This window comes from Peptostreptococcus anaerobius 653-L (assembly GCF_000178095.1).
GTDB classification, from domain to species: Bacteria; Bacillota; Clostridia; order Peptostreptococcales; family Peptostreptococcaceae; genus Peptostreptococcus; species Peptostreptococcus anaerobius.
Map to the genome: position 1 here is coordinate 1 of NZ_ADJN01000015.1, position 57,671 is coordinate 57,671.

Genomic DNA, 57,671 nt, shown 5'->3' on the forward strand with positions numbered 1-57,671 from the left:
TATCCGCCTTGATGTTTTCCAGATTTTCGACAATCAAAATTTTTGATTTTCGCTTTTCGGAAGTCTTTTTTTATGGTTATTTAAGAGTGTAACTATTCGTTACACCCTTAGATTTCTCCGATCATATCTTTTTTGTTTGGTTTTACTTTTTCCTTTCTTGTGTAGTCTTGGGTTACTCCGTCCCATTCATTTTTTTATTTTTCTCCACTTATATATGCTGCACTTGCTACTGCACTTTTTACTTTTCCTCTTGATATTATGTTTACTGAAAAATGAAAACTGTCTGCCATTTTTATCACTTCCTTTCTTTTTTGTTGTTTCACCCTAGCGGGTACAAGTAGGTGGAGGCTTAACAGATTTCTTATATTCACTTTGTGAATGAGCGTTTTGAAATACCCTTTGCCTAATCAGTCAAACCACTCGCAAGCTCGTGGTGAATGATTGGCAGGGGCAGACCCAAAGCGAATGATTATTGCTGCCTGTAAGGGTTTGGCTCCGCATGACGCAAGCACCCTTTAGGGTGTATAATTGCGCCCTTAGAAATTCTAAGGGAGATTTGATTATTTTATTTCATTAATTTTCTCTCATTATTTTTAGTGTTTCTTTAAATTCTTTTGTCTTTGTCGCTTCTTCTAGTAGGATTTTTATTTCTTCATCTGTTAGTTCTTCTACGTTTTCTATAAGGCTTTCTAAGATTGCTCCTCTTGTTATAAGCCTATGAGTTCTTTCTTTTCTTCTTTTTACTATGTCTTGTTTTAATATCTTTTTTTCTTGATTTTTTTCTTGCCTTAGTCTTTCTTCTGTATTGTCAATTTTATCTTTTATTTCTTTTGATTCTTGTCTTATTTGTTCTAATTTTTTCATACTAATATCCTTTCTTGTAATATAAAAAGACGATGAAGATATACTCTCCCCGTCTTTAGATTGTTCTCGAATTAAATATTAAATTTAAAATGAATGTTTATATTCTCCTTTAAAACAATTACTAAAAGCTCTGCTATTTATTATTCAATATATCTCCTGTTCCTCCACAAATTATAAGGTCAGGTCTATATATTTCAACTTGATTTTTTATAAATTCTCTATCATCTTTTGCAAACTTATCTATCTCAGAATCATTTGAGGTTGTCTTTCCAGGAGTCTTTTTTAAGTTTATAACAGAAATAGGAGCAAGATATTTTTTCCTATCATATTTATCTAAATCTTCGACCGTATCAAAATCTATATCGTCCCATTGCAATCCTGTGAATTGCATATTATATTTCCTAAATTAAATTGTGTGCCTCAATCATCTGTAAATTCAAATAAATCTTCTACGCTAACATCAAACACTTTTGCAATATCCATAGCTAATTTTAATGACGGATTATATTTTCCATTTTCAAGATGCACAATAGTTTCTCTTCTGGCATTTACCATTTCCGCAAGTTCAGATTGTTTATATTTTTTCTTTTCTCTATATTCCTTAACTTTTGTTATTAGTGCCACAATTACACCCCTTTAGAATCCATAATTATAAATATAATCGTACGAAGTATTGTAATTGTAATTACTGTTCCAATAATTAGCCATCCCATCAACGCTGTTGAAATTCCGTTTACATGACCTAAAATCCCTCCTAAATACGCTATAATAACCATTAACACGCAAAAAATTTTTAAGCATATTGAATCACATCTGTGTAGATTTTTTTCCGCAAATTCATCAAAGTATTCTTTCTTATACTTTTTTACTCTAAAATAATGCACTATCAGCATCAAAAATAGAATAAAACCCCAATAGCTTGAAAACTGTTGGTATTCTGGATGATAGTCGCTTCTGCTCCACAACCAATAATATCCCGCAATTAAGATTGCAATAATAATTTTTGTTGCAACAACTTCTCGTATAGATACTTTGTTTTTCATGTCAAATTCTCCTTACGTATAATTTCAAGTGATATATTTCTAACATGGTGTTATAAATATATCACACTAAAAACTTGATGTCAATACTTAAGTTATAAATATTTCACTTTTGTTTTTTATTGGTCTAACTCGTTCTGTTTTACCTGTGATAGTCGTTTTTCTTGTTCCTGTAACAGCTCTATGCAAGTCTTAACTTTTTCTGCTTGTTCAACTTCTTCTCATATCCCTAATATTTGATTGTAAAGGTTATTTTCTCTTTCTTCATAGTGGCAAGTTACGATTTCCATTGAGATATATTTAAGATCTTGCTTTCTCATAAGTATTCTTTCAGATATTTCTTAAAAATTTTAAATAAAATAAGTTATGCAGTATGCTCATTGTAAAAATCTTCCTGTTTATTTTTTTTAATTTTCGCTCATTATTTTTAGTGTTTCTTTAAATTCTTTTGTCTTTTTTGCTTTTTCTAGTAGGATTTTTATTTCTTCATCTGTTAATTCTTCTGCATTTTCTAAAGACTTTCTAGGATTGGTCTTCTTGTTATGAGTCTATGAGTTCTTTCTTTTCTTCTTTTTACTATATCTTGTTTTAATATCTTTTTTTCTTGATTTTTTTCTTGCCTTAGTCTTTCTTCTGTATTGTCAATATTATTTTTTTATTTCTTTTGACTCTTGTCTTAGTTGTTATAATTTTTTCATACTGATCTCCTTTTTTGAAATAAAAAAGACAATAGAGTTTTTAATTGCTATCGCCAGTGATTATCTAATATTTATTATTCTTTAAATTGATCCTATTATATAGTTTAGTAATTCTAATAATCCAATTATAAAAATGAAACTGGGATTCATTACAAACCCCAGTTTCATAATTAGCGTGTTCTTTAATATAACTTAGCCCCTGCTGGTATCTTGTCATCTACCATCAATAGGTTAAGTAGTTCTTTTCCATCATAGTCGCATACTGCTGATATTAGCATACCGCAAGATTCTATACCCATCATCTTTCTTGGTGGTAGGTTAGTTATTGCAACTAGTGTCTTGCCTACTAGTTCCTCTGCTGAATAATGCATCTTGATCCCAGATAAGATCACTCTCTCCTGGCCAGATCCGTCATTCAATGTGAACTTTAGTAGCTTGTTTGACTTTGGTACTTCTTCACACTTTAGAACCTTTACAACTCTAAAGTCTGACTTAGAGAATGTCTCAAAGTCTACATCTTCTTCAAATAAAGGCTCAACCTTTACCTTAGATAGGTCTATCTTTACTTCCTTCTTTTCAACTTCTTCGTCAGCTTCTGATGAACCATCTCTTAGAGGCTTCATTGTTGGGAATAACAATACGTCCCTAATTGTTGTAGAGTTTGTAAGAAGCATGATAACTCTGTCTATACCTATTCCTAGTCCACCTGTTGGAGGTAGTCCTACTTCTAGGGCGTTTAGGAAGTCTTCATCCATTTCACAAGCTTCATCGTCACCAAGTTCTCTCTTTCTAACCTGGTCTTCAAATCTACCCCTCTGGTCGATTGGGTCATTTAATTCTGAGAATGCATTGGCAAGCTCCCACCTATTGGCAAATGCTTCAAACCTATCTGTTCTTCTAGGATCTTCAACATTTCTCTTCGCAAGAGGAGATACCTCAACTGGATGATGAGTTATGAAAGTTGGCTGGATTAGCTGGTCTTCACCGAACTCCTCAAAGAAGGCATTGATTACCTCACCCCTTCTCATTCCTGGAGTGATTTCTATACCCTTTTCTCTAGCTATGGCTAGGGCTTCTTCGTCTGTATTTATTTCAGAGAAGTCTACACCTGCATATTCCTTTACGCATTCTTCCATAGTCATTCTCTTCCATGGAGGAGTAAAGTCTATCTCTGTTCCCTGGTAGTCTATCTTCATGCTGCCTGTAGCAACTTCAGCCATGTGAGATATAACATTTTCAGTTATTTCCATCATGTCCTTGTAGTCTGCATAGGCCTGGTATAGTTCTATTGCTGTATATTCTGGGTTATGCTTCATGTCCATACCTTCGTTTCTGAACATCCTACCCATTTCATATACCTTGTCAAATCCACCAACGATTAGTCTTTTTAGGTATAACTCATTGGCAATTCTTAGGTACATAGGTATATCTAGTGTATTGTGGTGGGTGATAAATGGTCTAGCATTTGCTCCACCAGCAATTGTATTTAGTATTGGTGTTTCTACTTCTAAGAATCCTCTATCGTCAAGGTAGCTTCTAAGAGCCTTAAGGGCCTTAGTCCTTGTAAGGAAGGCTTCCTTTACTTCTGGATTTACTATAAGGTCAACATATCTCTGTCTGTATCTTAGGTCAACGTCCTTTAGACCGTGGTACTTTTCTGGTAGTACCTGTAGTGATTTAGATAGTAGGACTAACTTTTCAACGTGTACTGACACTTCTTCAGTCTTAGTCTTGAATACAAAACCTTCTATACCTACTATATCACCTAGGTCATATGTCTTAAATAGCTTATATTCATCAACACCTATATCGTCTCTCTTTACATAGGCCTGGATTCTTCCGTTCTGGTCCTGTAGGTGCATAAATGATGCCTTACCCATGACTCTCTTAGACATTATACGTCCAGCTAGGCTCACTCTCTGACCTTCTAGGCTATCGTAGTTTGCTATTACCTCATCTGAATGATGACTTACTTCATACTTACTGATCTTGAAAGGGTCTCTTCCCATTTCCTGAAGATCTTTTAATTTATCTCTTCTTACCTGAAGAACTTCACTTAAATTTTCTATCTGACTTTCTGGCTTGTTGTTTTCCATTACGTCCTCCTTAGTGTGATTATCTCTTTATATCTAGTACCTTTAACTTTATGATTCCATCTGGTACATTTACTTCTACGACATCCCCTATCTTGCTGCCAAGTAATGACTTACCAACTGGAGATTCATTAGATATTTTACCGTTATATGGGTCTGCTTCTGCACTACCAACGATTGAATATTCTACTTCTTCATCAAAATCTTCATCGTATATTCTAACTATTGAACCTATTGTGATAACATCTAGGTCAACACTGCTCTCATCTATTATAACGGCCTTTCTTACCATGTTTTCTAACTTGATAATTCTCTCTTCAAGAGCAGCCTGCTCTTTCTTAGCTTCATCATACTCTGCATTTTCAGATAAGTCACCAAATGATATTGCTACCTTTAGTCTTTCAGCTACTTCTTTTCTTCTAGTCGTTTTTAGTAGCTCTAGTTCTTCTTCAAGTTTGTCAAACCCTTCCTGTGTAAGGATTATCTCTTTGCTAGTATTTTCTTCCATTACGCTCCTCCAATTTATAGCCCTGTCATTTACATAATCATCTATGATCAACAAGGCATTTTTGTCTATCCTGATCTAGGTATGTTTGTAACCTATTTCATAATCTCTATAAGGTTTATAAATTGTGTGTAATTTTGACACAATTTAACATATATCCGATATATTATATTCTAAAAAGCGCTAAATGTCAAGGTTTTCTAGTCATTTAGGAGCATATTAAGTGTATCTACTACCTCTTGGGCCGACTCCATCTTATTTATCATATCCCTGAACCTAGCCGAATTTTTCATTCCCTTTAGGTACCATCCGATGTGCTTTCTCATCTCTCTTACAGCTACATACTCTCCATGCTCCTTGACAGCAAGTCCCATATGCTTGATGGCTATATTTATCTTGTCTTCCTTTGTTGGACCTGGAAGTATCTCACCTGTCTTTAAGTAATGGTCTATCCTCTTGAAAATCCAAGGATTTCCCTGGGCCCCCCTACCAATCATAACGGCATCACAATTGGTCATCTCTCTTATTTTTACAACATCTTCAACAGACACTATATCTCCATTTCCTATAACTGGAATAGATACGGCATTTTTCACCTGACCTATAATATCCCAATCAGCCTTGCCAGAGTAGAATTGCTCTCTTGTCCTGCCATGAACTGCTATGGCATCTATACCACAGTCCTCTGCTATCTTGGCAATCTCTACAGCATTTACAGAATCATCATCCCAACCCTTTCTAATCTTCAGGGTAACTGGCTTATTTGAGTTTTTTACTACATTAGTAAGGACATCGGCTGCCAACTTGGGATTTTTCATAAGGGCTGACCCGTCACCGTTTTTTATGACCTTGGGAGCTGGACAACCCATATTTATATCCAAAATCTCATTTGGATAGTCATTTAAAATTTTCGCAGCACGACCCATATATTCAGGCTCACTACCGAATATCTGCACGGCTACAGGATGTTCTTCATCCAATATATTCAACATCTTCTTAGTGTTTTGGTCATCATAACACAAGGCCTTGGCATTTATCATCTCAGTATATAGTAGACCACATCCAAGCTCCTTACAAATCAACCTAAAAGGTAGGTCAGTTACACCTGCCATGGGTGCCAAAAACACTTCATTCTTTACTTCAAAATCTTTAAACTTCATCTATTACCCCTATGCTTTATTTTTTTCGTATATTAGTCTCAAGCCTTCAAGGGTAAGGTCTCCATCAACATAATCCATGACATCAGTCTGAGTTGCTATCATATTAGCAAGACCACCTGTACCTATTACTAGCACCTCGTCATCTCCAAGCTCTTCCTTCATAAGTTCTACAATCTTCTCACACTGGCCTGCATAGCCATAGACTAGACCAGCCTGGATTGAAGAAATAGTATCCTTGCATATTATGCACTCTGGCTTGACTATCTCGACTCTAGGTAGCTTAGATGCCTTCTGGAATAGGGCCTCACTTGAAATCTTGATACCAGGAGCTATTACACCACCCAGATATTCACCCTTGCCAGATATAGCACAGTAAGTTGTAGCCGTACCAAAGTCTATTATTATAAGTGGCTTTTTATACTTAGCAATTGCAGCAACTGCATTTACAATCCTGTCTGCACCAACCATCTTAGGGTCATCATACTTTATATTTAGGCCTGTCTTAATGCCAGGGCCAACAACCAATGGGCTTATCCCACAATACTTCATGCAGAAGTTCTCTAGAGAATGCATTACGGCTGGAACTACAGACGATATTATAATAGAATCTACCAAAGTCATATCGACCTTACTTGAATCAAAAAGATTCTTTATCAATACTCCATATTCATCTGAAGTCTTATTTGGATCAGTATTTATTCTCCAATCGCTTATTAGCTTACTTCCATCGTATACGCCTAATACCATATTGGTATTTCCAACGTCAAATACTAGTAACATACTTTCTTAACCTTTCCTAATATACTAAATATTATCTTATTTATTATTACCCAATTAGTACTGGGTTATATCCCGTTAGATATACGTCTTTTCATCAACGTTACCATTATAACACCTATATCAAGCTTTGTACAAGATAAGTGGATTATATTTTGAAATGTATTTTACCCTATGGTAAAATATACTTAATTAACTAGTCGTTACGACTTAAAATCTCTATAAAAACACATTGGACAAGGTCCGATAAGTCTATGAGGAGGACTAAAATGAAGTCTACAAAAGAAAAAATAATAAATATACTAATCGACAATAAAGATAAATATATATCCGGAGAATCAATATCTGAAAAACTAGAAGTATCCAGGGCTTCCGTTTGGAAACACATCAAAAACCTAGAGAAAGAGGGCTACCAGATAGAATCAAAAACTTCCCAGGGCTATAAGCTAATCGGTCGAACAGATACAGCAAACCCAAGCTATGAAATAAGCCATAGATTAAAGACATCATTCATGGGACAAAGAGTTGACTACTTCAAAACTATCGACTCTACAAATATACAAGCTAATAAAATTGCCTCCCAGTCACCTGAAGGAACTGTAGTTCTAGCAGATGAACAGACCAAAGGAAAAGGTCGCATCGGGCGTACATGGGTATCCGAACAAAATAAGGGTCTGTACTTCTCTACCATATTAAAACCAGACATAGCCCTAATGCAAGCTCCATTTATTACGCAACTAGTAGCTGCCAGCCTTACGAAGACTTTCTTGGACCTAGGCATAGAAATATCAATCAAATGGCCGAATGACTTGATATATAAGGGTAAAAAAGTTGCAGGTATCCTAACAGAGATGTCTGCAGAAATAGACCATATATCTTATATAATTGTAGGTATAGGGATAAACTTGTACAAAAAGGATTTTGAAGATGAAATCAAGGACAAGGCAACATCATTTGCCAACGAAGGAATAGAAATCGACAGGATTGAATTTTTGAGAAAGTTCTTTCCTAATTTTGAGGACCTGTATGAGAAGTTTAAGGCAGGAGACAAAAGAGAGTGTCTAGATATACTTAGGAGTAGGTCGGCTGTCTTAGGAAGGGAAGTCTACAAGATAAAAGAGGGAGAAAGGGTCAAGGTTTTTGCTAGGGATATTGATGATATGGGGAACTTGATTGTTGAGCATGAATCAGGTCAGGTTGAAACTGTATTTACTGGTGAGATATCTATTAGAGGACTTGATTCTTATATTTAAATTAAGAGAGGGTTGGTTACCTTGTCTTGTAATCTGTACGAAGAACCAAAAACATCATATTGCTCGCTTCACTGAAAGCTGTGCATTGATGTTTTGACGTTTCTTCTCAATGATTACATATCCAAGGCAACCAACCCTCTTTTTTTATACAAGATAATCAAGTTCTAATAGATATTCTGCCACTTAGCAGACTTTCAAAGCAGCCTCTCATGATTAGTTTTTATTTTACAGACTAATTGTACCATGCTGTGATTCATATTTCAAAACAAAATACACTTGATAAATAAGCTATCCCTCGACTACTCCATCTCTTATATATACTACCCTGTCTGCAATCTTCGCAACTTCCTCATCATGGGTTATCATAATAACAGTCTGACCCTCTTCATCCACTATTTTTCTAATCAACCTAAGTATCTCCATTCCTGTATCTGAGTCTAGGTTGCCAGTAGGTTCATCCGCAAGCAATAGCATTGGCCTTGTAACCATAGCCCTCGCTATAGCCACCCTCTGTTGTTCTCCACCCGATAGCTGGTCGGGAAACTTGTTCCCCTTATCCCCAATACCTAGCTTACTAATTATTGACTCAATATAGTCCAAGTCAGGTTTTTTATGGTCTAGTCTTATCGGAAATTCAATATTTTCTCTGGCACTCAATATTCTGACTAAGTTATAGTTCTGAAATACTATACCTACGTCCCTTCTCCTGTATCTAGCAAGTGAAGATTTAGATTTTGAGCATATATCAATCCCGTTTATAAATATCCTTCCTGACGTCGGCTGGTCCAGTCCACCTACCATATTCAATAGAGTAGTCTTTCCTGATCCAGATGGTCCCATTATAGCCACAAATTCCCCCTTGTCTATATTAAGGTCTACTCCATTCAGGGCCATGTGCCTGTTGTCTCCTGTTCCGTATACTTTTCCTAAATTTTTTATCTCTATATATGACATACCTTATCTCCTATTCCAAATCACCAATTGCTTCTCTTATATCGCTAGCGAGTATCTTTTTAGCTGGCATATATATACTAGACATACATACACCTAGACTGACTGCAAATATAGACAAGAATACAAGCGGATTTATATCCATACTAAGACCGATTATCCTAGATACCGACTCCATCTCTCTAATATACACAAATTGTCTCACCATACTTATGGTCAATGACAATATGGTTGAAAATACTGCATATACCAAGGCTTCACCAATCAGCATGGTCCTGATGTCGCTTTCAGTCATACCCAGTGACATCATCAGGCCTATATCTTTTTTCTTTGACATCAACTTGTATGTAAGTAGGTTTATCATACAGGCTACTGCCACCAAAACAAAGGCATAATACTTTATATTTTCTGTACTTAGGTATGAAACCTCTGCCATAGAATTTTCAAGCCTCTCCTTTGACATATTGGACAAAAGATATTCAGGGTATCCTTTTAGTTTTTCTAGCATACTCTTTTCAATAAAATTTTGATCCTTTATATCCCTAATGTATATCTCACCCACAGAATATCCCATATCCTTGTCTATATCAACCATATGCTCATGGGGTATTATTACATTTACCGAAGAATCTTGCCCAGAACCAGAAGTTACTGGTAGATAGTCTACTATAGCCACTATCTTGTAGGACTTTTTTATTGTAGGTGTTCTACCCTTTAGTTGCCAAAAATCACCTATCTCCTTGTCGCTTAAACTAGTGTTTTTGAGTTTATTTGCTATATTTACCTCTATCCTATCGCCTAGTTTATAGTTTAGGATCTTGTTTCTAGGGTCTTTTCCCCTATTAATATCAATATAATTTACAGGATAATATAGGATACACTCATCCTTGGATATATTATTTTTATCTATACTTGTCTTTTTCCCCTCGTATATATGGTCTTTTAAGGCTTCTAAGGCTTGGTCATTATATCCTAATACTATATTTTTGATTGTGTACCCTTTGCCATTTTCCTTGTAAAGACCATCTAAAACCTTACTCATATATGGAGATTTATTTTTTTCATCAAAGTAGTCCTTCCTATTCATCATGGATTTTTCAATATCAAAATAAGAAAATTTAAAGCTAGCCCACATATTTCTATCTATACAGGACTTGCCGTCAGACATCTTTATTTCCCCTATTTCGTCCGCAGTAGATTTAGGTATATATGATGTCAAATCTAATATATTGTTTTTTCTTATAGTAAAATCTGCCTTGGTAAAATCATCTGTCATCTCCATCACTTTCTCATTTTCCCTTGAATAATAAGACCTCATAAGTATTTCAGATATAGGTAGTGATACTGATAATATAACGACTAGGGTTAAAATATAATCTGCCCTTAGGTACTTCAAGAATATAAATATTCCAACATCAAATTTATCACATATGTAGTTCCATAACCTACTCGATCTGTAACTAATCTTCATCCTGTTTCTAGACCTTATCATATCTATTGGACTACCCTTGACTGCAAGCCAGTACACCACTAGTCCTATGACTAACACTGAAGCCATAACAGAGATTAGACCTATCAAAATTATCTTAGGCTCAATAACTAAACCGCTATAAGATACCATATTGGCCTGGACCTCAGAATAGAAGTTCTCTCCCCTAGCTATTATATAGTTGGAGAGCACTATCGAACTAGGAAAGGCTGCTAGTCCACCCACAAACATCAATAAATATAACTCACCTATTATAAGTTTAAAAATATCAAAGAATCCCATCCCAATTGCCTTAAATATACCCATATCCTCTAGCCTAGTCCTAACAGATATAAGATATGTAGATGCTATTATAACAGAAGTAAATAAGACAGACATAAAGATTATCTTGAATACTTCTAAGCCTGTGCTGCCATCATTTTCATAGGCCTCAATAAGCATATCATTTATAGAATAGTCTCCCTCCTTGACTAAGTTTTTGTCTTTTAGATCCTTTATAATTTTTTTTGATGCACTCCTAATATTCCCCTTGTCCTTGAGTATAATGTTTACTAAATTATACTTATCTAGCTGATTTTTCCTATTTAAAGTAAAAAATTGGAACATAAGTTTAGACTTCTCTTTGGCATTGTCCTCTAGTACACCCACTATTTTATAGGATACCTTACCCTTGGATATGTATGACTCAAACTCAAAATTGTCACCTATATCCTTACCTATATTTTTGAGTATCCAATCCTGAACCATAACTTCATTGTGATTATTGGGGTAACGTCCTCTCAAGACCTTATATTGTGACTTGTCTTTCCCAATGACATTTATCATATATTTAGAACTTGCCTTAGATGCATCAACCAGGTTCTCAATATGGATTTTGTCAACATCAGGACTCTTTTTTATACTTGCTAAGGCTTTTTCATTCAAATTATGAAACTTCAAATGGTATATTGAGTCCTCTTTTAAAAAATTCAATTCTACTAAGTTGCCCGTGTGTTTTAGGATGCCATTGGTCCAAATAATCAAGAAACTCATAAAAAAACAAATTCCTATTACAATCGACCTTTTGTAACATTTTTTTATATAACGAACTATCAAAGATAACATACTAACCTCCTTCAAAGACCTATATAAGTTTTATCTATGTTAATTATATATTTGACCCAAAATATTTTCAAACATCCAATTTGAACAAATAATACGTCAAAATACCTATTCGCTGCAATTTAATGTATCTAATACCTATCTATCTGCAAAAATCCAGCAAATAAAGAACCTTGCTATTAAATTTTCATTCATATATAATTATAGTAGTATCAGATAACTGGAGGTTGGGGACATGGGTGAAAATTACAATCAAATTATAAATGCTATCCTAATTTCACTGACTATTATAAGCATCAGCTATTCATTATTTGCTTGGCTGAAGACCAAGAGCCTAAAAAATGAAATAAAGGTCATGAATGAAGACCTACATAAGACCGAGCTAGTCCTAGACAACCTCAATAAAAGGGTTGATAGCCTCAGAATAACTAACCACGAAAACAGAAAAAATATCAGACTGATAAAAGAATTGGCTGACCAAAATAAGTGCAGTGATATAGTTGAATTTATAAATGATAACCTTTCAAATTCACATTGTAATGAACTATCTGATACGCATAATAAATTATTTTTACAAAACATAGCACATTTAGACAGTATATCAAATTTTGAAAACTCAAGTTCTGACAAAATACTAGATTACAATAACTTGAACTCATTCAAGGAAACATATAAGACCGATTCCTCAAAAGTATTAATAATAGCAAATTCGGTGATGGAAACCTGCTCAAGAAACAATATAGATTATAAATACTATATCGGCGATCCAAATATGGTCATAGGGGTAAGCTTCTCCGACCTAAATTCAATCATAGGCAATATACTAGAAAACTCAATAAGAGCACTTAAAAACAAGGAGATTGCTGGTGAAAATAGACGTATAGATAAGAGTAGCAGTTCTAATATAGATACTAGTTCTAGTAAAAATAATACAAGATATATAAGAATGAATATATACGATGACACTCTAGCCTACTTTATAGAAATCACAAACAACGGACCACAAATAGAAAATATAGATGCCATCTTCAAAAAAGGCCATACAGATTCTAAAAATCCTGATAGGGGGCTAGGCCTATATATCTGTAAAAGTCTTATTGAAAAATACAAGGGACACATCTATGTAGAGTCCAATAAAATAAATACAAAATTCACGATTATAATACCAAAAGATTTTTAGGTAATATAGCTTTAAATGGCCTATATATTTATAGGACTTATATCTCTAAAAACTCTAGGTATTTAATACAGTTATTTATATGGGGAGAACAAATGATATTATTAGTGTGTGATGACAACAAGAAAGAACTAGAAAAAATAAAAAATATAGTCAATGAAATCAACTACATAGATCATATATACGCCTGTAAAAATGGTCAGGAGATGATTGATATAGCTAAAAACAATCCTGTTGACCTCATAATCACAGATATTGATATGCCAAGTGTAAATGGCATTGATGCTGTCGGCAAGATTAAAGAAAACTACAGACAAAATGTGAGAGTTATCTTTATGACAGGATTCCCTGAGTATTCAATCAAAAGTCACGACTATAGACCTGTTGATTTTATAGTAAAACCCATCGATACAAACCGCCTTTTAGAGTCTATATCCATAGCCTATGATATGATTGAATCTTATAGACTTTCAAACCAGGCAAGGGTATGTGACACTATTTTCATATATAAGTTCAGAAAATCTACCCATATGATAGACTACGATAATATACTGTTTTTCGAAAAAAATGGGCGTAACATAAATATAATTTTGGATGATGATAGCAGCCTTTCCTACTATGAAGACTTCACAAAACTTCAGGAAAGACTGCCTCTACTTTTTTTTAAATCATCATCTAAACATATAATAAACCTAAAAAAAGTATATAAGATATCTCCACTTAGCAGGACAACTATGAACATTTCCTTTAAGAATAGTAATCTAAAAGCCGTGCTCAATAAATCTGTAGAGGGAGATTTTCTGTATAGGTACCATAGGGCCAAGTATTAAGATTATCTAGCCAATCCTTTATTTACATATGCTTGAACTGAATCACATACATACTGGGCAGTACCTTCACCAAACTTGTCTATATTTTTCTTAAATTCATCATCATAGACATAACCATATGCAATTTGAGAGAATACTTCCAGACTGCAATTAAAGGCAACATCCCTGATATGCTGGTGTAGTCTCCTAGCCAGCTCTATATTTTTATCTTCTTCTACTGGTATATCCTTTGATAGGTTGTCGGCAAAAGAGAAGAATATCTCGTTGAAAACATCCACGACTTGATTTTCAATACCCTTTTGCTTTTCATAGGCTTCCTCTACGACACTACCATACTTTTCAACCGCCTGGTCCTTATACTTTAAATTATCCTCATAAGTAAATCCCTTAAACTTGTCTTCTACTTCCATATCTAAGCCTCCCTTTCTTGATTTGATAGTTTTTTCTAGAGTGGATATTAGGGTTAGGAGCCTATTTTTTTCCTCGTTCATTAGCTTTAATTGATTTTCTAAGTGTCCTAGGATCTCACAATCATCTTTATGAATTAAATTTTTAATATCATTCAAACTAAAGCCCAAATACTTGTAATATAGTATCGTCTGTAACAAAGACATATCATCTTCCGAATAATACCTATATCCATTATCCTTTTTCTTTGGACTAAGAAGTCCAATCTTGTCATAGTGCTGTAAAGTGCGCACCGATACACCACTAATTTCACTCGCCTTTTTAATCAAATACAAAAGACCACCTCCTAACAAGTTTAAGTATAAACTATTACCTTAGGTGATGGTCAATAATAAAATATTAATTTTTTTATACTTTTTATAAAACCTAAATAGTAGGAATAAAACCACTATGGGCAAAATAAAATCAAGCTATTAAAAATAGTAAAAACAATCTCTAAATTAAAGCTATTTCCCATTTCAACAAGCTCCTGAGAATATAATTTAATCAAAGTAAAAAATATCTTCAAATTTCTTTTCTAAAGCTATAGCAAGTATAAGAGCCAATTTGGCAGTGGGATTAAACTGGCCAGTTTCTATGGATGATATAGTATTTCGAGATACACCAACCATATTGGCAAGATCTGTTTGAGATAGACCAAGCTCTTTTCTTATATCCTTTAACCTGTTTTTTAACTGCAAATTATATTTCATATCTACACCTACAAACTAGTCACATAAAGGTATAACATGCAAATTAAAAATCCCACACAGAATATGCCTCCAAATAAGCTTAACTTGCTGCGCCCATACCAATAACTTGCACAAACTGTACCCGTATTTCCTGCAAATAATATGGCAAATATAGAATAATCAACTCTCTTATCCGATAACATATTAACAATTAGTACAAGGGCTATAATAGCCATCATAAATTTAAAGCCCCATTTATAGCCCTTTTCTTCAATATAGATCTTACCTTCATCTTCTTCCGCTCTCCTGACCCTTTTCAATAATTCATCCCTATCCATTAGATACCTCCTTATAAAATAACAAGTATACTTGGCATTATTATATATTTTACCAAGTACACTTGTCAATAATAAAGATTAAAAAAGAAGGTGTATTAGAACACCTTCCACAACTCACATATCTAGTCTTTAATTTGAAATTATAAACCATAAAATCATCTGCCGAGTATAATTTAAATCCAATTATTTCTTATAACACATTCCTATAATCATTCCTAGTACCATACCAATCGACATTCCTATTGCTAAATTATTTTCACCTAATGTAACTCCAGCTGCTGTCCCCAAACACATACCAATACTCATTCCTTCAGACATATAATTGTCTTCTTTTTGATTTTTATCATCACTCTTTGATTTTTTCTTTGTAAAATTAATAGTAAATACTGCCACAAGACTTACTAATATAAAAGGTAGTACAATTTTTATAATTTCCACTCCACAAATCCTCACAATCATGTTCATTGACTCTAGCACTAAACCTGTAAATGGAATAGTAAATAACAATACCATTACCAGCAGATATGCCAATTTTGTTCTCAAATTCATTTTCTCAATCTTATTTGCGATACTACTCATAATATCACCTACTTTATAAATTTCCTAAAAATAAAAGTTCCCATCCATAATCCTATTATATACTATATACCTGATCATAGGAACCCTTGTTAGACTTACAACTAGCCAAGTATCGAAGCTATAAATACAAAAATGGTATATACCTATCTACTAACAAATTACAAAAAGAGTGCTTTACAAGGTCTAAGCAAGATTCGTGAAGAATTTCTAATATATCGATTTGAGATGGAGCGACCGAAAGCGACCCGGACCGCCTTGGCGGGCATTGAGCTTTCAGCGACTCGAAAATCCGATATATTTAATTCTTACACGACTTGCTAGACAAGGCAAGCACTCTTTTTAATTTCAACAATAGGTATATACCATTTTGTTAATATTTATCCTTCAATACCAGGCTCGTCCTGAGTCTCAACAAGAGCTTCATCATTGCTTTCAAGCGGCAATCTCATTTCGAATGCCTCCTCAAACTGCTTTCCATCCAATGTCTCGTACTCCATCAGTGCCTTGGCTATATAGTCCAACCTATCCTGGTTGTCCCTCAATATATTTCTTGTCTTTTCATAGGCATCTGTCACTATAGTTCTTACCTCTTCATCAATAGCAGCTGCTATTTCTTCTGAGTATTCCTTAGTGTGACCTATGCTATTTCCTATAAATACTTCATCACTTGATTCAAAAGTTCTAGGTCCAAGCTTTTCACTCATACCATACCTAGTTATCATACCCTTAGCAATGGCTGTAACCCTGTCTAGGTCATTTGAAGCACCTGTAGATATATCGTCTAGGTTTAGTTCTTCTGCAACCCTACCAGCTAGTAAGACTATCAGTTCCTGCATCATTTCGCCCTTTGTAGTATAGTACTTGTCTTCTGTAGGTAGCTGCATAGTAAATCCACCTGCCATACCCCTTGGTATTATAGTTACCTGATGAACTGGGTCCATTAGGTCTAGTACATGAGCACACACTGCATGACCACCCTCGTGGTATGATGTAAGAAGTCTTTCCTTGTAACTGATAACCCTTGATTTCTTGGCTACACCAACTACAACCTTTGTGATTGACTCTTCTATCACAGCCTGTGATATCTTGTTCTCTTTTCTTCTAGCAGCTAGGATAGCAGCCTCATTCATGATATTTTCAATATCTGCTGGTGTGAATCCTGGTGTAGACTTGGCAAGTACCTTTAGGTCTACATCTTCTGCTAGAGGTTTTTTCTTTGAGTGAACGCCAAATATGGCCTCTCTGCCCTTTACATCAGGCTTGCCAACTACTACCTGCCTGTCAAAACGACCTGGTCTAAGTAGGGCTGGGTCTAGGATATCTGGTCTATTAGTAGCTGCCATGATGATTATGCCCTGATTGACACCAAATCCATCCATCTCAACCAATAGCTGGTTAAGTGTCTGTTCTCTTTCGTCATGTCCACCACCAAGACCTGCACCTCTTTTTCTACCAACAGCATCTATTTCGTCTATAAATATGATAGCTGGGGCATCCTTTTTGGCCTGTTCAAATAGGTCTCTAACTCTTGAAGCACCTACACCGACAAACATCTCAACAAAGTCTGAACCAGATATAGAGAAGAATGGAACTCCTGCCTCACCTGCTACAGCCCTTGATAGGTAGGTCTTACCTGTACCTGGAGGTCCCACCATCAATATTCCCTTTGGTATTCTGGCCCCTAGGTCTAGGTACCTCTTTGGATTTTTCAAAAAGTCTACTATCTCCTGAAGTTCTTCCTTTTCTTCATTTAACCCTGCAACGTCATCGAATACAACCTTGTCATTTTCATCCGGCTTATGGACCTTGGCCTTAGACTTGGAGAAATTGGCCATCTTGCCACCTCCACCACCGGTCTGGTTCATAATCATAAAGAAGGCAAATACTGTAAAGCCCAACAAAAGTAGGCTTGGCAACATCTCCAATATCCATGGTGTCTCTGGCTTTGGCTCTGCATCCACCTTTAACTGGTTCTTCTCTATGCCCTTTAATATTTCATTTGATAGGGTGTCTCCCCTCAATTCACTAGGTATATAAGACTTGAACTTTGTCTTTCCATCCTTTAATACACCCTCTATGCTAGTTCCTTCAACTATGTGAACTGAACTCACCTTGCCATCCTTGATTTCCCTATATATCTTAGAGAACTCCATCTCCTTGGTCTCTCCAGACTTGGCTCCTGTGTAGTTTATTATAACTACTATCATGACCAAGATCACTAGGTAAACACTGGCACCTCTTAGTGTCTTTTTCAATAATTTTCCCTCCTTAAGGTAATTTATATTTTATCTTCCAACCTAAATTCTAGTATTCTCTTTGTATCTTCATCGACCTTATAATCGACGCTGACCCTATGGCCACATACTGCCACCACAGTGTTCCCATCCAAGAGAATCGGTACATAAGATCTTTTCTCCTTAGGCAGTTTCATACTTATAAAAAGGTCCTTTATTTTCTTACTTCCACCTACCAACCTTATTTTATCACCTTGGCGTCTATTTCTCAATCTAAGTTTGCCCTTTAATTTATCAATATCTATATACTGTATCCCATCTTTTATCTTGTCCTTGTCAAACTCGTCTATGGTAATAGTCCTTGTCTTAAATACCTTGCCTATCTCTCTTACAAAGACCTCTTCCTCACTAGCTACTTCATAGTCATATCTGGCCTCTTCGTAGACAAGGGCTTCCTTGGTAAACAATAAATAGTCTTTTTTCCTGTAGACAATCAGTCCCCTAGGAAGGTCTATCTGCTTGTCTATCTTAGAGTCATCTAGCAGTCCCAGCACATCATCAAAGTGTTTCTTGTCAAATGACTTCACGCTTGAAAGTATGTCCTGTATCGCCAAAATCACCATCCTAGACCTTATGGCCTCGTGTTGGTCTCTTACTTGGTCTGTAAAGAGATATACTCCATTTGTATATTTTTTGCTGGACATCTTGTAGGCTGCCTGAGCCTGGGAGTCTATATAGTCATTGTCCATCCTCATACCCCTAGACATTCTTACTAGGGTCTCTATTATATTTTCATTGAATTCATCCCTCATATATGGGATTATATTCAACCTTATCTTATTTCTTGAATATATGGCCTCTAGGTTGGTTGAGTCTATCCTAGGTGTAAGAGAATGGTCTTTGCAATAGCTTTCTATGTCAGACCTATCTAGGTCTAGTATAGGTCTTATTACTCCATCTGACCTAACATAGTCCATACCACTGAGTCCCTTTATTCCAGTCCCTCTCATAATCCTCATAATGACAGTCTCTGCCTGATCATTTTTGTTGTGACCAACTGCTATCTTATTGGCTCCTATCCTATCCTTGACCTCCTTAAAGATCATATACCTTAGGTTTCTGGCCCCATCTTCAAGTCCTAGACCATTTTCACTGCAGTATTTGGGTACATCTATGGACCTAATAAAGCAGGCTATACCTAGCTTGTGGCATAGCTTTGAAACATATAGGGCATCTAGGTGGGCATCCAGTCCTCTAATCTGATGGTTTAAGTGGACAGCGTAGACCCTTATATTCATTTTTAGGGATAACCTGTGTAAAACATGGAGTAGGCAGACAGAGTCCGGCCCTCCTGATAGGCCTACTATTATCCTGTCGCCTTCCTCAATCATATTATTTTTGGTAATTGTATCTAATACGGTATCATATACCATCTTAATCCTCCGTCAAAATACTTATATCTATCCTGTTGTTGGCCTTCATAAGATCTGTAACTTCCATCTTGTAGTCAAGACCCATCTTTATTTGTCTATCATCTATCTTCTTTGATAGCTTGTATGTATACAGGCGCATATCGAATACTCCATATGGTGTCCTGTAGGGAGTCCTCTGCTCAAACCCCTCTTTAAATATCATCTTTGTATTGACCTGTCCAAACTTGATTATGGTAACTATATCTCCAGATATTTTGATAGTAGTCTTTGAGATCTTGACCTTGTCAAATTCATCGAAAGAAACGAATATATCTCCGTTTTTATCAACCCTCTCGCCCCTATAAAATGCCTCTATGGTCTGTAGTTGACCATCTTCAAGAACTTGGTTTGTCTTTATTTTCAACTTTACCTTCATAACATATCTCCTAGAACCTGTGTATCTCTACCTTCTCTAGGTCTGTAATCTCTTTTTTCATAAACTCACTAGCTACCTTAGAGAACTGCTCATTGATATCAGATACATAATACTTGCATACCCCTTCATCAGCCTTATCATTTAAAAGATTTGCCTGATTTAAGATTTCTTTGAGTTCAAGGGCTGTTTCCTTGGCTGGATTTATAAGTTTTATCTCCTGACCTACTGCCATACCTATAGTCCTCTTTAGGATTGGATAGTGGGTACATCCCAGCACTATGGAATCTACTCCCTTTTCTACCAATTCATCTAGATACATATGGGCTGCTGTCGAAGATATCTCTTCATTGGCCCAACCTTCCTCAACTAATGGAACAAATAGGGGACAAGCCTTGTCTATAACCCTGATGCTCTCATCCATTGATCTTATTGTGTTTACATAGGCCTTTGAATTTATTGTTCCCAAAGTTCCTATCACACCTACTACCTTGTTGTTAGTATACTCTACTGCGGACCTGGCCCCTGCCTCTATAACACCTATAATAGGCACATTATATTCAGCCTTGGCCTCTTCAAGTGCCCTTGCTGTAGCTGTATTACAAGCTATGACTATAGCCTTTACATCCTGTTGGATCAAAAAGTTTATAGCCTGGAATGTATACTTGATTATTGTTTCCTTTGACCTAGGTCCATATGGCACCCTAGCCGTATCTCCAAAATATACAGTATCTTCATTGGCTAGTCTTTTGTGGATTTCCCTTAGTACTGTAAGTCCACCAAGACCAGAATCAAAGACCCCTATTGGTCTATTATCCATAATTACACCGTTTCGTCTTGCATCAATTCTTCAATCATAAACTGCTCAGCCTTTTCTATATGTTCTTTGGCTAAGGACTCTGCAAGATCTGCCTTTCCTTTTTTAATAGCTTCTATCAGTCTATTGTGTTCCTCAACTATGTTTACAGCTGATGCATAGTCTGACATATATTTCAATCTGAACCTGTATACAGTCTCCCATATAGAGTTCATCATACTTATCAGTCTTGTGTTTCCTGATGCCTCAAATATGCAGTTATGGAATTCTTCATCCTTTCTCAACATATTTTCAACATCGTTAAGACAGACATATTCTTTGAGTTCTTGAGATATCTTCTCCAACTTGTCTATCATGTCCGGAGATATTCTTTCGGCTGCATAATATGAGCCTATGCCCTCAAGACCTATTCTAACCTCAAGTATGTCTATTAGTTCTTTCTTGCTTATGTTGGCTACATAGGCTCCCTTTCTAGGCAACATTATAACCAAACCTTCTAGTTCCAACTTCCTTATAGCTTCTCTTACAGGTGTTCTACTAACACCCAACTGTTCTGCAAGCTGGATTTCCATAAGCCTTTCTCCTGGCTTTAGAGTCCCCTCTATTATGGCAGAACGTATATTTTCAAATACCAAATCTCTCAATGGCTTGTAACTATCCATTGTCAACTTATTTATTCCCACAGATCTCAACCCCCTTATTGCTGATGCTCGTGACATAAGTCTGTACATATCCCTCTCTCAGGATAGATGCACATTTTTTAGCCTTGTTCTTATCTTTAAATATACCAAACACAGCAGGTCCACTGCCAGTCATCATAGATAGGTCAGCTCCCTTGCTCATCATTATCTTCTCAATATTTCTTACATCGTGACAAAATGACCTCGTCACTCCTTCTAGGACATTGGACATAGATCCTATGACCATATCTATATCATTATTGGCTAGACCCTTTTCAATAGACCTGTTGTCAGGTCTTCTCTCAGGTTCCCTATCCAAATACATAGCGTCATACATCTTGTAGACCCTCTTAGTCGATACAAAGTCCCTAGGTTTACATACAAGTAGGGAAAAGTCTTCTTTCAAGGTATCTAGAACCTTTAGGTCAGTCCCCCTACCATAGGCAAGGGCTGTACCCCCTCCAAAACAAAAGGCTATATCAGAACCCAATTCCTTTGATAGGTCCATTAAGTCTTCTTGAGATACTCCCAACTTGAATAACTCATTGATACCAACAAATACAGCAGCAGAATCTGCGCTACCACCAGCCATACCTGCTGCCATCGGTATATTTTTCTCTAGAAATACTTCTATACCGCCACCTATATTATAGGTGTCTTTCATTAACTTCCACGTCTTGTAAATAATGTTCCTCTTATCAGTAGGTACCTCAGAATTGGAGCACACCAACTTGAAAGAGGACTTTGTCTTTCTAATTATTATATAATCTGATAGGTCTATGGACTGCATGACCATTTCTACATCATGGTAGCCATCGTCAAGTATGCCCTTGATATCTATAGATAGGTTGATTTTTGACCTAGCTCTTAGCCTGATACTTTCCATGTGATCCTCCAATCTTTTTGTATACCTTACACAAAATTCTATTGAATATTATACCATAAAAATTACTAACATGTTATAAATAATGGACTATAAAGTTATAATAAAAAAACCACCCAAGCTTTTTAGGTGGTTTTATTATTATAATTGGTAATTATTTCTTTTCGTTAACAAGGCTTTGGACTTGCAAATACCTTTATTTTAACATTTTCTGTAAGTAGGTCTGAGTATGAATATGACACTCTCTCATAGTTGTCATCTCCACTACCAACCTTTATCACAAACACGCTTGGGTATACTGTTTCAAGTACACCTTGTTTAGTAACAATTTGTTTCCTACCTTTATTCGCCTTGAGCAAGACCTTCTTGCCCACATACTTTTCAAGAGTCTGTCTGATATTGTCTAATGTAGCTGTTGTTGCCAAAACATCACCTTCCTTCGTGTGTATACAATATTATAACAGAAAAAAGGCTATACGTCAACTATATATTTTACAATATCATACTTTATTTGTCAACTAAAAATATACTTTTAGAATTGATTTTTTATATTTTTTTATATACTTTTATTACTTACAAAATAAATTTTCTCCATTAGTAGAGATTACTTCCTTGTACCTAGTATAAAAATCTATGGCATCGTGGTTTGGATAGTACTCAGTACCCAAAACACCATCAGTAATTTTCCTCTCAAGTCCGTGTGCACCAGCAGTCATAACATCTATTACGCTTGGCTTTTTGCCACCCTTGTCCCATCCACCCTCTAACTGGTGGGCTGCAACTGCACCTCCCCATAGGAAGCCCTTTGGAAATATACTCATATTATAGCTCCTTTTCAACTAATAAATAATCACTTAAAAAACAAAGGAGAAAGAAGACACATAAACACAGTTCTTCTCTCCCCACTTAAATTTAAATATATCCACCATCAAATAAAAATACTGTAGTTATGGTTGCTAGTACCTAGACTACTTACCACAACATTTCTTGTATTTTTTTCCACTACCACATGGACACTGGTCATTTCTTCCAATTTTTTCTTCTTTTACGATAGTCTTAGCCTTGTTGTGGTCTCTCTGGATCTTCTTTCTTAAACCAGCATCAAGAATGTCGTCCCATCCCTTTAGGCTTGACAACCAATGAGCTTCAACTTCTACCATATTAAAGTACAACTTTTCCCAGTCTATCTTTATGTTTATCTGTGTATCTTCTTCAATCTTTTCAAGCTCCTGAGGCATTTCTATAGACTCATTGATACCGTCTAAGAATCCCATAAATGTCTGGCTGTTTGTATTGTACTTGGCTGCAAGTTCACTTACCTTACCAGCGATTATCTGTGTCTTGTTGTTTAATACTTCATTGTATATGCTAGTTTCATCTCTTAGGAATTCTTCCCAGAACTTTACTTCTGCCTGTTCATCAGCATGGTTTTCACTAGCTTTTCTCCACTGTTCAAATAACATATTTTAATCCTCCGTTTAATATCCAATAAATATTTTTCAACCATTATAATAACATATTTTATAACTTTTATCTAGAGAAAATCATCTTTAAGACCTCTATTGCCCTTTTCTGGTCTATAAAATATGGACTAGTAGCTATTGTAATAAAATCTGTGTTCTTTACATAACCTATTACACACTCCAACCTCTCGTCGAATCCTATATAGTCCATGTCCTCAGAAAAGAAGTCCAGGTCCAGGTCCAGTATATAGCCATCTGGTCTTTTGGCTGACATAGAATATGTTGAATCTATTATATACAAATCTTTAAATATGCCCCTTTCCATGGCTGGCTTTATAAAACTGCCAACGTTTAGGACCTCTGTAGTATACCTTGCAACATCGACTAGGTCCTCAAAATCCACCTCATAATTATCAGGCTCCCTGGTATCCTTGTGCTGGTCTATATGAACAAGGTCTATTCCCCTATCAAACTTTCCCTCCTTAAGACCCTTGGCCCAAAAGTAAAATGAATGGTTGTGGTTGTCAAATAGGTATACCTCTTTGTCACCGACTTCTTTACACTCTAGCTTGTATATCTTGTCTAGCCCCCTACATATTTTTTCCTCTCCCTCTTCTAATTCTATAAAAGAAGGATGTTGAGCTAGTTTAACTCCATCGAGGTCTGATACAATAATCTCTGGAACATATATTTTCTTATTTAGCCTAGCCTCATAAGAAAACTTGTTATTACCAACTGGTTTTTCTATCCAAAATCCTCCGTACATAAGCCCTCCTCATAAAATTATGGGGCCATCTAATGACAGCCCCATCAAATATACTAAAACATAGTCCAAGGATATTCCTTAGGAGGTCTAGACCTAAATACCATGGTCTCCTTGGTAGTAGGATGAACCAACTCAAGCCTAGTAGCCCAAAGAGCGATTTGTTGGCCCTTTTTAGCCACTTTCGAGTATCTCTGGTCACCATACAGGGCATACTTTCTAGAAGCGAACTGAACCCTTATCTGGTGGGGCCTTCCTGTATGTAAATCTATCTCTACAAGTGAATAATCCTTTTTATCTTCTGGAGATATACTAGAATCCAATAACCTATATGATAGTCTTGCTTCCTTGCCCCCATTAAAGGACTTATCCACACACCTAACCATGTTTTTATTGGTGTCCTTATATAAATAATCCACAAAGTCCCCAGCCTTTGGTGGATTTCCGTTTATTATTGCCTGGTAGGACTTTTTCATAGTCCTAGTCCTTACCTGGTCAGAAAGACGAGAAGCCGCCTTTGAAGTTCTAGCAAATACCATCACTCCACCAACTGGCCTATCTAACCTGTGGACCAAGCCCATAAATACAGCTCCTGGTTTGTTGTACTTTATTTTTACATATTCCTTACACATGCTCAGCATATCTACATCTTTTGTATTGTCAGATTGGGATAGGATATTTGGTATCTTTTCCACAACCAAAAGATGGTTGTCTTCGTATATTACCTTTAAATTTGTATCCATATCTATCTTTCTTCCCATCTACCAAATATACCACATGGTAGAACAGTTTTAGACTTTGAGCAAGCAAGACCTACTTCACCTGAGTAAATCTTTCCACCCTTTGCCTTTCTTCCTATAGTAGCACCTAGGACATTTTCTAGGACTATAGGTGAAAAACCTGTAGTGTATGAGTTAATCAGGAAGAATAATGGCCTATCTGATAGTATCTTCATGCACAAGTCTACAAATTCATACAGCTTGTCCTCTATCTTCCATACTTCTCCCTTAGGCCCCCTACCATATGAAGGTGGGTCCATTATTATAGCATCGTACTTGTTGCCACGTCTTACTTCTCTTTCAACGAATTTGAATACATCGTCTACTATAAATCTCACCTTCCTGTCCTTTAGACCTGACAGTTCTAGGTTCTCCTTGGCCCAATTCACCATTCCCTTGGCTGCATCTACATGGCATACCTCAGCACCTGCACTCGCACAAGCCACACTAGCTCCCCCAGTATAGGCAAATAGGTTTAGCACCTTTATAGGTCTTTTAGCAGATGATATCTTGTCCATCATCCAGTCCCAATTTGCCGCCTGCTCAGGAAATAGGCCTGTATGCTTAAATCCTGTTGGCTTTATCTTAAAAGTCAACTTTCCGTAATTTATAGTCCACATTTCTGGGTACTTGTTTATCACTTCCCAGCTTCCACCGCCCCTATTTGACCTGTGGTAGTGGCCATGTGGGTTCTTCCATAGACCTCTTTCATTGGCTATAGGCCATATAACCTGTGGATCTGGTCTCCTAAGGACATACTGACCCCATCTTTCTAACTTTTCTCCACCACCTAGGTCTATTAATTCATAATCTTTCCATTTATCTGCTAAAAGTAGCATCTATTACCTCCATATTACATATACACAAGGGCTTATTTAAATGATTTTACAAGCCCTCTACTCTCTATCTGTCTTACATATATCCAAGTGCCTCTTCCTTGGTCATCCAAAAGTGGATTCCATGGGATGAATCCAACCACCTATCCTCATTGTAGGAGTCAGCTACTACCACCTCTCCCAATCTGTAGACAAAGTCCGCGTCTACAAAGGATACTGCTTCAGTATAGTGACCACTTCCATCTAAGTTGGTGATTGCAAGGACCCTAGCCCTGTCACATCTACAAGCACTTGTGGTCGATGAACACCTCTTGGAGTCTTTCAAAATCAAGAGGGTAACCAACCTGTCATTGAAACACTTTTTATATCCAATAAAATAGCCATCTTCAGGACAATGCATCCTAAAATGCTTGGTTCTAGGACTGTCCTTGATACCGTCCAAAACTGCATCCAACAAAATAGCCCCTGTAAAGTCAGTCCCATCACAGTTTGAATTTGACAGATTACAAGTCCTAAAATCTGCACCCTTGAAGCTAGCCTCCACAAAAGATGCGCCCTCAAAGCTTGTATTTCTAGCCTTAATATTGTCTAAAATAGCACCATCAAATACAGCTCCATTAAAATTTACATTTTCAAACTCAGACCATGAAAGGTCAAGGTTTGAAAAATCAAGGCCGCTTAAATCTAGTGTGTGTTTACAAACTATGTTGAATTTCATACCTAATTTTCACCTTCATCCTCAACATTCCTGTACTCATTGTTAAATGTCTTAAGATTTGGGCTAACCTTTATTTCGTTGTCAACTATATCTAACTCAAGTAGTGATATGTAGTTGTTCACTAGTTTCTCTTCAGGCTTGATTGTAGATATAAATACTCCTGTACCAACAACCTCTGTGTTAAACTCCTTCATCAACTCTGTCATACCCTTGATAGTACCGCCGCCCCTCATAAAGTCATCTATAATAATAACCTTACTTCCTGGCTTTAGGGCCTTTGAAGGAAGTGACATTGTCTCTATCTTAGAAGAAGAACCTGTTACATATGTCATTGAAATTGTAGGTCCCTCAGATACCTTGGTATTTTTCCTTATGATAACTAGGGGTAGGTTCATTGCCTTGGCTGTCATCAGGGCCATAGGTATACCCTTTGTCTCCATAGTAACAACACAGTCTACCTCGCTGTAGTCTATATTTGATGCAAAAATTTCTCCTATCTTATATACCACATTAGGATCATATATAAGGTCTATTAAATATAGGAAGCCTCCTGATAGGATACGCCCCTCTTCCTTTATTCTTTCGCATAGACTTAGAAGGAAGTCCTCATTTTCTTCCTTTGATGTCTTTGGTATATACTTTACTCCGCCAGCTGCTCCTGAGATAGTTATAACTTTACCAAGTTGTAGCTTTTCAAACACGTTTTTTACCACTATCAGGTCTTCACTAATCGTAGACTTGGCAGCGTTAAATTGGTTTGTGAAGAAGCTCAGCGTAAAGATTTTATTAGGATTGTCAGATAATATCTTTACTATCGCCCCTATTCTTTCATTCCTCTTAAATTTGTTCATCTCAACCTCCATAGATTCTTTTATTAAATGTATGCTTATTATTTATCATTTGAACTTTATTTGGTTTTTTATGATATAATATATTATCATATTAAAGTTAGTAATTTCATATACTATACACTTATATGATGCTGAACATTTTAATATTATACCATATAAAACGTTCGATTAATATATTTTTTTATAAAATTGGGGGAGGACATCACTATGAATGTACATTTTATAGGAATTGGCGGTATAAATATGAGTGCCCTAGCAGAAATCTGTATCAATAAAGGCTATAAAGTCACTGGTTCAGATATGCAAGATTCTTATCTAATCGACCACCTAAGATCTTTGGGCGCAAAGGTCGTTATCGGTCAAAAAAAAGAAAATATTACAGATGATATCAACATGGTAATATATACTGCTGCTATTTCAAACGACAACGAAGAGTTCCAGGCTGCTAAGGAAAAAAACATCCTTATGATAAACAGAGCGGCATTTTTGGGACAGATAATGAGAGAATACAAAAACTCGATCGCAGTATCTGGTACGCACGGAAAGACAAGCACAACTAGTATGCTATCAACTATATTTAACCATGCAGAAAAGGACCCTACAATCCTAGTAGGAGGAAACCTGTCTACTATAGGCGGAAATGTGAGAATAGGAAATTCTGAACACTTTATAACTGAAGCCTGTGAGTATGTAGATAGCTTCCTTAACTTCAATCCATTTATATCTTTGGTACTAAATATAGAGGAAGACCACTTGGATTATTTCTCCGGACTAGATGAAATAAAGGCATCTTTTAACAAGTTTGGTAAGTTACTTCCAGAAGACGGATTCTTTATCATAAACGGAGACAGCGAAAACACTAAGGACATCACATTTGATGTAAAGGCCAGTGTCATCAGATTCGGTCAAAAAGATACTAATGACGCCATCATATCTGATATTAGTTACGACGAAAATGGCTATGCAAGATTTAACCTTAAATACAAGGGTGCTGCTCTAGGTAGGTTTGACCTTAGTATCTATGGCCTACACAACGTTTACAATGCTACAGCTGCTATAGTAGCTGCCATAGTATCAAATATAGACATAGACACTATAAAAGAAGGTATCAAAGAGTACAAGGGTGTTGGCAGACGATTTGAGAAAAAGGGTGAATACAAGGGTGCTCTAGTAATAGATGACTATGCCCACCATCCAACTGAGATCAAGGCTACACTTGCATCTGCCAAAAATCTTAAAAAAGACAAGATGTGGGTTGTATTCCAGCCACACACATACACTAGGACAAAAGCTCTTTTCGATGAGTTCTCACAGGCATTCCATGCAGCAGACAAGGTAATAGTTGCAGATATTTATGCAGCTAGAGAGCAGGATCCTGGAGATATAAATTCAAAGATGCTAGTTGAAAGCCTATATACAAACCATGTAGATGCTATCTACCTACCATCTTTTGATGATATAACTAACTATCTAAGAGAAAATGTTGGACCTAATGATATGGTCATCACTTGTGGTGCCGGTCCTATATTTAAGGTTGGAAACAGCCTACTTGGAATAGAATAATCACATTTATTAAAGGACCCTGGTAAAATTCCAAGGTCCTTTTTAAAAATACTTATTTTTACTCTGCTGTAGCTCCTCCACAGCTAGATCCTGCCCCAGCTGTACAAGCATAACAGTGCTTTCCTGTTGCAATTTCCCTGACTTCTAGGTCTCCCTTAGCTAGGTCAAATATAGTTGTATTACCTTCTACCTTCATGTCAACTGCCTGGTTGAAATCACAATCATATATATAGCCATCCCATGATATAGACACCTGGTCTCTACACATCATATTCTGGACAGCTGCTGGGTTAAAAGCATAATACAGACTATCAAGATATGTATTTAGGTTGCCTGATAATTCTAAGAAATCTCCAAACCTTCCAACTGGATTGTTAGTGATCGTATATAAATTATTGAATACTACACCAAAATTGCTATATAGCCTCTCTCTGTATAGGCTAGTCATAGAAGCCTGTGATGGTGGCAAGAATGCTCCACCTGGATTGTATACTATGTCAAGGATTAGGTCTTTATCCTTTCCATACCCCAAATCATTAAGAGTATTTAAGACCCTCATAGACTTTTCGAATACACCCTCACCCCTCTGTATGTCTGCATTCTTCTTAGTGTAGAAAGGTACTGAACAGACTACATTTACCTTGTTCTTCTTGTAGAATTCTGGTAGATGCTTGTAGTTAGGTGCTAGAAGAATTACAAGGTTAGTTCTAACTATTACCCTCTCTGCTATTTTTGCACTTTCTTCAACAAACCATTCAAAATCTGGGTTCATCTCAGGAGCACCACCAGTTATATCCATTGTTTTAAATCCATGCTTTTTGAAAGCCTCAAGACAGGCCTCTAATACCTCTCTTGACATTATCTCAGTCCTATCAGGTCCTGCAGATACATGGCAGTGTTTGCAAGTCAAGTTGCATAGTCTACCAACATTCACCTGCATAACTGACAACTTTTCGTGTGTTTTTAACCAATCTTTATTTGTGACTGTATCCTCAAAATCAGGAACACTCACTTTTTCGTTTAATTCTTTTATATCCAATTATTTCCTCCTATTTCCTCGTATACTTTATCTATTTCATAGTCAGTTTGTTTGATATATTCTTACTCTGTACACCAAATGCAAGAGTTGCACCGGCCTTGATAGCAGCCGCCACATGAATTGCTTCCATAATCTGGTCCTGGTCACATCCATGTCCAAGTGTAGCATTTGTGTAAGCATCTATACAATAAGGACATTGAACAGTATGAGCTACTGCAAGAGCTATAAGAGACTTTTCCCTAGCTGTTAGGGCACCTTCATCAAATACATTTCCATAGTACTCAATAAATTTATCCCATAATTCTCCTGAGTCTTCACCTATTATACCTGCACCGAATTTAGCAAGGTCTTCTTTTTCAAAATAAAAATCCATAATATTAACCCTCCTTATACTTATTAAGTATATTATACCATAAAATGGTATAAAGGTTTAATTATCGAAATATTTGATGTATTTAATTTTTGTATATTCAACTTTATTTTTAATTAATTAATCTATATATTTTTAAATATGTATCCTAATAATTATACCTATATCATCTACAATAGAATACATATTTAACTGCACTTTATTTTATTAATATTGACTATATTGCAAGTTTTTTATATATTTTTTCAACGTTCAACATGGATTGTTTCAAAAAAATGAAGGATACAGCCTACCTGATCAACTGTGCAAGAGGAGGTATCGTTGTTGAAGAAGACCTATTAGAAGCTCTGGATATGGGTATAATAGCAGGAGCATCATTAGATTGTTTTGTAGGAGAGCCACAACCTAAAAAAGAACTCATAAGGCACCCCCTTGTAAGTGTAACACCTCATATAGGTGCCGCTACAAAGGAGGCTCAAGAGAGGATTGGCCAAGAAATTGTAAGTATCATTCTTGACCACTACAAAATAGAAAATGAAATGGTCATATAGGAGGTAATATAATGGTTAAACTAAGAGCATTCAAGGCCCTAAGACCTAGAGAAGACCTTGTAGAAAAAATAGCTGCCCTACCCTATGATACAATGGATACCCATGAAGCTAGGCTTATGGCAGAAGGCAATCCCCATACCTATCTCAAGATAGATAGGGCTGAAATAGATCTTGAAGAGACTATAGATATACATGATGATAGGGTCTATGAAAAGGCCAAGGAAAACTTAGATATATTTAAAGCCAAGGGCTATCTTATAAAAGATGAATACCCTAGTATCTACATATACAGGCAGATAATGGATGGTAGGGTTCAAACTGGCCTTGTAGCCTGTGTAAGCATTGATGACTCTATAAATAATATAATAAAAATCCATGAACATACAAAACCAGACAAGGTTGAGGACAGGACCAAGCACATAAGATACTGCCAGGCCCACACAGGAACTATCTTGCTTACCTACCATGAAGATGAGAAAATAAACAAGATAATAGAAAATGAAACTCTTAAAATGCCGCTCTACAGATTCACTACGGATGATAATATAAGTCACACAGTTTGGAAGCTAGAAAAAGAGTTGGGACAAAAAATAGAAGAGTTGTTTGATAAGAATGTAGGGGCCCTATATATAGCTGATGGCCACCATAGATCAAAGTCTGCAGTGAACTATGCAGTTAGTATGGAAGAAATTGACCCAGACTACAATCCTGACAAGGAATACAACTACTACCCTGCCGTGATTGCTCCAAAGAACCAGCTATATGTGATGGACTACAACAGGGTCTTAAGAGACCTAAATGGACTTGACAAAGATGAATTTTTTAAGGCAATCAAAGAAAATTTCTACATAAGTCCACAAGATAAAGCCTACAAGCCGGACAAAAAATATACTTTTGGCATGTATATAGACAAAAAGTGGTACAAGCTGGAGCTTATAAACCTAGATCGACTAGGAGATGACACTGTCAAAAACCTTGATGTGAGTGTTCTTCATGACTTACTTATAGAGCCAATTCTTGACATAGAGGTCCCTCAAAAAGATCCTAGAATAGACTTTATAGGTGGTATTAGGGGACTTGGAGAAATAGAGAAAAAAGTCGATTCAGGTGAATTTGTAGTAGGTTTTTCCCTATTCCCTACTGGTCTTGAAGAGCTTATGAGGGTAGCTGACGAAGATAAAATCATGCCAGCCAAGTCTACTTGGTTTGAACCAAAGGTGAGGTGTGGTCTCTTTGTCCATGAATTCTAGAAGGCTTTATGGTTTAGTTTTAAAAGACTTTACGGTCGAGTTTTATAAGGCTTTATGGTTGAATTCTAGTTGTCTTTATTTATAGGGAAAGATAAATTCTTTTGCCTATTGAAAAACTTATTTGAATAATTTCCTCAAATCATGTATTATTTATTGTGTCATTTCTGTATAATATGTATATATGATACGGATAAGAGTATATAATAAGTGAACCTATGGAGGAAATAAATGATAGATAAATTAAACAAGTCAAGTCGTTCATACAAGCAGGACGACACCGTTGTAAGACTTGGTGACTTGAAAATTGGAGGAGGCAACCTTATTGTTATGGCAGGTCCCTGCTCAGTAGAATCAGAAGAACAAATCATTGAAATAGCAAAATCAGTCAAAAAATCAGGAGCACAAATCCTAAGGGGTGGAGCCTTTAAGCCAAGGACTTCTCCCTATGATTTTCAGGGTATGAAGGCAGACGGCCTAGACCTACTTAGTCTGGCAAAGAAAGAAACAGGCCTTTACCTTATATCTGAAATAGTAGCCGCCAAACATATAGATATGTTTGAAGATGTGGACATACTTCAGGTAGGAGCTAGAAATATGCAAAACTTTGAGCTCCTAAAAGAATTGGGTAGGTCCAAAAAGCCAGTCTTGTTGAAGAGGGGCTTTTCAAATACTATAGAGGAATGGCTATCTAGTGCTGAATACATTATGACTAGTGGAAACGAAAATGTCATCTTGTGTGAAAGGGGAATCAGGACCTTTAACACTTTGACTAGGAATACACTAGACCTAGCATCAACTGCCCTAGTAAAGCAAATATCCCACCTGCCTATAATTGTTGACCCGTCTCATGGAACTGGTAGATCTAGCTTGGTTGAGCCAATGGCACTTGCAGCAATTGCAAGCGGTGTCGATGGACTGATTATAGAAGTCCACAACGATCCAGCCAATGCCCTAAGTGATGGTGACCAGTCAATAAGGCCGGATGAATTTGACCAGCTTATGAAAAAGGCAGCTAGGCTTAAATCCATTTTATAGGTCTTGTATCCCTGTTAAAGTTCTACTTAGCGGTCTATCTGATAGGCTTGAAGTCTTTAAATAAGTATATAAGGTATAAAAATACAAAAGCTATTGTAAACTTTTTAATTTTATGGTTTACAATAGCTTTTTTTAGTGGTAAAATATGCTTATAACATTTGTAAACCTAATTTATAGTATAGGTTTACTATACAAAGGAGATATTTTATGAAAAAGAAATTTTTAGACACAAAAACAATGATCTTATGTTCATTATTCACTGCCCTGATAGCCATAGGAGCTTTTATAAGGATACCACTTCCTGTAACAGTATTTACAATGCAGTTTATATTTGTCCTACTAGCAGGACTCCTACTAGGCTCAAAAAGAGGGGCCTTGTCAGTATTTATGTATGTTCTAATAGGATTTGTGGGATTTCCAATATTCACAGAGGGCGGAGGACCAACTTACCTACTAAAACCTACTTTTGGCTACCTACTAGCCTTTATCCTAGCATCCTATATAGTAGGATATGCCAGGGAGAAATACTCGACTAAAAAGTTTGCCCCATTATTTATAGCCTGCCTAATAGCCATGGTTATTACATATGGATTCGGTAGCTTTTATACATATATAATCTTGAACTATGTAGCTGGTAGCCCAATACCTTACTGGGCCTGTATAGCTAGTCTATTCCCAATAACAGCAATCAAGGACATAGTCGGATGTCTTATTGCAAGTGTGGCATGCCAGAAGTTGAGTAAGTTTGTAGATATTGAATTTTAGTTACATATAATACGGCACCTAGTCTCATTAGGTGGGTGCCGTATTTATGTTTTACAAAGTCAATTTTGTATTCTATTTTTAGAAAAGTATATCACCTTTAGGGTGATATTTTCATGTTTTTAGATGCATATATAACCTTCAAGGTGATATATTCTTCGTTTTCATAAAAAATATCCCCCTAAGGGGATATCCTCTCAATATCAATATTCAACTTCTTTTAAAAACAAGCCCTGTGGCGGAGCTGTATGACCAGCCCTCCCCCTGTCCTTGGACTCCAATATATCCACCATAGAATCACCAATATGTCCACGTCCCATGTCTACCAAGGTTCCTGCTATAATCCTAACCATGTTGTAGAGGAATCCATTACCAGTCAGTTCCAAAACTATAAGGTCTCCCTCTTCAAATACTTTTGCATCGTATATTTCCCTTACAGTAGTCTTAACCGATGATCCACTAGACATAAATCCTACAAAATCATGGACTCCAACCAATCCCTTGACCTCTTTTTTCATCCTATCAAGATCAAGCGGGCTCTTTACTTGGTAGCAAGTATCCTTGTAAAATGGTGACCTAATCCTAGATGGATATATCTGGTACCTATAGGTCTTATTGTGGGCAGAAAACCTCGAGTGAAAATCTTCATCAACCTCTACCGCTTCTAAAACAGCTATATCTTTTGGCAACTTATTGTTGAGCACTTCAGGAATCTTGTCTATTGGTATAGTGGTTTCGACCTTGAAATTAGCCACCTGACCAAGGGCATGGACTCCGGCATCAGTCCTGCCAGATCCTGTAACATCTATCTTACTAGCAAATACCTTCTGGCCTGCATATTCGAGCTCTCCCTGAATACCTAGAGAGTCTTTTTGCCTCTGCCAACCACAGTAGTTGGTCCCCTGATATGCAACTTTTATCCTTATATTCTTCATCTATTTCTCACTTTCATCACGTATTTTATAATTTAAAAGCAAATTATTATCTCAAAATTTCATCTACCTACTAATATGATAATTTATTGTATGTCTATTATCAACTCTTAAATTATTGAAAGTATTTTTTTAACAACCTATATTTGTTATAATATATTTAAATTGATTAATATAGGCAAACTTGTCAATTGAAATCGCATAATAAATGGAGGTAATTATGAAACACTTTGGACTGCTAGGTGAACACCTTTCACACTCCATATCACCACAAATCCACCAATATATATACCAAAAACTAAATATAAATGCAGACTATAGCTTGATTGAATTTCCAAGAGAGGACCTTGAGTCCATTATAAAGAGTCTTTATAGGAGTTCTATGTCTGGGCCTATATCCAGTCCTATGTCAGGTATCAATGTCACAATCCCCTACAAAAAGGATGTGATTCCTCTACTAGATAATATAGATGACCTCGCCAGGTCAATAGGCTCCATAAATACTATAAAAATAAACCAAGGTAAATTGTCAGGCTACAATACAGATTATTACGGGATTCAGGCCAGCCTAGAGGACTACCTCCCCCTAAAATCATCTACCTTCCTAATATTGGGTTACGGTGGAGCTTGCCTACCCCTTATAGCCTATCTCTTAAATGAAGGGGCAGAAAAAATATATATAGCCTCTAGAAATCCTCAAAAGGGTATAGATGACCTTGAATCTATTATGGGACCTGAAAACACTAGACCTGATATAGAATTTGTAGGCTACGATCAGCTAGATAAAATCAAGGGCAAGATAGTATTTAACACCACTCCCCTAGGAATGTTTCCAAACCTCGACCAATCAGCACTTTCTAAAGAGATATTCAAAAATTTTGATATAGCAGTAGACCTTATATACAATCCATGTGAAACCAAGTTCCTAAGAGACGCTAGAAGGTCTGGCTTGAAGTGTCAAAACGGCCTTAAGATGCTAGTCTACCAGGCTATCAGGGCAGTAGAAATATGGAACAATATCCAAATAGATAAGGATACAGCCTCTGATATATACAGGCACTTTAACAAAACCAATATAATAGAAAACACATACTTCAAACAGTCTCTAGATTTTAAAGAAAGCCTCAAACCTATTTACTTGGTCGGTATGCCAGCCAGCGGTAAGACTAGTCTTGGTAGCCTACTCGCTGACCTTTTGGGTATAGGCTTTGTAGACCTAGATAAGTATATAGAGGACACAACTGGTAAAAAACTTGAAGACATATTCAAAAAAGAGGGAGAAAGCGCATTTAGAGACTATGAAGAAGAGGCCCTATTAGCAACTTGTAAGCTAGAGAACACTATCATATCAACAGGTGGTGGTTGCATAACAAGGGAAAAAAACAGAGAAATATTAAACAACTCAGACATGGTCTTTTATATAGTAAGAGACTGTCAGACCATAATAGACAAGTCATCACTAGAAGATAGACCACTTATAAAATCGAACTCCAGTAGGATATTTGACCTATATAATAATAGAAAGTCCTACTATGAAGAGGTCGCTGACTACCCTATATACAATCGTTCCAGCCTTGAAACAGCCCTCTTTGATATGGTCGATATAATATTAGATAGGTACTCAGATAATAAAAATACCAAAAGAGAAGGTGAAAATATAAATGAAAAATAAACATAGACAAAAAGGTATTATAATGATGGTTATAGCTACATTCATGTGGGGTTTTATGGGTGTCAGCAGTCGTTACCTAAACGAAATACAGATGAACTCCTATGACATATCCTTTGTGAGGTCTAGCTTTGGTTTTGTCCTAACAGCCATATTTTTGTACTTCACAAATAAATCTGCCTACAAGGTCGATATGAAGGGACTTATATTTTGTGCCTTCTACGGTATACTCAACTTTGCAATAGGTATATCCGCCTATAGTTTTGCCGTGTCTAGGATACCCCTATCAGTAGCGACTGTCCTTATGTTTTCAAACCCTATATGGGTCACTATATTTGGATATATATTCTTTAAGGACAAGATCAGCCTAAAAAAGATAATCGTAGTATCAACCTGTATCTTTGGTTGTATGTGTATTATAGACATATTCTCCACAAGTGGAGCAAACCTAGACACCCTAGGAATACTGGCAGCCATATTCAATGGTATGACCTTTGCAATGCAGATAGTCCTACCACGTTTTGTAGAGGGTAAAATACAAAAAGACACAATCCTCTTATATGGATTTATGTCTTCTAGTATCTTTATCCTGTTCTTTACTGACATACCTAGGCTTGTATCAAGTGTCACAAGTTCAAATAATCCTATGTTCTACTTATTACATATCCTTGTTATTGGTATATTGTGCACATTCGTATCCAACAACCTATATGTAAAGTCTACCCACTATATAGGCACATCCTTGCCTAGCATGATGGTAGCCCTTGAACCAACATTTGCAAGTATATTAGCCTTTTTCATATTTGGAGAAAACATGAAAATTATCCAAATAATAGGTGCTCTTATAGTTGTTGGTTCTGTCTTTGCTATGGAACTCGATCTTAGGATAGTCCTAGCCAAGATTTTAAAACCCTTTAAGCATTAGGAAATCTTATCTCAAATACACTACCCTCTCCAAGCTTGCTGTCAACACTTAGACTTGCCCCGTGGACCATGGCACCGTGCTTGACAATAGATAGGCCCAGACCTGTTCCGCCTATCTCCTTGGAGTGGCTCTTGTCCACCCTGTAAAACCTCTCAAATATCCTATCTGTTTCCTCATCAGCTATACCTATTCCGGTATCAGTAACACGTATCTTTACTCCATCAAGGGTACTGCCTACCCATATAGTTACCTTGCCATTTTCCTTGTTGTACTTTATAGCATTCTCAACTAGGTTATAGACCATATCATCCAGTATCTGCCTTATGCCATGACATATGACTCTTTCTCCTTCTAAGGCTACCTTTATACCCTTGTCATTGGCCTGCTTGGCTAGTCGTGAACTTATCTCTCTGGACATTTCAAACAGGTCAACATCCTCTTTTTCTATATCTACATATCCCTCGTCCAATCTAGATATATTTATAATATCGTTGACAAGTTTTATCAATCTACTTGCTTCTTTATGGATCCTATCCGCAAAATTAGTGATGTCTTTTTCCTTGACTATGCCATTTTTCATAATCTCAGCATAGCCGGATATGGATGTAAGGGGTGTCTTTAACTCGTGGGAAACATTGGCTGAAAATTCCTTTCTCATATTGGACACCATATCCTTTTGCTTATTGTTTAAATCCATAGCCACCAAAAGTGGTTCAAGCTCCCTATAAGTGATATTTTCTAGGGGATTTTCTAGGTCTATATCGTTAATTGGACCTATAATCCTTCTAGTCTGCCACCTTGCTATCATCCAAGATAGGAGTAGCATAATCAAGAAAATACCCAACATAAATGGTAGAAAATCAATAGCAATAGCCACCATATTGTACATGGTCTTGGATACCCTGATTACACTTTTATCATTTAGAATAAGGGCATAGTAATACATATTCTTGCCTATAGTTTCAGACCTTCTAACGTCTTCACCGTATCCATTTTTAAGCGCCTCTACTACTTCTTTTCTCGTCTTATGATTTTCCAGGTCTTTTCTTCCCTGGGAGTCATATAGGACTTTGCCATCCTTGTCTATCTTGGTTATTCTAGTGTTTTTGTCAACATTATCAATGCTCTCTAAATACTGGGAGCCTGCTATATTCACAGCCTCCTGTATATACTTGGCCTCTTGCTTGACCTCATACTTCATAAGTCTAAGGTCCTGCCTATAGACAAATACAACCATGACTAGGTAGGATATTATAAGGACAAGACTAAGTGAAAACATCAGGACCTTTTGGACCCTATCTTTCATTTCTATCACCTACCCTATATCCTACTCCCCTTATGGTCTCTATTATATCGCCACTTAAACCTAGTTTCTGCCTAAGTGTCCTAATATGAACATCAACAGTCCTGGTCTCTCCACCAAAATCATATCCCCAAACAGTCTCCAATATTTTATCTCTTGTCATGACTATGTTTGGATTTTTCATCAGGAGATATAGTAGGTCAAATTCCTTTAGGGTAAGGCTCACTTGGTCTTGGTCAACCCTTACTTCATGTCTTTCAGGGTCCAACATTACATCCCCTATAACTAGGCACTTCTTGTCTGTCTCTATACTAGACCTTCTCATAACAGCCTTTATCCTAGATATCAGCTCCATCATGCCAAATGGTTTAGTCACATAATCATCTGCACCTGAGTCAAGACCTATTACCTTGTCGTATTCAGAACCCTTGGCTGTTAGCATTATTATAGGTATGTTCCTTGTTTTAGAGGATGCCCTTAGTTTTTTGAGTATAGACAAACCGTCCTCTTCCGGAAGCATAATATCGCACAGGACTAGATCAGGAAGTTCGTATTCAAGTGTCGCCCAAAATTTCTTGGGATTCTCAAATCCTCTAGCCTCCATACCTGTACTCTCAAGTGTATATATTACCAAATCTCTAATATTATCGTCGTCTTCAATATAAAATACCATAACTTCCTCCTCTATATTCCATAACAATTTATCTATACATGCAGGCACCCGAATAGTGCCCATAGTTTATAAGCTGTCCATAGCCTCAAAATCCAATCCTAGGCTATAATTTTAATCCTGCATAATCCTAATACTATTATACCAAATTACCACCCCTTTATCCGCAAAAAACTGCATAGCCTTAAGACTATACAGTTTATCTATCATACAATTTTATATATATTTCTTTTTATTAATTCAGTTTTTTATATTTATAGTTTGTACCTAGTATAATCAAGGTGTGCTTTATTATGATATACATTCAATATATATTTTATATACAACATGATATTAGTTTTAAGAGCGACCTGCCCTATGAACTCCAGTAATAGAGAACTCAACCCACTCAGCTATATTTGTCGCATGGTCTCCTATCCTTTCAAGGTATTTTGTAACCATTATAATATCGAATATCCACTCAGCATTTTCTACATTATTGTTTTGGATATAGTCCGCCACATTGGTCCTTACCTTCCCGAAGAACTTGTCTATCTTGTCGTCCTCTTCCATTACATACCTTGCCATTTCAAGGTCATTGTCTACATAGGCCTTTATGGAGTGCCTTACCATCCTAGATGTAGCCTCAGCCATTGTACCTATGCCCTTTATATCAACTGTATCTTCATTTTTAAAAGTCAATACTATCTCAGCTATATTTGAAGTCTGGTCTCCTATACGCTCCATATCCGTAATCATCTTTAGGGCTGAAGATATCTTTCTAAGGTCTTTGGCAACAGGCTGCTGCTGGAGTAACAACCTAAGACATATCCTCTCTATGTCTTTTTCCATCTGGTCAATCTCTTCATCTGCCTCTATAACTGCCCTCGCCTGGTCTGTATTTCCTTCTATAAGGGCCTTGGTAGCCTCTGCTATAGCTATTTCACATAACTCACCCATACGAGTAAGGTCCTCATCTAGTTTCTTGAGCTTCTTATCAAAAATATTTTCTTTAACCATCTTAACCAAACCTTCCTGTTATATAGTCCTCTGTACGCTTGTCTGCAGGTATAGAGAATAACTTTTCTGTGTTGTTGTATTCGACTACTTCACCCATCAAAAAAAATGCTGTATTATCAGATACACGCACTGCTTGCTGCATATTGTGTGTCACCATGACTATTGTGTAGTCTTTTTTCAGCTCCATTGCTAGCTCCTCTATCCTAGATGTAGATATGGGGTCAAGGGCCGATGTCGGTTCGTCCATAAGTATTATCTCTGGTTCTACTGCAAGAGCTCTAGCTATGCATATCCTCTGCTGCTGGCCGCCAGACATACCTAAAGCAGACTTTTTAAGCCTATCCTTAGTCTCATCCCATATGGCTGCATCCCTAAGAGATTTTTCAACTATATCATCCAACTGGCTCTTCTTTTTTATGCCATGAGTTCTAGGTCCAAAGGCTATATTGTCATATATACTCATAGGGAAGGGATTGGGCTTTTGAAATACCATACCCACTCTCTTTCTTAGCTGGTTGACATCATATCCCTTGTAGATATCCTTGCCGTCCAACAATATCTCCCCATCTATCCTACAAGACTCAACTAAGTCGTTCATGCGGTTTATTGACTTCAATAGGGTAGACTTGCCACAACCACTAGGCCCTATAAAGGCTGTTATCTTATTTTTTTCTATCTCCATATTGATATTTTTAAGAGCCTTAAAATCATCATAATACAGGTCTAGGTTTTTTATACTTAATATTCCCATCTATTGTTTTCCTCTTTCTTTAATTCTTTACCAACCTTCTAGCAACAACACTAGAAAGCGTATTTATTCCAACAGTCATAACTAGTATTACGACTGCTGTTGCATAGGCCTGGTTCATATATAGGCCTTCACTTGCCAAAGTATACATATGAACTGCCAAAGTCCTACCTGAACCCATTATAGAGCTCGGCACATTGGCTGCAGTACCAGCTGTATACATAAGAGCTGCTGTCTCTCCAACTATCCTTCCTACTGCCAAGATTATTCCCGCCAGTATTCCAGGCACTGCTGAAGGAAGGACTATCTTAAATACAGTCCTTAGCTTTCCTGCCCCAAGTCCAAAACTACCCTCTCTAAAAGAATTTGGAACGGACTTTAGGGCCTCTTCTGTAGTCCTGATTATCAGTGGAAGGATCATTATAGCCAGGGTAAAAGCCCCTGCTATCATGGAAAATCCCCAGCCCAATGTATCTACAAAGAAGAGTAGTCCAAATAGACCATATACTATTGATGGTATACCTGACAGGGTCTCAGTAGTGAGTCTTATCAGTCCCAATAGCTTATTGCCCCTGCTTGCGTACTCAACTAGGAATATAGCAGCAAATATCCCAAGTGGAACTGCTATTACTAGCGAAATCAGGGTCATAATAAGCGTATTTATAAGGGCTGGCATCAATGATGCATTCTCAGACGTATGCTTAAATTCAAAAATAGAAGAATTTATATAGGGAAGACCATTTATAAGTATGTAGGCTATAATACCTATCAGTACTGCAAAAGTCATAACCGTAGCAAGCATTACTAGTAACATTACTACAAGGGACTTTGGATGAGCCTTATATTGTCTTAGCCTCTCTTTTATATTCGATTCTTTATTCATTGCTAGACCTCCTGTTTAGTAGGCTCACACTCGCATTTATAATCAGTATGAATACGAACAAGACTAGACCTGTCCCTATTAGCGCCCCCCTGTGTAAGTCGGTTGCATAGCCCATCTCTATAACGATATTTGCTGTAAGGGTCCTGACTCCCTTAAATATTCCAATCGGCATCCTGGCCTGGTTGCCAGCCACCATTATAACTGCCATAGTCTCACCTATTGCACGACCTATACCAAGGACTATACCTGCTATTAGGCCTGACTTAGCTGCTGGAATTATAATCTTAAAAATTGCTCTTTCATGGGTAGCTCCTAAGGCAAGAGCTCCCTCATAATAAGACTTGTTTACAGAACGTATAGCAGATTCTGTAACTCCTATTATAGTTGGTAGTATCATCGTACCCAGCAGGATAGAAGCTACAAATATACCACTTCCATTACCGCTATATGATATAAGTCCCATACCATTAAGTAGGTGGGAAAACTGCCTAGTCCAAGGTACCAATACCACTAGACCAAAGAATCCGTAGACTACTGAGGGTATACCTGCTAGTAGTTCACTTGCAGCCTTTAGGGGTCTATATATTTTCTCTGGACAGTACATAGCCATAAATACTGATGTAAGTATGCCTATTGGTACACCCACTAGGATGGCTCCAGCTGTTACGTAAATACTTCCGACTATCATTGGGAATATTCCGTACATGTCCATATTTGGTTTCCAGATTCTACCAGTTATGAATTTCATAAATCCAACCTGGCCTATAGCTGACAAACCATTATAGAAAAGAAATACACATATTAGTGCTACAGCCATTACTGATGTTAGGGCTGCAAGCATAAATACTATCTTCATAAATCTTTCATACCATTGACTTTCTTTCATTTATTTTGTTACCTCTTCCCAAGTCATCACCTGGCCTGTATATATCTTCTTGACCTGGTCCATAGTCAATTCACTTGTAGTATTTGCCTTATTTACTATGACTGCTATACCATCTATAGCTATTACCCTAGGCTCTAGTCCCTTTGACAATTCACTGTCTTTTAACTCCCTAGATGCCATACCTATATCATAGCTGCCATCTGCTGCAGAAGTCATGCCTGTAGTAGAATCTGTAGTCTGTAGTTCGATATCAGCGCTAGGATTTAGCTTCTTGTAAGACTCTATTAGCTTTTCCATGACTGGAGATACTGATGAAGAACCTCCTACTGTTATCTTTCCTGATGGCTTGGAAGATGTAAATTCTTTTGCAGAATCAAGGGGTATAAAGTGGTTATCAGATACTACCTTCTGTCCCTCTTTACTCATTATGTAGTTTATAAAGTCTTCTGATATAGGATTTTTCTTGTCCTTTTTAGTTGCTATATTAAAGTTTCTAGCTATTTTATAAGTCTTATCCTTTATGTTTTTCTCATTTGCCTCAACCCCATCTATCTTTAGGGCCTTTACCTTGTCATTTAAAGAACCCAAAGATACATAACCTATGGAATATTCATTGCCTGCTACACTAGTCATCATTACTGAAGTACTATTAGTTATTTCAGCATCTTGAGTAGTCATATCTTCCTTTTTATCTCCATTTTTTTCTTCTATCTTGAACAATTCTACAAAGGCGCCTCTTGTACCTGAACCGTCTTCACGAGATATTATAGATATATCCTTGCTGCTATCCCAAGATGAACTAGCAGATTTCCCTGAACTACCACATCCTGTTGCCATTATTGATACCATACCTGTTAAAATTACTAGTGATCCGATTTTCTTTTTAAGTCTCATTCCTTAACCTCCTTCAATCATATTTAGAATAAACTTACCTTATATTTATAATTCCTACTTGATATTCGACTAGGCATTATAAGCCAGTCAACCTATCTCCTTGACTATTATATTATTATACAAATGTAAAGTATCTACTATGACTTTGTAAAATAAATGTAAAACACACAATATTTTTATGATTTAATCGAAATATACTAATTTACTGTAAAGTGTAAAATATGGTTAAATTTAAATGTTTAATCATTTTAAAGTATTGATTATATGCCTATATATTTATATAATGGTAATTGAAAAGCGTATAAAAGGAGGTCTATCGAAATGAAAAAGAAAATTTCAGGAATAGCATTTCTGATAATTACTTTAATATCTTTCTTGCTAGTAAATATGAAAAATGAGTTGTTTACGAAAGACTACTACATTGGTATAGTTATGGTTCAGGGAGATAGTAGGCCGGAAATTACTTTTTTTAATAAATCACTTGCAAAAATTGGAAACTTACATCTAGATGCAAAAGATTTTTTTAAGGATTTTCAACTATAATAAAATTGAACAAGATGATAAATCTTTTTATTTCGTCCAAGACTCTAGTATATTTTCCAATAACAATGATTTATTAAAAGTCAATAAAAATAATTTTAAACAGACAAAAATAAAAATTAATAATTATCCCAGCTATTTTCACGTTGGAAAAAATAATATTTACTCAGTGGAAATACTCTTAGGAAAATCCAACCTTGGTATTTATAACAAGGAAAAAAATACAGCAACTAGCAACGAAAAAATAAATACCACTCTATCTCCTTCAATTTTTGAGTATAAATCTGATTTATATTACTACAAAAATGATACAAATAAAGTTACTTTATACAATCATATGAAAAAGAAAGATGAGCTATCCATAGAAGGTATAAATGAAGTTCTATGTACAAATTTGAGTAATGATACTGCATACATACTTGGAAAATATACCGAAGATGATGAAAAAGGACAAATTCGTGAATATATCATAACCAAATATAATCTCAAAACAAAGGAAAAATCTAATATTGTAATACCTAATAAAGACTATAGATATGTGTTTGCAGATTTAATATTAGTAAATGATAAAATTATATTATTTGAAGATATTAATCTAGTTGCATTTAAAAATAAAAAAGATGTCATGTATATAGACATGAATAAAGAAGAAGTTACTAGTATTTCACTTGACTATTACCCTCAATCTATTGGACTTGACAAAGTGAATAATATAATATTTATTTCTAAAAATAGTATTTCAATATACGACAAGGACTTTAAATTAATAAAACATAAAAAAATCAACATCATCAAAGAAGAAGACTACGAAAGAAAATTTAATTCACATGTATTTATAGGAAGAATCAATGAAAAAAATTAAGTTATTAATTCTTATATGAATTTAACAATTTACCTACCGAAACACAATGTATTTTAAAAAATATGAGTAAATTAGAAAAAATAGGTATTATTTTAATGAAAAAGGAAATTAATGAGCCTAAGATAAGACCTAGATCAGCTGGAAATCCGTCAGATTTTAGCAGATTAACTAAAGGAGATATACTTATTACCAATGATAACAAAAGTTATCATTGTCTAAGACACGGACATGCTGCTATGTTGGTAGATGGATCTACGGTTGTAGAAGCTGTAAGATCGGGAGTAAGAAAATATAAATATGATTGGTTATCTAGATATAATACTTGTTATGCCTCAAGAGTATATGGAGGAGAAAACAAATTTGAAAACACAAACAAAACATGGGCACAGGTCGCTACGGATTGGGCGTGTGGTAAAGTAGGAACCCCTTACAAAATAACCGCAGATAAAGATACCACAAAAACTTTTTATTGCTCACAGCTAGTATATCGTTCATATTTATCTGCCTCGAAAAGAAAGATAGACCTAAGTATGGACTCTATATATGTATTGCCCATGTCATTATATTTTAACCCAAACACTTATAGCGTCGCTATGTATGAAAAGTAGATAGTCGATAAGTCATATAGTTTTTATTAACTTAGAGGAGCTAAAATTGCAATATCAATAGTCACCGTTATAATGTCGCTAATGACAGTGACACACTTCATCTTGAATACGTTTTGCTAGTGATATTGAAAACATTATTTAACAAACTTGCAAAATACCTAAGCAAAATTTAAGTTTTTGTGGTAAAATAGTCTTACGGTTGAAGAACTTAGGGTCATAATATTGATTATCTCTCAGGTTCACACACATTCAACCTAAGAACATAGGTCTTGATTCAATCTGCATGGTGTCAATTTGCTCCTTGCAAATTTGAGTCGGAGGTTACAATTGTAGTTTGTATCAATTATTAAAAAGTATTTGAAATGTTAACACAAGCATTGTCATGCATTTATGTGTTGATAAGACATTTGTATGCTTAGCGCCAGACTGATATTTCAGTTAACGAGGACGAAGAAATCGAGATATTCGGCGGATACTTCGCGGTGGCCTACCATCGAAAGGTATACCTTAAAAGCAGGAGTGATCCTGTAACAAAGGGTCTACTAGTAGGGGCCTGTTTCTTATTTATATTTTAGGAGGAACAGAAAATGTGTGGAATAGTAGGATATTTAGGTAAGAGAAATGCAGCAGACGTCATAGTCGATGGTCTGTCTAAGCTTGAATACAGGGGTTATGATTCAGCAGGGGTTGCTGTAAACACTGGTAATGAGCTTGAAATAAGAAAGTTCCAAGGAAGGCTATCAGTCCTTGCAGATAGTCTAAAGGAAAACAACATCATAGGAAGTGCAGGTATAGGACATACTAGATGGGCAACTCATGGTGAGCCTTCAGATGTAAACTCCCATCCTCATTTTAACAAAGACAAGACCCTAGCAGTAGTTCACAATGGTATAATAGAAAACTACCTAGAACTAAGATCTCAATTAGAAGCTGAGGGCGTTGTATTTGTATCTAAGACAGATACAGAAGTAATAGCCCACCTATTAGACAAGTACTATGATGGCAACCTTTTGGATGCCGTATACAAGACTATAGGAGACCTAAGAGGTGCCTATGCCTTAGGTGTTGTATCAGCAGACCACAACAATGAATTAGTGGCTGTTAGAAAGGATAGCCCACTTATAGCAGGCGTTGGTGAAGATGAAGCCTTTATAGCATCAGATATACCAGCCCTATTAAAATACACAAGAGACGTCTACTACCTAGACAATGGCGAAGTTGTCCATATACTGGATGGTGACATTAAGATATATGATGAAGAAAGAAACTTAGTTGATAAAACTCTTAACCATATAGATTGGGATACAAAGGCTGCTGAAAAGGGTGGATATTCTTGCTTTATGGAAAAGGAAATCTTTGAACAGCCAGAAGGTATCAAGTTGACTCTTGAAAGAAGACTAAATGAAGATGGCAATATAGTCCTAGATGACATCAAGTTGGACAGGGAATACCTTGAGTCAGTAAAGAATATTTATATAGTTGCTTGTGGTACAGCCTACCATGCAGGTGTACTAGGAAAGACAGCAATGCAGAAATTCATGGGAATTCCTGTTACAACAGATATAGCATCAGAATTTAGATACAATGATAACTTCGTTGACGAACACTCACTAGTTATCCTTGTCAGCCAGTCAGGTGAAACAGCAGATACCCTAGCAGTTCTAAGAGACTCAAAGAAAAAGGGTGCTAGGATCCTTGCAGTTACAAATGTTGTAGGTTCATCAATAGCAAGAGAGGCAGATGACGTATTCTACACATGGGCTGGACCAGAGATAGCAGTTGCATCTACTAAGGCCTACACTACTCAGATAGTAGCCCTATATATGATGGCTCTTAACTTCGCTCTTGAAATGGGCAAGATAGATAAGGACTTCTACCATGAAACTATAGAAAAAATGAAGGGCATACCTGCTAAGATCCAGGAAGTACTGGATAATGCCAAGCTGGTAGAAACAGTAGCCAAGGGAATGGTTGAAAAAGAACACGCCTTCTTCCTAGGAAGGGGTATCGACTACTCACTAGCTATGGAAGGTTCTCTAAAGCTTAAGGAAATATCTTATATACACGCAGAAGCATTCGCAGCAGGAGAATTAAAGCACGGTACTATAGCCCTTATTGAAGATGGTACGCCTGTTATAACTATAGCTACTCAGCAAAATATGTTCGATAAGATGGTATCCAACATGGAAGAAGTAAGAGCTAGGGGTGCTTATGTGGTAGCAATCGCTCAGAGACACAACAAGGAAGTTGAAAAGGTATCTAATGAAGTAATTTATATACCAGACTCAGACGACCTACTATCACCTATAATAGCTGTTGTTCCAATGCAGTTACTTGCACTTAACGTATCAACTCTTAGAGGGTTAGATGTTGACAAGCCAAGAAACCTTGCTAAATCAGTTACAGTTGAATAGATTATAATTTTGAGTGAAGACAAAGTCTTCACTCTTTTTTTGCTTGACAACTTTAACACCAATTGCTGCAAATGCACAGGAAGGTATGGTAAGCTATAAAAACGGAATATCTCAACAGAAAATCGCCTTAGTACATATGTTAAAAGAAAAAAGGCGTATGAATTATTTATCATACGCCTTTTAACATTGCCTTAACATTAAAGTAAACTTTGGGATGTTTTAATGTTATTTTGTATTTTTTGTCCTTGTGTGCTTTACTTAGGTTGATACTTTTCTGGTACTGCCCCTAGATACTCTTCCTCTGATGTCCTTACCCTCTCAGGATCCTTAAAGAAGTCCTGTACTAGGTTAACGACTACCTTTGACATCAATACCAAGGCAATCAAGTTTGGCAGTGCCATAAGACCGTTTAGTGTATCTGATATAGCCCATATAGTCTGTAGTCCGCCGATTGATCCAACCAATACTAGTGGTATATATAAAATCCTGTACGCCATGACTGCTTTTTTGCCAAGTAAGTACTCTGTACACTTTTCACCATAGTATGACCAACCCAATATTGTAGTAAAGGCAAATAGGGTAAGCCCAACTGATACTATATACTGTCCACCCGTAAATCCCTGCTGGAAGGCAGCTGTAGTAAGGGCTGCTCCCTGTAGCCCAGAGTTCCATACTCCAGATACCAATACCACTAGGGCTGTCATTGAACAGATAACTATAGTATCCATAAATACTTCAAATACTCCCCACATACCCTGTCTAACTGGATGGTCCGTAGTTGCTGCTGCATGAGCTATAGGTGCACTACCAAGACCAGCTTCATTTGTAAATACTCCTCTTGCTATACCGTTTCTCATGGCCATCTTAAGAGTTGATCCTGCAAATCCACCCACTGCTGAATGACCTGTAAATGCTGAACCGAATATCAAGCCAAATGCGTGTGGTACCTGGTTTATGTTTATAAATATAATTGCAAGAGCTCCAACTATATAAAGTAGGGCCATAAGTGGAACTAGCTTCTCTGCTACGGCACCAATTCTCTTTATACCTCCAAGTATTACTACACCAGCAAGCACCATTAGAACTACACCGACTATAGTCTTGTTGGCTCCAAATGAAACATTAAGAGCCTCTGCTATAGAGTTTGATTGAGTCATACACCCTATACCAAATGATGCACAGGCTCCAAATAGTGCAAATATCTTGGCAAGTCCCTTGTGACCTAGACCTCTTTGAATATAGTACATAGGTCCACCTGAAAAAGAACCATCATCATTCTTGACCCTATATGTAACTGCTAGGGCTACTTCAGAAAATTTTGTTGTCATTCCAAGTATAGCTGATAGCCACATCCAAAATACTGCACCAGGTCCACCTACTGCTATTGCAAGTGATACACCTGCTATATTACCTGTACCTACAGTTGCTGCTAGGGCTGTTGAAACCGCCTGAAATGCCGATACCTCTCCGTCTCCACCTGCATCCTTTTTGAACATCTTGAACAAGGTACTCTTTATAATATAGGCAAATTTTCTAATAATAGTAAACCTTGTAATGCTACTTAGCAGTAAGCCTGTTCCTAATAGTAGTATCAGCATAGGCCAGCCCCATACTACCTCTCCGATTGATTTGTTGATTTCTAAAATAAAGTCCATAACCTTTCCCCCCGAAAACCTTCCAATTAGTTTTTATTTTTTAAAGTTTGACTCAGATTATCTATATCTATATTTTATATTCTTAATTTGAATTTAGTTTGTATTTTCTAAAATTAAGTCTAACTTTATTATATATCCTTTCGAGATACATTTGATAACCAGCTGAAAACCATATAGACACTTTCAGTACCGTATAGAAAAGCCTTTATCATTTTTTACTTTCAAATCATCCTTGAATTATATATGAATTTAATATGAAATTTTTCAGGAGTACTCTTATTTTTTTTAATTTTTAGCCCTATTTTTTTGATAATATTTTATTTATTAAAGTTATACAGGGTATTAATTTTGTTTAATAAATATCATTTTTAATGTTCTTCTTCATATTCACTTTAATAAAATTATTTTAATTTATTTATCAACAGTCATATTTATTACTCTGTGGCAGAACATATCTACTAATCTTTTATCGTGGGATATAGGCTGAGGATTAACTTACTTGGTTCTCAAGATTTTTATATTATAGTTATGTTTTTTATACTGTAATATGGTATAATATTATAACAAAATATTATTAGGAAGGTGATAGTAATGAAATTTACAAAGAAAATTTTATCTGTACTATGTGTTGGAGTTCTTATCTTGTCCGGTATAGGCGCCTCATCTGATGCCCTATGGAAAAACTATAGGCCATACGGTGGTTTTGATGGGTCTTGGAAAAGGTTTTATGGAAGGGATAGAATTAAGACTTCTGAGTACACAGCCAACTCTCTAAACCCTCATAAGAACGCTACTGATGTACACCCTCTACCAGCTGGTCAGAGTGTACCTACAGTAATAGTAAACCAAAATAGTTTCCAGGATGGTCTTAGTGCTCAAAATATATGTAGCGCATTCAATGCCAGACTTTTACTGGTAAGGCCTGACTATGCAAATATAGGATTTATGAAGGGATATTATCACAGTAAGACTGTATACATCTTGGGTAGTGAAAAAGAAATATTTGCCTCTACTGAAAAATATATCAAGAGATTTATGCCTGGTACTAATGTTGTAAGAATAGGACACGCAAGTGCTTATGAGAGAAACTTGGCTACTCTAAAGATGGGTGGATTTAAAAACCTAGCTGTTGCAGATGGAAGAAACTTCCCAGATGCCCTAACAGCCTCTGCCCTATGCAATAATAAAAAATTAGGTCTTATGTTGGTTGATGGTTCAAGAAATTACAATATACCTGCTGGATCTCATGTAAGCTACACTATAGGTGGTGAATCATCAGTCGCTCAAAATGGTGGAGTTAGACTTTCAGGTCAAAATAGGTATGAAACTGGTAAGGCCGTTATGAGAGAAATGGCAGGCTATGACAACTTGCTATTTGTAGACGGTAGAAAGTTCCCAGACTCTATAAGTGCAATCAACCTTATAAAGCCTAGAAATGCAGGTCTTCTACTAATAGCTGATGGTAGAGACAATTCAGATATGAAGGAATTCTTAATAAAACTTCCTGCCAAGGCAGATGCTGGCTGGGATATAGAAAAGAGTGGATATGCCCTTATAATAGGTGGTATGAACTCACTAGCTGATAATACAGTAATACAGATGCTATACCCTAGATAATAAATATATATCGACATCAGACTCTATTAGCTGTATAATATCGGTATTACAGAATTGAGTTTATAAATACACAACTAAAAGTCCCTAGGATGGTCAATATCCTAGGGATTTTTACATTGTTCATTAAATCCTTAGATGCATCTACATAAGCTCTTTTATAATATTATACGGTTAAGTTTGTAAATTTCTTTCACTTTTTAAAAATTTATAAAAAAAGACCCCACTCGGGGGTCTTTTTAGACTATACCATCATATCGTCTTCAGCTACGTCTATTTCTTCTATTTCTTCTATTTCTTCTATTTCTTCAACTTCTTCAACTTCAACTACTGGTTCGTCTTTTTCTATGGCTATATTTCTATACTTCTTCATACCTGTTCCTGCTGGTATCAGCTTACCAAGGATTACATTCTCCTTTAGACCTATCAAGTGGTCTTCTTTACCCTTGATAGCAGCGTCTGTAAGGACTCTTGTAGTCTCCTGGAATGATGCTGCTGATAGGAATGAGTCTGTAGCAAGTGATGCCTTAGTAATACCTAGTAGGACTCTCTTAGCTACTGCTGGTCTAAGTCCCTTAGCTATTGCTTCTTCATTGCACTTGTTGTATGTAAGAACTTCTTCGTATCCACCTGGTAGTAGGTCTGTATCTCCTGGATCTTCAACCTTTACCTTAGATAGCATCTGTCTTACGATTACTTCTATATGTTTGTCGTTGATATCAACACCCTGCAGTCTGTAGACCCTCTGTACTTCCTTAACGATGTATTCCTGAACTCCACCGATACCATTTACCCTTACTATATCATGAGGGTTGATAGAACCCTGAGTAAGTGGCTCTCCGGCTTCAACATACATATCGTTCTTTACCTTTATTCTTGAACCATAAGGTATTGGATATACTTCAGATTCACCATCTGCAGATGTAACTATAACTTCTTTTCTCTTGCCTGATTCATCTATCTGTACTGTACCAGATATCTCTGTGATGACTGCAAGACCCTTTGGCTTACGAGCCTCGAACAATTCCTCGACTCTTGGAAGACCCTGAGTGATGTCTCCACCGGCAACTCCTCCTGTATGGAAGGTACGCATTGTAAGCTGTGTACCCGGTTCACCGATTGACTGGGCAGCTATTATACCTACTGATTCACCGATGTTTACTGGCTTACCAGTTGCAAGGTTTCTACCGTAACACTTAGCACAAACACCGTGTTCAGTCTTACAATTAAGTACTGTTCTTATCTTTACCTTTTCGATGCCTGCAGCAACTATTCTGTCTGCGTCATCTTCTAGGATCATTGTGTCTGCTGGTACTAATTCCTGACCTGTAGCAGGATCAATGATTGGGTCTATTGTGTATCTACCAACTATTCTATCTCTGATTTCCTCGATTACTTCGTTTCCATCCTTGATAGCAAATATTTCAGTAGTTTCAGTAGTACCACAATCTATATCTCTAACTATAACGTCCTGGCTGACGTCAACTAGTCTTCTTGTCAAGTAACCTGAATCGGCTGTACGAAGGGCTGTATCGGCAAGACCCTTTCTGGCACCATGTGAAGATGTAAAGTATTCCATAACTGATAGACCTTCACGGAAGTTAGACTTAACCGGAATTTCCACTGTCTTACCAGATGCATTGGCCATCAGACCACGCATACCAGCCAGCTGTCTTATCTGGTTCTTAGAACCTCTGGCTCCTGAATGGGCCATTATGAATATGTTATTCATTCTGTCTAGTCCATCCATTAGGGCATCAGTAACCTTCTCAGTTGTCTCTGTCCAAGTCTCGATTACCTTTTCGTATCTTTCGTCATTAGATATTAGACCTCTTCTGTAGGCCTTTTCGTACTTGTCTACTAGGGCTTCTGCTTCCTTGATGTATGTATACTTAGCCTCTGGTATATCCATGTCTGCAACGGCAACTGTTATACCACCTACTGTTGAGTACTTGTAACCCATTGACTTAACATAGTCAAGTAGCTCTGCTGTCTTAGTATTTCCGTGCTTTCTAAAGCACTTATCTATAATCTTTCCTAGTGACTTCTTGTCAGTAAGGAAGTCTACTTCTAGGCTAAATGGATCCTTTTCTCTATCTACAAATCCAAGGTCCTGAGGTATACCTTCATTGAAGATAAACCTACCTACAGTTGACTCTACTAGAGATTTTCTACCATCTTCTAGAGTAACTCTTAGCTTAACTGCTGCATGTATTTCTACCTTGTGGTTGAAGTATGCAAGTAGTAGTTCGTTGTAGTCCTTGAATACTGAACCTGTTCCCTTGGCACCTTCTTGAGCTTCTATAGTCAAGTAGTATGAACCAAGAACCATATCCTGTGAAGGAGTAGTAATAGGAGATCCATCCTTAGGTGCTAGTATGTTGTTTACTGATAGCATTAGGTATCTTGCTTCTGCCTGGGCTTCTACTGATAGCGGAACGTGAACGGCCATCTGGTCACCGTCGAAGTCGGCATTATAGGCTGTACACACTAGTGGGTGAAGCTTGATAGCCTTACCTTCAACTAGAACTGGCTCAAAGGCCTGAATTCCAAGTCTATGTAGAGTAGGGGCACGGTTAAGTAGGACTGGGTGGCTCTTGATTACTTCTTCAAGCACATCCCAAACTTCTGGTTTTACCTTTTCTACTATAGTCTTTGCAGACTTGATATTGTGGGCATATCCCTTTTCTACTAGCTTGTCCATTACGAATGGCTTGAATAACTCAAGAGCCATCTTCTTTGGAAGACCACACTGGTAGAACTTTAGTTCTGGACCAACTACGATAACAGAACGACCAGAATAGTCAACTCTCTTACCAAGTAGGTTCTGTCTGAAACGTCCCTGTTTACCCTTTAGCATATCTGATAGAGACTTAAGTGGTCTGTTACCAGGTCCTGTAACTGGTCTACCACGTCTACCATTGTCTATTAGGGCATCTACTGCTTCCTGTAGCATTCTTTTTTCATTTCTAACGATGATTTCTGGAGCACCTAGCTCAAGAAGTCTCTTTAGTCTGTTGTTTCTGTTTATAACCCTTCTGTAAAGGTCATTAAGGTCAGATGTTGCAAACCTACCACCATCTAACTGAACCATAGGTCTTAGGTCTGGCGGTATTACTGGTATAGCCTCAAGTATCATCCATTCTGGCTTGTTGCCTGACTTTTTGAAGGCTTCAACAACTTCCAATCTTCTGATTGTTCTTATTCTCTTCTGACCTGTAGCATCTACTAGGTCTTCTCTTAGTTCCTTTGACTGCTGGTCTAGGTCTATTCTCTCAAGAAGCTTCTTGACAGCCTCTGCACCTATACCTACTTCAAAGTCATAACCATACTTTTCTACTGCATTTCTGTACTCTCTCTCAGTTAGGACCTGCTTGTGGGCAAGACCTGTTTCCCCTGGATCGATTACTACATATGATGCAAAATAAAGTACCTTTTCAAGAGATCTTGGTGACATATCAAGTAGTAGTCCCATTCTTGATGGTATACCCTTGAAGTACCAGATATGAGACATAGGAGCAGCTAGCTCTATATGACCCATTCTCTCTCTTCTTACCTTGGCCTTAGTAACTTCGACACCACATCTGTCGCATACTACACCCTTGTATCTTACTCTTCTATACTTACCACAGTGGCATTCCCAGTCCTTAGTAGGTCCAAATATTCTTTCACAGAATAGACCGTCCTTCTCTGGCTTTAGTGTTCTATAGTTAATTGTTTCTGGTTTCTTGACTTCCCCTCTTGACCACTGTCTGATTCTTTCCGGTGAAGCAAGACCTATCTTTATCGACTCAAAATTGTTTAATTCAAACAAGGAGTTCTCTCCCTTCTTTCGATACTAATTTATATTCAGTGGCTCTAATATGCTCTATATCAAAACATACTCCACATTTTTCCTGTTACCCTCTAGCTAGCAAATAATATCAAAACCTCTGATGCATCCATCATTTTGGAAAGGATGCACCAAGGATTTACCTATCTACTAAAACTCTTCATCTTCAAAGTCTTCTTGAAAATCATCATCTTCCATGAAGTCTTCTTCATCTTCTGCATCAACAGAGAATTCCTCTTCTTCATAGTCATATGAATCTTCTTCAACTTCCTCAATCACATGAGTTTCTTCTATATCTTCTGGCACTATGCTCTCTATCTTAAAATCTTCTGGTATTTCTTCATCAACAGATTCCTTGATGTCTATGATCTTGCCGTCCTGGTCAAGAGCACTCACATCTAGGCAAAGTGACTGTAATTCCTTCATCAATACTCTGAATGATTCTGGCATTCCTGGCTCAGGTATGTTTTCACCCTTTACGATAGCTTCATAAGTCTCAACTCTACCCTTAACGTCGTCTGACTTAACTGTCAAGATTTCCTGAAGGATGTGGGATGCACCGTATGCTTCTAGGGCCCAAACTTCCATTTCCCCGAATCTCTGTCCACCGAACTGAGCCTTACCACCTAGTGGCTGCTGAGTTACTAGTGAGTATGGTCCTGTACTTCTTGCATGTAGCTTGTCATCTACTAGATGGTGTAGCTTTAAGTAGTACATATAACCAACTGTGATTCTATTGTCGAATGTCTCACCTGTACGTCCATCGAATAACTGTAGCTTACCATCTCTTGGGTAGCCTGCCATTTCAAGAGCGTCCATGATATCGTACTCGTTGGCTCCATCAAATACTGATGTAGCAACATGCCAGCCTAGCTTCTTAGCAGCTAGTCCCAAGTGCATTTCTAGGACCTGACCGATGTTCATACGAGAAGGTATACCCTGTGGATTCAGTACTATGTCCATAGGAGTACCATCTGCCATGAATGGCATATCTTCTTCTGGAAGGACTCTTGAGATAACACCCTTGTTACCGTGACGTCCGGCCATCTTATCTCCGACCTTTATCTTTCTCTTCTTAGCTATGTAACATCTTACTAGTTCGTTTACTCCTGGAGATAGGTCGTCTCCATTTTCCCTAGTAAATATCCTGATGTCTACTATGATACCAGATTCTCCATGTGGTACCTTTAATGAAGTATCTCTAACCTCTCTAGCCTTTTCACCGAAGATTGCTCTTAGAAGTCTTTCTTCAGCTGTCAGCTCAGTTTCTCCCTTAGGAGTAACCTTACCTACTAGGATGTCTCCTGAGTCTACCTCAGCACCTATTCTGATGATACCTCTTTCGTCTAGGTTCTTGATTGCATTTTCACCTACGTTTGGTATATCTCTAGTGATTTCTTCTGGTCCAAGCTTTGTATCTCTAGCTTCACATTCGTATTCTTCGATGTGGATAGTAGATAATCTGTCTTCCTTTACAAGTCTTTCGTTGATTAAGACGGCATCCTCGTAGTTGTAACCTTCCCATGTCATGAAGGCTATCAGACAGTTTCTACCAAGGGCGATTTCTCCTAGGTCTGTTGCAGGACCGTCAGCTATAACGTCTCCAGCCTTTACTAGTTCTCCCTTTGTTACTATAGGAGTCTGGTTTACACAAGTACCTGAGTTAGATCTCTTGAACTTAAGCAACTTGTATCTATCCTTGTCTCCGTTGTTCTTCTTTATTACTATTTCATCAGCTGATACTCTATCAACAACACCATCGTTCTTTGATACAACAACTGCTCCAGAGTCCTTAGCTGCTCTA

General features: G+C 36.8%; 55 protein-coding genes and 2 pseudogenes (1 of these 57 running past the window's edge). 15 read left to right on the plus strand and 42 right to left on the minus strand.

Annotated features, from left to right (window positions below):
• Positions 1 to 573: 573 nt before the first annotated feature.
• The 9 genes and pseudogenes from HMPREF0631_RS01195 to HMPREF0631_RS01230 all read right to left on the minus strand — a co-directional run bounded on the left by HMPREF0631_RS01195 (position 574) and on the right by HMPREF0631_RS01230 (position 7,140).
• The gene (locus HMPREF0631_RS01195) at positions 574 to 864 is read right to left on the minus strand and encodes a DUF3847 domain-containing protein (RefSeq protein WP_002843092.1); all 291 of its coding nucleotides are present in this window, start codon (positions 862 to 864) and stop codon (positions 574 to 576) included.
• Between the two features lie 133 nt (positions 865 to 997).
• A complete protein-coding gene (locus tag HMPREF0631_RS01200; protein ID WP_002842962.1) occupies positions 998 to 1,255 on the minus strand; it encodes a hypothetical protein in 258 nt (85 codons plus the stop codon).
• A gap of 29 nt (positions 1,256 to 1,284) precedes the next feature.
• Complete coding sequence (locus HMPREF0631_RS01205) at positions 1,285 to 1,488, minus strand: helix-turn-helix transcriptional regulator (protein WP_002843027.1); 204 nt, start codon at positions 1,486 to 1,488, stop codon at positions 1,285 to 1,287.
• Positions 1,489 to 1,490: 2 nt separating this feature from the next.
• Entirely contained in the window at positions 1,491 to 1,907 is a 417-nt protein-coding gene (locus HMPREF0631_RS01210; RefSeq protein WP_002846698.1) for a hypothetical protein, read from the minus strand.
• A gap of 404 nt (positions 1,908 to 2,311) precedes the next feature.
• Positions 2,312 to 2,563: pseudogene (locus tag HMPREF0631_RS10085) on the minus strand (DUF3847 domain-containing protein).
• 221 nt (positions 2,564 to 2,784) lie between these two features.
• The gene (gene lysS, locus HMPREF0631_RS01215) at positions 2,785 to 4,698 is read right to left on the minus strand and encodes a lysine--tRNA ligase (RefSeq protein ID WP_002842896.1); all 1,914 of its coding nucleotides are present in this window, start codon (positions 4,696 to 4,698) and stop codon (positions 2,785 to 2,787) included.
• Positions 4,699 to 4,717: 19 nt separating this feature from the next.
• Positions 4,718 to 5,203 (minus strand): transcription elongation factor GreA, encoded by a 486-nt coding sequence (gene greA, locus HMPREF0631_RS01220; RefSeq protein WP_002843057.1) that lies wholly within the window; start codon positions 5,201 to 5,203, stop codon positions 4,718 to 4,720.
• Positions 5,204 to 5,400: 197 nt separating this feature from the next.
• Positions 5,401 to 6,360, minus strand: a complete 960-nt coding sequence (dusB, locus tag HMPREF0631_RS01225; RefSeq protein WP_002842902.1) for a tRNA dihydrouridine synthase DusB — start codon at positions 6,358 to 6,360, stop codon at positions 5,401 to 5,403.
• Between the two features lie 9 nt (positions 6,361 to 6,369).
• Entirely contained in the window at positions 6,370 to 7,140 is a 771-nt protein-coding gene (locus HMPREF0631_RS01230) for a type III pantothenate kinase (protein WP_002842908.1), read from the minus strand.
• A gap of 266 nt (positions 7,141 to 7,406) precedes the next feature.
• On the opposite strand from HMPREF0631_RS01230, the gene HMPREF0631_RS01235 reads away from it, so the two are divergent.
• A complete protein-coding gene (locus HMPREF0631_RS01235) occupies positions 7,407 to 8,390 on the plus strand; it encodes a biotin--[acetyl-CoA-carboxylase] ligase (protein ID WP_002842994.1) in 984 nt (327 codons plus the stop codon).
• Positions 8,391 to 8,678: 288 nt separating this feature from the next.
• On the opposite strand, the gene HMPREF0631_RS01240 is transcribed toward HMPREF0631_RS01235, so the two are convergent.
• Both HMPREF0631_RS01240 and HMPREF0631_RS01245 read right to left on the minus strand, forming a co-directional pair.
• Positions 8,679 to 9,344, minus strand: coding sequence for an ABC transporter ATP-binding protein (locus HMPREF0631_RS01240; protein WP_002843021.1), 666 nt, complete (start codon positions 9,342 to 9,344; stop codon positions 8,679 to 8,681).
• Between the two features lie 10 nt (positions 9,345 to 9,354).
• On the minus strand, positions 9,355 to 11,769 hold the full coding sequence (locus tag HMPREF0631_RS01245) for an ABC transporter permease (protein WP_242821652.1): 2,415 nt from the start codon (positions 11,767 to 11,769) through the stop codon (positions 9,355 to 9,357).
• A 397-nt stretch (positions 11,770 to 12,166) separates the two neighbouring features.
• Between HMPREF0631_RS01245 and HMPREF0631_RS01250 the strand changes: the two genes are divergently transcribed.
• Positions 12,167 to 13,111: a sensor histidine kinase gene (locus HMPREF0631_RS01250; protein WP_002843000.1), complete on the plus strand. Its 945-nt coding sequence runs from the start codon at positions 12,167 to 12,169 to the stop codon at positions 13,109 to 13,111.
• A gap of 92 nt (positions 13,112 to 13,203) precedes the next feature.
• Positions 13,204 to 13,938: a LytR/AlgR family response regulator transcription factor gene (locus HMPREF0631_RS01255; RefSeq protein ID WP_002842903.1), complete on the plus strand. Its 735-nt coding sequence runs from the start codon at positions 13,204 to 13,206 to the stop codon at positions 13,936 to 13,938.
• Between the two features lie 2 nt (positions 13,939 to 13,940).
• On the opposite strand, the gene HMPREF0631_RS01260 is transcribed toward HMPREF0631_RS01255, so the two are convergent.
• From HMPREF0631_RS01260 to purR, 18 genes and pseudogenes are all read right to left on the minus strand, one after another.
• Positions 13,941 to 14,681 (minus strand): MerR family transcriptional regulator, encoded by a 741-nt coding sequence (locus HMPREF0631_RS01260; protein WP_002842918.1) that lies wholly within the window; start codon positions 14,679 to 14,681, stop codon positions 13,941 to 13,943.
• 207 nt (positions 14,682 to 14,888) lie between these two features.
• Positions 14,889 to 15,098 (minus strand): helix-turn-helix transcriptional regulator, encoded by a 210-nt coding sequence (locus HMPREF0631_RS01265; protein ID WP_002843047.1) that lies wholly within the window; start codon positions 15,096 to 15,098, stop codon positions 14,889 to 14,891.
• An 8-nt stretch (positions 15,099 to 15,106) separates the two neighbouring features.
• Entirely contained in the window at positions 15,107 to 15,415 is a 309-nt protein-coding gene (locus tag HMPREF0631_RS01270) for a DUF6442 family protein (RefSeq protein WP_002842929.1), read from the minus strand.
• A 183-nt stretch (positions 15,416 to 15,598) separates the two neighbouring features.
• The gene (locus HMPREF0631_RS10090) at positions 15,599 to 15,994 is read right to left on the minus strand and encodes a hypothetical protein (RefSeq protein WP_002842885.1); all 396 of its coding nucleotides are present in this window, start codon (positions 15,992 to 15,994) and stop codon (positions 15,599 to 15,601) included.
• A 377-nt stretch (positions 15,995 to 16,371) separates the two neighbouring features.
• The gene (gene ftsH / locus HMPREF0631_RS01280) at positions 16,372 to 18,249 is read right to left on the minus strand and encodes an ATP-dependent zinc metalloprotease FtsH (protein WP_002842955.1); all 1,878 of its coding nucleotides are present in this window, start codon (positions 18,247 to 18,249) and stop codon (positions 16,372 to 16,374) included.
• Positions 18,250 to 18,272: 23 nt separating this feature from the next.
• Complete coding sequence (gene tilS, locus HMPREF0631_RS01285) at positions 18,273 to 19,661, minus strand: tRNA lysidine(34) synthetase TilS (protein WP_002842942.1); 1,389 nt, start codon at positions 19,659 to 19,661, stop codon at positions 18,273 to 18,275.
• Between the two features lies 1 nt (position 19,662).
• Positions 19,663 to 20,076, minus strand: coding sequence for a DUF1934 domain-containing protein (locus tag HMPREF0631_RS01290; protein ID WP_002843016.1), 414 nt, complete (start codon positions 20,074 to 20,076; stop codon positions 19,663 to 19,665).
• 10 nt (positions 20,077 to 20,086) lie between these two features.
• Positions 20,087 to 20,893 (minus strand): glutamate racemase, encoded by an 807-nt coding sequence (gene murI, locus HMPREF0631_RS01295; protein ID WP_002842877.1) that lies wholly within the window; start codon positions 20,891 to 20,893, stop codon positions 20,087 to 20,089.
• 2 nt (positions 20,894 to 20,895) lie between these two features.
• Positions 20,896 to 21,573: a GntR family transcriptional regulator gene (locus HMPREF0631_RS01300; protein WP_002842981.1), complete on the minus strand. Its 678-nt coding sequence runs from the start codon at positions 21,571 to 21,573 to the stop codon at positions 20,896 to 20,898.
• Positions 21,560 to 22,456 (minus strand): 4-(cytidine 5'-diphospho)-2-C-methyl-D-erythritol kinase, encoded by an 897-nt coding sequence (gene ispE, locus HMPREF0631_RS01305; RefSeq protein WP_002843079.1) that lies wholly within the window; start codon positions 22,454 to 22,456, stop codon positions 21,560 to 21,562. The genes HMPREF0631_RS01300 and ispE overlap by 14 nt, the downstream gene beginning before the upstream one ends.
• A gap of 164 nt (positions 22,457 to 22,620) precedes the next feature.
• Entirely contained in the window at positions 22,621 to 22,878 is a 258-nt protein-coding gene (locus tag HMPREF0631_RS01310) for a Veg family protein (protein WP_002842995.1), read from the minus strand.
• A 177-nt stretch (positions 22,879 to 23,055) separates the two neighbouring features.
• Positions 23,056 to 23,274 (minus strand): annotated as a pseudogene (locus HMPREF0631_RS01315) (family 1 glycosylhydrolase); the annotation flags it as partial.
• Between the two features lie 147 nt (positions 23,275 to 23,421).
• Positions 23,422 to 23,916, minus strand: coding sequence for an SEC-C metal-binding domain-containing protein (locus HMPREF0631_RS01320; protein ID WP_002843061.1), 495 nt, complete (start codon positions 23,914 to 23,916; stop codon positions 23,422 to 23,424).
• Positions 23,917 to 23,983: 67 nt separating this feature from the next.
• Positions 23,984 to 24,682: a peptide arginase family protein gene (locus tag HMPREF0631_RS01325; RefSeq protein WP_002842920.1), complete on the minus strand. Its 699-nt coding sequence runs from the start codon at positions 24,680 to 24,682 to the stop codon at positions 23,984 to 23,986.
• 53 nt (positions 24,683 to 24,735) lie between these two features.
• The gene (locus HMPREF0631_RS01330) at positions 24,736 to 25,440 is read right to left on the minus strand and encodes an RluA family pseudouridine synthase (protein WP_002842967.1); all 705 of its coding nucleotides are present in this window, start codon (positions 25,438 to 25,440) and stop codon (positions 24,736 to 24,738) included.
• On the minus strand, positions 25,425 to 26,297 hold the full coding sequence (locus HMPREF0631_RS01335; RefSeq protein WP_002843032.1) for a class I SAM-dependent methyltransferase: 873 nt from the start codon (positions 26,295 to 26,297) through the stop codon (positions 25,425 to 25,427). Before HMPREF0631_RS01335 ends, HMPREF0631_RS01330 begins: the two co-directional genes overlap by 16 nt.
• A gap of 73 nt (positions 26,298 to 26,370) precedes the next feature.
• Positions 26,371 to 27,012, minus strand: a complete 642-nt coding sequence (locus HMPREF0631_RS01340) for a pentapeptide repeat-containing protein (protein WP_002842923.1) — start codon at positions 27,010 to 27,012, stop codon at positions 26,371 to 26,373.
• Positions 27,013 to 27,014: 2 nt separating this feature from the next.
• Positions 27,015 to 27,863, minus strand: coding sequence for a pur operon repressor (gene purR / locus HMPREF0631_RS01345; RefSeq protein ID WP_002843036.1), 849 nt, complete (start codon positions 27,861 to 27,863; stop codon positions 27,015 to 27,017).
• A gap of 207 nt (positions 27,864 to 28,070) precedes the next feature.
• On the opposite strand from purR, the gene murC reads away from it, so the two are divergent.
• Complete coding sequence (murC, locus tag HMPREF0631_RS01350) at positions 28,071 to 29,426, plus strand: UDP-N-acetylmuramate--L-alanine ligase (protein WP_002842858.1); 1,356 nt, start codon at positions 28,071 to 28,073, stop codon at positions 29,424 to 29,426.
• Between the two features lie 58 nt (positions 29,427 to 29,484).
• On the opposite strand, the gene arsS is transcribed toward murC, so the two are convergent.
• Positions 29,485 to 30,465, minus strand: a complete 981-nt coding sequence (gene arsS / locus HMPREF0631_RS01355; protein ID WP_002842961.1) for an arsenosugar biosynthesis radical SAM (seleno)protein ArsS — start codon at positions 30,463 to 30,465, stop codon at positions 29,485 to 29,487.
• A 31-nt stretch (positions 30,466 to 30,496) separates the two neighbouring features.
• A complete protein-coding gene (locus tag HMPREF0631_RS01360; protein WP_002842954.1) occupies positions 30,497 to 30,838 on the minus strand; it encodes an arsenosugar biosynthesis-associated peroxidase-like protein in 342 nt (113 codons plus the stop codon).
• A gap of 254 nt (positions 30,839 to 31,092) precedes the next feature.
• On the opposite strand from HMPREF0631_RS01360, the gene HMPREF0631_RS01365 reads away from it, so the two are divergent.
• The 4 genes from HMPREF0631_RS01365 to HMPREF0631_RS01380 all read left to right on the plus strand — a co-directional run bounded on the left by HMPREF0631_RS01365 (position 31,093) and on the right by HMPREF0631_RS01380 (position 34,436).
• Positions 31,093 to 31,386, plus strand: a complete 294-nt coding sequence (locus HMPREF0631_RS01365) for an NAD(P)-dependent oxidoreductase (protein WP_002842862.1) — start codon at positions 31,093 to 31,095, stop codon at positions 31,384 to 31,386.
• A gap of 11 nt (positions 31,387 to 31,397) precedes the next feature.
• On the plus strand, positions 31,398 to 32,636 hold the full coding sequence (locus HMPREF0631_RS01370) for a DUF1015 domain-containing protein (RefSeq protein ID WP_002843024.1): 1,239 nt from the start codon (positions 31,398 to 31,400) through the stop codon (positions 32,634 to 32,636).
• A 228-nt stretch (positions 32,637 to 32,864) separates the two neighbouring features.
• Positions 32,865 to 33,671, plus strand: coding sequence for a 3-deoxy-7-phosphoheptulonate synthase (gene aroF / locus HMPREF0631_RS01375; RefSeq protein WP_002843001.1), 807 nt, complete (start codon positions 32,865 to 32,867; stop codon positions 33,669 to 33,671).
• 207 nt (positions 33,672 to 33,878) lie between these two features.
• A complete protein-coding gene (locus HMPREF0631_RS01380; RefSeq protein WP_002842859.1) occupies positions 33,879 to 34,436 on the plus strand; it encodes a biotin transporter BioY in 558 nt (185 codons plus the stop codon).
• Positions 34,437 to 34,636: 200 nt separating this feature from the next.
• Here HMPREF0631_RS01380 and truA read toward each other — a convergent pair whose 3' ends face one another.
• Positions 34,637 to 35,368, minus strand: a complete 732-nt coding sequence (gene truA / locus HMPREF0631_RS01385) for a tRNA pseudouridine(38-40) synthase TruA (RefSeq protein WP_002842978.1) — start codon at positions 35,366 to 35,368, stop codon at positions 34,637 to 34,639.
• A 217-nt stretch (positions 35,369 to 35,585) separates the two neighbouring features.
• Here truA and HMPREF0631_RS01390 point away from each other — a divergent pair, with 217 nt between their 5' ends.
• Positions 35,586 to 37,037 (plus strand): shikimate kinase, encoded by a 1,452-nt coding sequence (locus HMPREF0631_RS01390; protein WP_002842879.1) that lies wholly within the window; start codon positions 35,586 to 35,588, stop codon positions 37,035 to 37,037.
• A complete protein-coding gene (locus HMPREF0631_RS01395; protein WP_002842941.1) occupies positions 37,027 to 37,959 on the plus strand; it encodes a DMT family transporter in 933 nt (310 codons plus the stop codon). The genes HMPREF0631_RS01390 and HMPREF0631_RS01395 overlap by 11 nt, the downstream gene beginning before the upstream one ends.
• Here HMPREF0631_RS01395 and HMPREF0631_RS01400 read toward each other — a convergent pair.
• The 7 genes from HMPREF0631_RS01400 to HMPREF0631_RS01430 form a co-directional block, all read right to left on the minus strand.
• Positions 37,949 to 39,265, minus strand: coding sequence for a sensor histidine kinase (locus HMPREF0631_RS01400; RefSeq protein ID WP_002842984.1), 1,317 nt, complete (start codon positions 39,263 to 39,265; stop codon positions 37,949 to 37,951). The two genes, HMPREF0631_RS01395 and HMPREF0631_RS01400, sit on opposite strands and share 11 nt — an antisense overlap.
• Positions 39,255 to 39,935 (minus strand): response regulator transcription factor, encoded by a 681-nt coding sequence (locus HMPREF0631_RS01405; protein WP_002843049.1) that lies wholly within the window; start codon positions 39,933 to 39,935, stop codon positions 39,255 to 39,257. Before HMPREF0631_RS01405 ends, HMPREF0631_RS01400 begins: the two co-directional genes overlap by 11 nt.
• A gap of 336 nt (positions 39,936 to 40,271) precedes the next feature.
• Positions 40,272 to 40,931: a phosphate signaling complex protein PhoU gene (phoU, locus tag HMPREF0631_RS01410; RefSeq protein WP_002843069.1), complete on the minus strand. Its 660-nt coding sequence runs from the start codon at positions 40,929 to 40,931 to the stop codon at positions 40,272 to 40,274.
• 1 nt (position 40,932) lies between these two features.
• Positions 40,933 to 41,682 carry a phosphate ABC transporter ATP-binding protein PstB gene (gene pstB, locus HMPREF0631_RS01415; protein WP_002842999.1) on the minus strand — a complete coding sequence of 250 codons (750 nt, stop codon included), beginning with the start codon at positions 41,680 to 41,682 and terminating at the stop codon, positions 40,933 to 40,935.
• A 19-nt stretch (positions 41,683 to 41,701) separates the two neighbouring features.
• Positions 41,702 to 42,562: a phosphate ABC transporter permease PstA gene (gene pstA / locus HMPREF0631_RS01420; RefSeq protein WP_002842864.1), complete on the minus strand. Its 861-nt coding sequence runs from the start codon at positions 42,560 to 42,562 to the stop codon at positions 41,702 to 41,704.
• A complete protein-coding gene (gene pstC, locus HMPREF0631_RS01425; RefSeq protein WP_002842992.1) occupies positions 42,555 to 43,448 on the minus strand; it encodes a phosphate ABC transporter permease subunit PstC in 894 nt (297 codons plus the stop codon). The genes pstA and pstC overlap by 8 nt, the downstream gene beginning before the upstream one ends.
• Positions 43,449 to 44,342 carry a substrate-binding domain-containing protein gene (locus HMPREF0631_RS01430; RefSeq protein ID WP_002842968.1) on the minus strand — a complete coding sequence of 298 codons (894 nt, stop codon included), beginning with the start codon at positions 44,340 to 44,342 and terminating at the stop codon, positions 43,449 to 43,451.
• Positions 44,343 to 44,663: 321 nt separating this feature from the next.
• On the opposite strand from HMPREF0631_RS01430, the gene HMPREF0631_RS10095 reads away from it, so the two are divergent.
• The 4 genes from HMPREF0631_RS10095 (at position 44,664) to glmS (ending at position 48,766) form a co-directional block, all read left to right on the plus strand.
• Positions 44,664 to 44,885 carry a hypothetical protein gene (locus HMPREF0631_RS10095; protein ID WP_002843008.1) on the plus strand — a complete coding sequence of 74 codons (222 nt, stop codon included), beginning with the start codon at positions 44,664 to 44,666 and terminating at the stop codon, positions 44,883 to 44,885.
• A complete protein-coding gene (locus HMPREF0631_RS01435; protein ID WP_242821654.1) occupies positions 44,851 to 45,744 on the plus strand; it encodes an ABC transporter permease in 894 nt (297 codons plus the stop codon). Before HMPREF0631_RS10095 ends, HMPREF0631_RS01435 begins: the two co-directional genes overlap by 35 nt.
• A gap of 95 nt (positions 45,745 to 45,839) precedes the next feature.
• Entirely contained in the window at positions 45,840 to 46,352 is a 513-nt protein-coding gene (locus HMPREF0631_RS01440; RefSeq protein WP_002842928.1) for a YiiX/YebB-like N1pC/P60 family cysteine hydrolase, read from the plus strand.
• A 587-nt stretch (positions 46,353 to 46,939) separates the two neighbouring features.
• Positions 46,940 to 48,766, plus strand: a complete 1,827-nt coding sequence (glmS, locus tag HMPREF0631_RS01445; protein WP_002843083.1) for a glutamine--fructose-6-phosphate transaminase (isomerizing) — start codon at positions 46,940 to 46,942, stop codon at positions 48,764 to 48,766.
• A gap of 254 nt (positions 48,767 to 49,020) precedes the next feature.
• Here glmS and HMPREF0631_RS01450 read toward each other — a convergent pair whose 3' ends face one another.
• Entirely contained in the window at positions 49,021 to 50,421 is a 1,401-nt protein-coding gene (locus HMPREF0631_RS01450; RefSeq protein ID WP_002842850.1) for an alanine/glycine:cation symporter family protein, read from the minus strand.
• Positions 50,422 to 51,012: 591 nt separating this feature from the next.
• Between HMPREF0631_RS01450 and HMPREF0631_RS01455 the strand changes: the two genes are divergently transcribed.
• Positions 51,013 to 52,038 carry a cell wall-binding repeat-containing protein gene (locus HMPREF0631_RS01455; protein WP_002842987.1) on the plus strand — a complete coding sequence of 342 codons (1,026 nt, stop codon included), beginning with the start codon at positions 51,013 to 51,015 and terminating at the stop codon, positions 52,036 to 52,038.
• Between the two features lie 241 nt (positions 52,039 to 52,279).
• Here the strand turns inward: HMPREF0631_RS01455 and rpoC are convergent, their stop codons facing one another.
• Together rpoC and rpoB are read right to left on the minus strand one after the other, a co-directional pair.
• Positions 52,280 to 55,849 carry a DNA-directed RNA polymerase subunit beta' gene (rpoC, locus tag HMPREF0631_RS01460; protein ID WP_002842891.1) on the minus strand — a complete coding sequence of 1,190 codons (3,570 nt, stop codon included), beginning with the start codon at positions 55,847 to 55,849 and terminating at the stop codon, positions 52,280 to 52,282.
• A gap of 168 nt (positions 55,850 to 56,017) precedes the next feature.
• On the minus strand, positions 56,018 to 57,671 hold the end of the coding sequence (gene rpoB / locus HMPREF0631_RS01465) for a DNA-directed RNA polymerase subunit beta (protein WP_100068877.1). The gene runs 2,036 nt beyond the window's last position; the window shows 1,654 of its 3,690 coding nt (coding positions 2,037–3,690); the start codon falls outside the window, past its right edge; it ends in the stop codon at positions 56,018 to 56,020.

What these genes read in the sequence shown, in the direction of transcription:
- HMPREF0631_RS01195 (WP_002843092.1), bottom strand. Translation starts at nt 864, where the DNA reads ATGAAAAAATTAGAACAAATAAGACAAGAATCAAAAGAAATAAAAGAT.
- HMPREF0631_RS01200 (WP_002842962.1), bottom strand. Translation starts at nt 1,255, where the DNA reads ATGCAATTCACAGGATTGCAATGGGACGATATAGATTTTGATACGGTC.
- HMPREF0631_RS01210 (WP_002846698.1), bottom strand. Translation starts at nt 1,907, where the DNA reads ATGAAAAACAAAGTATCTATACGAGAAGTTGTTGCAACAAAAATTATT.
- lysS (WP_002842896.1), bottom strand. Translation starts at nt 4,698, where the DNA reads ATGGAAAACAACAAGCCAGAAAGTCAGATAGAAAATTTAAGTGAAGTT.
- greA (WP_002843057.1), bottom strand. Translation starts at nt 5,203, where the DNA reads ATGGAAGAAAATACTAGCAAAGAGATAATCCTTACACAGGAAGGGTTT.
- dusB (WP_002842902.1), bottom strand. Translation starts at nt 6,360, where the DNA reads ATGAAGTTTAAAGATTTTGAAGTAAAGAATGAAGTGTTTTTGGCACCC.
- HMPREF0631_RS01230 (WP_002842908.1), bottom strand. Translation starts at nt 7,140, where the DNA reads ATGTTACTAGTATTTGACGTTGGAAATACCAATATGGTATTAGGCGTA.
- HMPREF0631_RS01235 (WP_002842994.1), top strand. Translation starts at nt 7,407, where the DNA reads ATGAAGTCTACAAAAGAAAAAATAATAAATATACTAATCGACAATAAA.
- HMPREF0631_RS01240 (WP_002843021.1), bottom strand. Translation starts at nt 9,344, where the DNA reads ATGTCATATATAGAGATAAAAAATTTAGGAAAAGTATACGGAACAGGA.
- HMPREF0631_RS01250 (WP_002843000.1), top strand. Translation starts at nt 12,167, where the DNA reads ATGGGTGAAAATTACAATCAAATTATAAATGCTATCCTAATTTCACTG.
- HMPREF0631_RS01255 (WP_002842903.1), top strand. Translation starts at nt 13,204, where the DNA reads ATGATATTATTAGTGTGTGATGACAACAAGAAAGAACTAGAAAAAATA.
- HMPREF0631_RS01265 (WP_002843047.1), bottom strand. Translation starts at nt 15,098, where the DNA reads ATGAAATATAATTTGCAGTTAAAAAACAGGTTAAAGGATATAAGAAAA.
- HMPREF0631_RS01270 (WP_002842929.1), bottom strand. Translation starts at nt 15,415, where the DNA reads ATGGATAGGGATGAATTATTGAAAAGGGTCAGGAGAGCGGAAGAAGAT.
- HMPREF0631_RS10090 (WP_002842885.1), bottom strand. Translation starts at nt 15,994, where the DNA reads ATGAGTAGTATCGCAAATAAGATTGAGAAAATGAATTTGAGAACAAAA.
- tilS (WP_002842942.1), bottom strand. Translation starts at nt 19,661, where the DNA reads ATGGTATATGATACCGTATTAGATACAATTACCAAAAATAATATGATT.
- HMPREF0631_RS01290 (WP_002843016.1), bottom strand. Translation starts at nt 20,076, where the DNA reads ATGAAGGTAAAGTTGAAAATAAAGACAAACCAAGTTCTTGAAGATGGT.
- murI (WP_002842877.1), bottom strand. Translation starts at nt 20,893, where the DNA reads ATGGATAATAGACCAATAGGGGTCTTTGATTCTGGTCTTGGTGGACTT.
- ispE (WP_002843079.1), bottom strand. Translation starts at nt 22,456, where the DNA reads ATGGAAAGTATCAGGCTAAGAGCTAGGTCAAAAATCAACCTATCTATA.
- HMPREF0631_RS01320 (WP_002843061.1), bottom strand. Translation starts at nt 23,916, where the DNA reads ATGTTATTTGAACAGTGGAGAAAAGCTAGTGAAAACCATGCTGATGAA.
- HMPREF0631_RS01325 (WP_002842920.1), bottom strand. Translation starts at nt 24,682, where the DNA reads ATGTACGGAGGATTTTGGATAGAAAAACCAGTTGGTAATAACAAGTTT.
- HMPREF0631_RS01330 (WP_002842967.1), bottom strand. Translation starts at nt 25,440, where the DNA reads ATGGGAAGAAAGATAGATATGGATACAAATTTAAAGGTAATATACGAA.
- HMPREF0631_RS01335 (WP_002843032.1), bottom strand. Translation starts at nt 26,297, where the DNA reads ATGCTACTTTTAGCAGATAAATGGAAAGATTATGAATTAATAGACCTA.
- HMPREF0631_RS01340 (WP_002842923.1), bottom strand. Translation starts at nt 27,012, where the DNA reads ATGAAATTCAACATAGTTTGTAAACACACACTAGATTTAAGCGGCCTT.
- purR (WP_002843036.1), bottom strand. Translation starts at nt 27,863, where the DNA reads ATGAACAAATTTAAGAGGAATGAAAGAATAGGGGCGATAGTAAAGATA.
- murC (WP_002842858.1), top strand. Translation starts at nt 28,071, where the DNA reads ATGAATGTACATTTTATAGGAATTGGCGGTATAAATATGAGTGCCCTA.
- HMPREF0631_RS01360 (WP_002842954.1), bottom strand. Translation starts at nt 30,838, where the DNA reads ATGGATTTTTATTTTGAAAAAGAAGACCTTGCTAAATTCGGTGCAGGT.
- HMPREF0631_RS01365 (WP_002842862.1), top strand. Translation starts at nt 31,093, where the DNA reads ATGGATTGTTTCAAAAAAATGAAGGATACAGCCTACCTGATCAACTGT.
- HMPREF0631_RS01370 (WP_002843024.1), top strand. Translation starts at nt 31,398, where the DNA reads ATGGTTAAACTAAGAGCATTCAAGGCCCTAAGACCTAGAGAAGACCTT.
- aroF (WP_002843001.1), top strand. Translation starts at nt 32,865, where the DNA reads ATGATAGATAAATTAAACAAGTCAAGTCGTTCATACAAGCAGGACGAC.
- HMPREF0631_RS01380 (WP_002842859.1), top strand. Translation starts at nt 33,879, where the DNA reads ATGAAAAAGAAATTTTTAGACACAAAAACAATGATCTTATGTTCATTA.
- truA (WP_002842978.1), bottom strand. Translation starts at nt 35,368, where the DNA reads ATGAAGAATATAAGGATAAAAGTTGCATATCAGGGGACCAACTACTGT.
- HMPREF0631_RS01390 (WP_002842879.1), top strand. Translation starts at nt 35,586, where the DNA reads ATGAAACACTTTGGACTGCTAGGTGAACACCTTTCACACTCCATATCA.
- HMPREF0631_RS01395 (WP_002842941.1), top strand. Translation starts at nt 37,027, where the DNA reads ATGAAAAATAAACATAGACAAAAAGGTATTATAATGATGGTTATAGCT.
- HMPREF0631_RS01400 (WP_002842984.1), bottom strand. Translation starts at nt 39,265, where the DNA reads ATGAAAGATAGGGTCCAAAAGGTCCTGATGTTTTCACTTAGTCTTGTC.
- HMPREF0631_RS01405 (WP_002843049.1), bottom strand. Translation starts at nt 39,935, where the DNA reads ATGGTATTTTATATTGAAGACGACGATAATATTAGAGATTTGGTAATA.
- phoU (WP_002843069.1), bottom strand. Translation starts at nt 40,931, where the DNA reads ATGGTTAAAGAAAATATTTTTGATAAGAAGCTCAAGAAACTAGATGAG.
- pstB (WP_002842999.1), bottom strand. Translation starts at nt 41,682, where the DNA reads ATGGGAATATTAAGTATAAAAAACCTAGACCTGTATTATGATGATTTT.
- pstA (WP_002842864.1), bottom strand. Translation starts at nt 42,562, where the DNA reads ATGAATAAAGAATCGAATATAAAAGAGAGGCTAAGACAATATAAGGCT.
- pstC (WP_002842992.1), bottom strand. Translation starts at nt 43,448, where the DNA reads ATGAAAGAAAGTCAATGGTATGAAAGATTTATGAAGATAGTATTTATG.
- HMPREF0631_RS01430 (WP_002842968.1), bottom strand. Translation starts at nt 44,342, where the DNA reads ATGAGACTTAAAAAGAAAATCGGATCACTAGTAATTTTAACAGGTATG.
- HMPREF0631_RS10095 (WP_002843008.1), top strand. Translation starts at nt 44,664, where the DNA reads ATGAAAAAGAAAATTTCAGGAATAGCATTTCTGATAATTACTTTAATA.
- HMPREF0631_RS01435 (WP_242821654.1), top strand. Translation starts at nt 44,851, where the DNA reads ATGCAAAAGATTTTTTTAAGGATTTTCAACTATAATAAAATTGAACAA.
- HMPREF0631_RS01440 (WP_002842928.1), top strand. Translation starts at nt 45,840, where the DNA reads ATGAAAAAGGAAATTAATGAGCCTAAGATAAGACCTAGATCAGCTGGA.
- glmS (WP_002843083.1), top strand. Translation starts at nt 46,940, where the DNA reads ATGTGTGGAATAGTAGGATATTTAGGTAAGAGAAATGCAGCAGACGTC.
- HMPREF0631_RS01450 (WP_002842850.1), bottom strand. Translation starts at nt 50,421, where the DNA reads ATGGACTTTATTTTAGAAATCAACAAATCAATCGGAGAGGTAGTATGG.
- HMPREF0631_RS01455 (WP_002842987.1), top strand. Translation starts at nt 51,013, where the DNA reads ATGAAATTTACAAAGAAAATTTTATCTGTACTATGTGTTGGAGTTCTT.